Here is a 57,029-nt window from a genome sequence, read left to right as displayed (position 1 = left end):
CATTTCAGCTCAACTGCTCGCAATACGCTCCAACGTGTTAGCCCTCTTGCTCGGATCCACCATTGGTCCCATGGCGATTCGCTCCCGAGCCGCCGGTGACCTGTGGCTGGACACCGGGTACCTGCGTAGAGCGATGTGGGTTGCTCTTCTGACAGGTCTCTGGGTTGCATTGCTGCTGGCGACGGACCTCCCCCCGAAGGATGGGTCGTGGATTGCGAAGATGTACCTGACCGGAGTGCTGTGGGCCGTCCCCCTAGGATTCACACTCATTTGGGACGAGGCAGCAGGCCTGCTCGCGATCTTCGCTGTATTCATGAGCTACGTCGTCACGCCCGCAGATAGTCTTCCTGGGTGGTGGAGCCCGCTTGCGGTGAACCCCGAACACGACAACCTCGGCTACATCGGAGGGGCGCTGCTGGCGGGGGCATTGACGCTTTACCTTACCAATCTCCGCGGGCAACGCCGCTTCTAATCAGCCGCTATGGGGCTGATCCTCCGTGATGTAAAGCCGCACGAGTCCCAGTTGCTTCAAAGGCCCCCGCTGCAGGTCGGCCGTCATCCTTGATTGACGGAAGATACGGTTGATTTCGACGTGGCCGACGGCGTACTGCGACTCCAGGGCGATTGGAACAGTGAGCGGGCAACGCGGTTCAGTGGGGCCGCCGCATCCGGGCGACAGCCCTAATTGGGCGAATGGGGCCCACAGTGGGCGCTGTGACACTGCCCCACAGTGGGCGGTGTGACGCAGCCTTCGTGGACCAAGCACTCATGGGCACGACGGCGCTCGATCCGTGGTCGCAGATTTCCCTGTGGACCCGTCCGACCGACGGGCGATCTTCGACCTCGACGAGGGAACGCTTCGTGACCGCTTGCCTGACCGTTCTGAGTAGGGCCTTTCAGCCAGGGCGAGGCATGTGTGGCAACTCCTCCATCACGAACTTCTTCAACTTTCGGGGGGACGTTGCATTTGCGCAGGTCACAGACCTGACCGCTTACCTCTAGAAGGTCGTACCCCCCAGCGATTCGCGCTGGGTGGGGACAACCTCGGGGACGCCCGATCGGGATCTTCCTTCCATGCCCACACGGCGGAAGGAGCTCGAAATGAGCGTCGCAAGGAACCTCGGTCTGGATGACCCTGACAACAAGATGCTGGCCCTCGCCAGGGATCGCTGGAGCAGCTGGCGTCTCGAGCACGAGGCACTCGAGGTCGTCGAGGACCTCTTGGACTTGCCCGCCTGGATGCGCAACGCCGAACCCGCGGACGCAGACCGGGTGCTGCTCGCGTTGGCCGAACTGGCCTCACCCGAAGGCGGCGATGACCTCGCCGCTACGGGAGCGTTGGCTTGGCTTCTTCTGCCCGGCGCCAGCCTTCTCGCAGCTCGACTGGCGACCCTGACCCCGAGCATCGACGAGGTCCTCGCCGCCCAGTTGTGGGTCGAGGCTCGAACCTTCCCGTGGCAGCGTGGACGCCGCGTCGCCGCCAACATTTTGATGAACGCCCGCAAGGCGGTCATGCGGGATCTCGCAGTGGGTGTGGCTGCGGACCCGGCATGGTCCCGAAGCATCTTGATTGCCCCCACGGAGGACGTCTGGGGGGTCCTTCCTGGCCCGGCCGCCGAGACCCAGCCCGAACACGAACTGGCCGAGCTCCTGGAGTGGGCCTGCAGTAAGGGAGTCATCACTGAAGGCGACCGGGAGCTGCTCGTCGACGTCGCCGCCACCGCGGACCGGCACCAGCCGCGCCGTGCCGGTCGCGGGCATGCCGGGCTGCTCTCCAACGACGTCTCCACCGAGGTCGCTCACCGCCACGGTGTCTCACCGATCACCATCCGCCGCCGGACCCGACGCTCGGTCCAAGCGCTGCGAGACGCACGAAAGCTGTCTGCCTGATGAAGACCGCCAGTGACCCCCATCCGGCGTTAGAAGGCGAGGTGATGACAGTGACTGACCCCGCAGAGATCGAGCGACTCATGGACGTGGCCAACAGCGACGCCGCCGTCCTCGAGGACCTCGACCAGTGCATGACCAGGCTCCGCCAAGCGCAGCTTGCGAAGGCCGCCTTGGCCCGTCTCGACGCCGGCGACCTGCGTGAGCTGTTCGCTGCCCGACGTCGCGCACTGGGAGAGCGAACCCGATGAGTGCGACCCAGACGGCTCCGCGCGCCGCCATCAGCGTCGACGAGCTGAAGCGTGCCTGGCAGGCCGTACAGGCCGGACAGTTCCGCACCGACCCGAGCCGCCGCCCGAAGGACACCGGCAACGGTAAGCCCGCGCCGACGTGGGATCCCGATGAGGATGTCCTCCCGGTCATCGGATGCGGCGGCAACACCGGTGCCAGCACCGTCGCCCTGGCGATCGCCACCGTCGCTGACTCGGCCCGCGTCGTGGAGTGCTGCACCGTCACCGCGACCGGCCTAGCGGCTGCGGCCACTGCCGAGCTCGGGCGGGTCGGCAGCGGGTGGACCCGAGGCACCCGAGACAACGTCACCCTCGAGCGCGGCACCGACGTGCTGCTCGGGATCGACGAGGTCCCACCGCCCCCGCCACCCATCAGCCCACTGGGTCTGACTGTCCTCGATATCGGCTGGGAGCTCGGGCAGGTCCTGGCCACGCCCTGCTGGATAGGCGAACACGTGCACCGTGCGCGGGCCGTCGTCGTTGTCACCTCGGCCACCGTGCCCGGCCTGCGACGTCTGGAAGGGGCCCTGGCGCTGCTCGAGGGCGCCAACGTCGTAGCCGCCGTCGTCGGCCCCCGACGAAAGAAGTGGGCACGCGGCATCGACCACACCATGGGCGCCCTCACCCGTGCTCTGGAGGGCAACGGGCACCTCATCGACATCCCCGAAGACCGCGACCTGGCCAGCCGCGGCCTCGACACGCGACCGCTACCGCCGGCACTGACCACCGCAACAACCCATCTGCTTCGGCGTGTCCAAGCCAAGAACCACCGAGAAGGGGACTCCTCATGCTGAACACGATCACCTACCACCTCACCGCCCTCCCGACAGCGGTGTGCCCCACTGCGCCACCTCAGGCCCAGAAGTACGCCGACCAGCTCATGGGCTACGTCCTGTGGGGCGTCATCTTCCTGTTCTTCGTTGGTGTCGTCGTCGGCATCGGCTCCATCGTGGCCGGGCGAGTGTTCGGCATGCCCCATGCCAGCAAAGCCGGGATCGTGGGGGTCGTCGTCGTCTTCCTCGCCGTCATCGCCTACCTCGTGCTGCCAGGCGTGGTCCGCGCCATGACCGGGTCCGGTTGCATCTGATGGCTCAGGCGACGCACCTCACCGACGGGTCATGGGGAAGGCCACGACTATTAGCCGTCCTCGCCGGCGGAGTCGTCGTCGTGCTGGTCGGCCTTGTCGGCCTGGGCCTGGCGGTCCTCTACGCAGTGAAGTCCGCCGACACCTCGCCCGTGGAACCCGGCTCGGCCGAAATCCGCACTGGGGCCGCGGGGGAGTCCCACGGTCAGGCTCACCGGGACGCAGTCGCGGCCGCCCCCATGCTCGAGGTGGAACCGGACGACTCCAAGGCCGGCACCCCGGCGGCCACCCCCGCACCGGTGCTGGCCGTGCCCGCCGCCACCACGACGGGACCGGTCGAGGTGCCCACCGGATTCCCCAAGTCACCGGCGGGGGCGATCGGACAACTGGCGGCGATCGAGACCACCGTTTTGCAGGGCATGTCGATCCCGCACGCCAACGACGTCTACGAGCAGTGGGCCCTGCCGGGCGGTGTCGGAGCTGCTGACTGGCCACTGATCAAGAACGTCCAGGCGTTCCTGGCCAGCGCCCAACAGGGGCAGACCAAGGACCCCTTCATCACCGTCAGCGCCCACCCAACGGCAGCACAGGTCAAGGGCATCGATGGGTCGGACTGGGTGCTCGCCTGCGTGCTCTTGGACATGAGGGCCGTCATCACCACCGAGGCTCGGGTGGCGTACGGGTACTGCGAACGCATGCAGTGGGTCGGGGACGACCAAAGCGGGCGGTGGATGATCGCCCCCGGCGAACTGCCCGCCACCGCACCCTCAACCTGGCCAGACACCGATCTTGCGGTCAAGGCCGGCTGGCGTACTTGGGTCGACGCCGAGGACTCGGGGGTGAACTGACGATGTTCAATCCGTTCGAATACCTTGCATCAGCCGCGGGCAAGGTCGTCGCTGACGGATGGACCGCGGTCTGCCTCGGAGTGTGGAACGCCGGGCTGTGGCTGCTCAAACTGGTGCTGACGATCGTCGACAGTTTCACCACTCCCGACCTCAGCGAGACTGGCCCAGGCGCGGAGATCTACAAGATCACGTTCTGGATCGCGCTGACCCTGATGATCACGCTGTCCCTGGCGCAGCTGGGAATCTCTGCCTTCCGCAGGGACGGTCGCTCGGTGGGGCAGCTCCTCATCGGCACCGGCCAGTTCCTCATGGTCTGGGCCGCCTGGCTCGGCTACGGCGTCGCGCTCCTCGCGGCCGTCGGCGGGCTCACCAAAGCCCTCATGAACAAACTGCTGCACATCGACAAATGGGCACAGTTCGAACCCTTGGGCACGCAGATCTCCGTCCACGACATCTCCGACGGCACGGTGGCCACAGTCCTCATGGTGCTCGCCATCTTTCTGGTGTTCGCCGCCATCGGGCACCTGCTCGTCATGCTGGCCCGGGCCGGCTCGCTGCTCGTACTCGCTGCCACCACACCCATCGCGGCCGCGGGGCTGTCCTCCGACTTCGGCCGCGACTGGTTCTGGAAGAGCTTCCGGTGGTTCCACGCCGCTGCCTTCACCCCAGTCCTCATGATCCTCGTCCTGGGGATCGGGGTACAGATGACATCGGGCGTCGCCACCGGCATGACCAACGAGCTGGAGAAGGCCATCGGCACCGCAGTCCCCGGCGTGGTCCTGATCTGCATCGGCTGCTTCAGTCCACTCGCACTCTTCAAACTGCTCGCGTTCACCGACCCCGGCACCACCTCCGGCGCGGCGCTACGTACCGGCCTCTCCGCACAAGGCGGGATCTCCGGACTGCTGGGAGGGCTCGGTGGAGGTAGCGCCAGCGACAGCAACTCCGCGGCCTCCGCCACCGACGAGAACGGCAAATCGCAAGGCGAGAGCGCCGGCGAGGACTCGACGAGCAGCCGGTTCAACGGCAGCACGGCCGGAATGATGGGCAAATTCGGCGGCGCCCTCGGCCAGGCTGGCGCCGCCGGCATAGGAGCCATGGAGAAGATCGGATCCACCGGCGCCTCGGTGGGCGCGGACCTGACCAACCAGATGGGGGTCGGTCACAACAACTACGTCCCCGACTTCACCTCCACCAAACGCAGCGGCGGCGGTCGACCCAAGGGTGGAGACGGGAACAACCCCCAAATCGGTGGAAGCGGTAGCCCCGACCAGGACCTCCACCCTGCGGCGACCGGCACCGACGGGGCACCCACCCCTTCCCTGCCCACCCCACCCACCCCATCGCTCCCATCTGCACCTGGAGGCGGGGGCCCATCGCCCGGCGGCGGCGGAGCAGGGCTGCCCAGCCCTGGCGGGGGCGGCGCAGGAGCAGAAGGTGCAGGTGCAGGAGCAGGAGCAGCAGGAGCAGGCGCGGGAGCCATCCCCGTCGTGCCGGTCTAGGAAGGACGACACATGGCAGTCATCTACGCGGATTACTCCCGAGCTCGCATCGGCTGGTTCTTCGGGCTGTCGGGATGGCAGTTGGCGATCGTCTCGCTGACGTTCCTACCGATCGCCTGGTCGATGAACAGCGGGGCCTGGATCTCCGCGCTGCTGTTCGCGCTCCTGTGGGCAGTCATCCTCCTGATCACGATCACCCCGGTGCGCGGGCGGTCCGCCACAGGGTGGGCCACCGCGTCCCTCGCCTTCGCAGTTGGCGGGCTGACCGGCTGGACCAAGTTCCGCTCCAAGGCAGGGCTCGGGCGAGCTGACCACCTAGACGAACCCGACCTGCCCGGCATCCTCCAAGGCGTCAAGATCCACGACGGCCCACCCAACGGTGCGATGTTCACCCGGACCGCCATCATCCAAGACCACCGATCCCGCACCTGGGCGGTGACCGCGTCCGTGGTTCACCCCGGCATCGGGCTGAAAGAGGTCGACGAGCGACAGAGACAAGGCGGCGGACTCAGCGACCTTCTGGACCTCGCCGCACGAACCGAACTCATCGACGAGATCCTCCTGCTAGTACGCACCGTTCCCGAGGACGGTGCCGAACGCGACCAATGGGTCACACGGCACCGCCGCGGGGCCGCGGCAACCGCAGCTCGTCAGATCAACGACGAGCTGCAGACCAACCTCACCCGAGCCAGTGTGCGCACCGAAGCGTTCGTCACCATCGTGGTCCCAGAAGGGCGCCTCTCGAAGGAGGCCAAGGAGTCAGGTGGAGGCCTCGACGGTCGCGCCCGCGTGCTTTACAGCTTGGCCGCAGAGGTTGAGGCGCAGCTGCGCGGCGGCATGGGCATGACCGCCGTGAAGTGGCTCACCAGTCCCGAGCTGGCGCTGGTGTGCCGCACCGGTTTCGCACCCGGCGACCGTGCCGGGATCGTCGATGCCCTCGACAGCCGAACGAGCGACCCGGACGTGAACGCTGACATCCCTTGGGCCATGGCCGGACCCTCAGGGGCGGACCCGGTGGCACGGCACTACAGCCACGACGCCTGGAACTCAATCAGCTCCACGATCAAACTCCCCGTCAAAGGTGCCGCCATGGGCGCTCTCGCCCCGGTCCTGACTCCGACCGCGTCGGGGGAGCGTCGCAGCTTCATGGTGGCCTACCCGATCCTGACGCAGTCAGCGGCGCAACGACAGAGCGCCACCAGCGGATGGGCGGCCGACATCGGTGAGGAGATGCGCAACAAGGCGAAGGTCAAACAGCGCACCAAGTCCAGAGACGAAGCCGACAAGGTGCGCCGCCTCGACCAGAAACTGGCCCGGGGAAACAGCCTCACTCGCCCGTATGCCGTCGTCACGGTCACGGTCCCCAAGACCGCCCGGGCCTCGGAGTACGGCCGACGCCTCGACGCATCCGTGCGCCGGGCCGGGTTCGCGCCGCTTCGGCTCGACCTTGCCCAAGACGTCGGCTTTGCATCCTCCACCGTCCCCATGGGGATCAGCCTGACCAGAAAGGGCAACTGACATGGCTACCAAACTGGGCAGCCGCCGCAACGGCGGCCGCGACATGTCGCGACTGCTCTCCGACTTCGGCCACGAGCTGCCCTCCATCCCGCAGCAGCTCCCGCCGGTGCAGGAGGGGCGGATGTTCCGGCCCTCACCCCGCAACGGGGAACGCCGCGCCGGGCGAGGGTGGGCGCCCACCTCCGCGCCCGTGTCGCTGTGGCGCATGACCAGCGACCAAGCCCCTGTCTTCTGGCCCTTCATCTCCACCCCGGGCCTGCCACCCACCGGCGCGCAGATGGGTATCGACATGCTCTCCGGTGGCGCGTTCTACGCAGACCCTCTCGGATGGGTTCTCGACGACGACGTCCCGGTCACCAACTCCAACATCTTCAGCTTCGGAAAGCCTGGTCGCGGCAAGAGCGCGACCACCAAGTGCTTCTGCCTGCGCATGATCGACTTCGGCTACCGGGTGCTCATCCTCGGCGACACCAAGGACGAGTACGAGCCGCTGTGCCGATTCCTGGGGGTCGAGCCCTTCGCGATCGGGCCAGGCCTGCCCGCCCGGATCAACCCCTTGTCCTTCGGGCCGCTCCTGACCGGATGGGACGAGCTGAGCCCGCAGGAAGCACAGGCCCGGGCCACGATCGTCTTCTCCCGCTGGCTCACCCTCGTCCGGGGTCTGGTCGGCTCCCAACGCATCGGGGAACAGCGCGTCCCCTTCGGCCCCACCGACGAAGTTGTCGTCAAGGCCGCCCTGCAACACCTGACCGGCTACGCCGCAGGACACACCCGAATGCGCGAAACCACCATCCCCGAACTGTGGCACCTGCTCGACAACCCCACCAAGGACCTCATCGCAGAATGCCGCTACTCCGACGAAAGGCACTTCCTCGACGCCACCCGGCTCCTGCGTGATGCCCTCGGGCAACTCGTCAGTGGCGCCTTGGCCGGCCTCTTCGACGATCACACCACCGTCGACGTCGACTGGCGCGCCCCCATCCAGTCCCTCAGCCTCTCTCGACTCGACCCGCTCGGCGATGAAGCCGTCGGGATCGCCCTGACCTGTTTGAACTCGTGGGGGCGAGGCATGCGAGAGATCGCCCCAGCCGGCGACCTGCGTGTGGTCGTGCGCGACGAGTCCTGGAAACAGCTTCGGCTCGGACCCGAGGCAGTCAAGTCCTTCGACGCAGACCTGCGCCTATCCCGTCGCGACGGCGACATCCAGTTCGCGGTCGCACACAAACCATCCGACCTGCTTTCCGCAGGCGACACCGGATCCCAAGCCGTCGCCATCGCCAAGGACCTGCTCCACCTGGCAGACATCAAGATCCTCCACGGACAGGACCTGGCGGTCGCCAACGAACTCGAGACCCTCCTCGGCCTCGGCCCTATCACCCGTGACCTGGTGACGGGGTGGGCCATGCAAGGCAAAGGCCGCGCCCTGTGGAGCGTGGGAGAGCGGACCTACAAGGTGCAGACCGTGCTGCACCCCACCGAGCGCCGGCTCACTTACACCAATGACGCCATCGAGGGCGCGGCCTGAGGCCGGACCGATGAAGAAGATCGCGCTCGTCCTCATCCCCCTGCTCGCGTTGATGTGCCTGCCCCTGGCTTTGGGTGCCATGGCGGTAGTCGGCGGCGCGGCGATCGGGGCCGAGCTGCGCACCGTCGACTGTGGTGGAGCCATCCCGGCCACAGGTGACTTTCGACCGCCGTTCCAACAGGCCTACGCAGTGAGTCAGCGAGGCTTCGGCAACGAGTTCCATCCCATCGCCCACGAGTGGCGCCAGCACACCGGCCAAGACCTCTCATCCCTTCCCGGGCCAGGTCCCGTGGTGGCGATCGCCGGAGGCAAGGTGACGTTTGCGGCGGCCCGAGGCACCTACGGCAATCTGGTCGACGTCACTCACGCCGGGGGAATGGTGAGCCGTTACGCGCACCTGGCCAAGATCACGGTCAAACCGGGCCAAGTGGTCAGCCTCGGCGCAACCCTTGGAATCGAGGGCAGCACCGGGGGAAGCACCGGCGAGCACCTTCACCTCGAGATCCACGTGGGAGGCCGCGCCGTGGATCCGGTTCCGTTCATGCTCGAGCACGGCGCACCCCTCAACGGCAAGGCCGTCGCCCCCAGCGCAACCACCACCCCCGTCCCCAGCGACGTCACGGAAGGCGGAATCGGATTCGATCTGCCAGCAGCCGGTGCGCCTAGACAGGACTCACTACACACCCCACCAGCAAGCATCCCGCCGGCGATCAAAAGCCTCTACGAGGCAGCCGCTGACAGGTACAAGATCCCGTGGACCCTCCTGGCCGGCATCGGCATGGAGGAGACAGGGCACGGACGCAACAAGGGCACCTCCAGCGCAGGCGCACAAGGCCTGATGCAGTTCATGCCAGCCACTTTCGCCACGATGGGCGTCGACGGCAACGGTGACGGCCGAGCCGACATCCACAACGACGCCGACAGCGTCTACTCCGCCGCGAACTACCTCATCAAGAGTGGCGTGGCCAACGGGCCAACCGGCGTGAAGAAGGCCATCTGGGCCTACAACCACGCCGACTGGTACGTCAACGATGTCCTCCACTACGCCCACACCTACGGCGGCGGACTCGTCCTGGGAGATCCCACCGACTGCGGGGTCGCAGGCGCCGGCAACCCCCAACTCCCGCCCCTGAGCAGCGACCGCCTGACCAAGGTGCTCACCTGGGCAGGGGGCCACGCAGGCGACCCCTACGTGTACGGCGCGAACGGACCCAACGCCTGGGACTGCTCCTCGTTCACCCAAAACGCCTTCGCGCAGGTCGGGATATCGATGCCCAGAACCGCTGGTGCACAACGGGATTGGCTCGCCAAAGGCAACGGGTTCCGGGTCCAACCCGGTCACGAACGCCCCGGAGACATCATCTTCTGGGACTCCTACCTAGGCCCTGACCGCATCGGGCACGTCCTGATCGTCTGGGATCCCACGACCAAGACCACGATCGACGCCCGAAGCACCGCCAAGGGAGTCGGCCACTTCAGCTACGCCGACGGCGCGAAGCGCAACATCTTCGAGATCTGGCGCATCGGCAACATGGCCGATCAACCCTCCAGACAGCCCGTTTGAGGCCGGGTGACCGTCAGAGCCGCCGCCGCGACTTACGGGCAGTGAAAGGAGCCGACACATGCAGAGATCACGACGGGTCAACCCGCACCCCACGACCTGGGAGATACCGCTGGCGACCGTGGTGGTCGTGGTGCTCCTCTTCATCCTGGGGGTACACGCCGGCCGCGCCGGCGCCAACCTCATCGCCGGTGCCGGCCTGCAATTCCCGCCACGGGAGGAACTGTTCGTCAGCACCTTCCCTGTCATCCGCGGAGACGCAGGGGCGGGTCTGGTCCCTCGACCAGACCACGTCGCCGGGGCCGCCGCCACACTGATCTGGATCGGGATCGTCGAAACACTCAACTTGGCCCTCATACTGTGGGCGAGCAAGATCGCCTGGGACCAGTGGGGTCCCTCCCGGGTCCACGGCATGGCCACCCGGGCAGAAGCCGAGAAGCTCCTGGGGCGAAGCCGACTGCGCCGCAACGCCGCAGTCATCCGCCCCGACCTCTACGGGAAGCGGCAGCGATGAAACTCAAGCAGAAGGTCGACCCACGGCAGATTGGGTGGCGTCTGGGGCGTGCCCGTCAACCCAGCGGGGGAGAACTGTGGGTGCCCTGGGACCGCACCGCTGGCGTGATCGGCCCACAGGGCAGCGGAAAGACGCTCGACACTCTCATCCCGGCACTGCTCAACGCGCCCGGTGCAGCCCTGGTCACCCTCACCAAGGCCGACGACCTGCTGCTCAGCTTCACCGCCCGCTCGAGCGACGACCGACCCTGCGTCGTCCTCGACCCCTTCGGGATCACCCAAGGACTGCCGGAGCTCGTCTGGGACCCCATCGAAGGGTGCATCGACCCGATGGTGGCCGAACGACGCGCCAAGGCGTTCACGGCCGGAACCGTCAAGGGTGCGGTCGCCGGCGGTCACGGGGACGACGCAGCCCGCTTCTACGCCGCTGAAGCAGCGAAAGTGATTCAGGCGTTCTTCCACGCTGCAGCACTCACGGGCCGCACGCTGGAAGACGTGCTGCGCTGGGTGGCCAACCCGCACAGCACCTCGGACCCGATTGAGATCCTGCGCGAGCACCCGCACGCGGCACCGTTCTGGCATGGGCTGCTCCACGGCGCCCTCCACGGGGACGACCGCACAGCCGGCAACACCATCACGACCGTGCAGCAAGCCATGTCCCTGTTCTTCCAAGAACACATCAGGAAGCGGTGCGTCCCCGGACCCGGCCGGTCCGCCACCGACATCGCCGACGTCATCCGCCGCGCAGGCACGATCTACCTGCTCGGCAGGGAGGACCCCTACGCCAGCGCTTCGCCATTGATGACAGCCGTGGCCGAACACGTGCTGGACACCGGCCTCGCGGCAGCTCAACGGTCACCGCACGGCCGGCTCTGCCCACCGATGCTGGCCTGCCTCGACGAACTGCCGTCGACGGCGCCCTTGCCGACGCTGCGCACCCGGATGGCCAACGAGCGAGCCTTGGGGATGGCCTTCATCTGGGCGGCGCAGACCCGCGCCCAACTGTCCGCGATCTTCGGGGAGCAGGAAGCCCGAACCCTTCTCGGTCTGACCAACAACCTCGTTCTGTTCGGTGGGAGCAAAGATGTTGCGTTCAACCAGGAGATCTCCGACCTCCTCGGACCGGTGCGGATCAGTCGCAGCAGCTGGCAGTCCGGGCAGATGGGCGGGCGCAACGTCGTGGGTGAGGACATCCCCATCCTGACCGGGGCAGAGGTGCGCCAACTGAAGGAGGGGCATGCTCTCGTCGTCTCCGAGAACGGCAAGCCGATCATCGCTAAACTGGACCGATGCATCACCGGAAAGACGGGCAAGCAACTCCTGCATGAAAAATCCGAGCTGCGAACCCGGCTCGGTGACAACCAGCGCATGACCGTGACCCCCGAGGCGCGGGCAACCGCGGCGCTCGTCCAGGCGCGGCGCCGAGGACTTCTGCACGACAGCGGAAGCCCGACCGACTACAGCTTCACCCAACCATGAGCACCGTCCAAGGCTCCCCAGTCACCCCACCGCGGGCGGCGCCGATCATTCGAAGCTTTCCCGAGCCTGGAAAGGGAATCCAGCAGGCCTACCGAGAACTCGACCTAGCTGACACCGGTACGGATGCGCAGAGGAAAGCGCTCGGCGACCTGAACCTTCTGCCGCGCCCCTGGGACCCGGCAAGTCTGACTCAACCCCAGCTGCGGTTGGAGGTGTGGTCCTGGCTTGAGGCGGTCGCAACCTGGCTGAATCTTGAGTACGTGTGGGACGTGTCGGCCATGATCCCGCCCTGCTGGCCGCAACACCCATACCTCGTGCACGAGATAGCCGTCATCGCCGACCAGCGGCGCAGGGCAGGACGGGCCCTGACCAGCGATGCACTCGAGGAGTGGCACCGATACGCGTTGCCTTCCTTCATCGACCGGATGAAAGGCCGCACACGCAACTACTGCGAGGAAGGGCACCAGGACTGGCCCGCGAAGGGCCGATTCGCTCGCCACGTCAGCGACGAGCAGGTCAACGAACGCAGACGAGCCTTCAACGCTGATCAGCAGACTCAACGGGCATCGCGGGCCAGCCAGCAACCGCAAGGCCCGCAGCTCCGAGTCGTCGACGACGGCCTCGCGGTCGACACCGGCACCGGCGAGATCGTCGACTGAAGCAGGTGAAAAGAACGATGACGCGTCACCATTTCCTCGAGAACGTCACCCCGCTGGTCGTCTGCACGACCCTGTTGACAGGGTGCGCCGCGCCGCTCACCAGCGCCACCTCAGGGAAGGCCCCGCTGACGCTCACGAATGTCGCCGTCGTCGACGGAGACACCCTGCGTGCCACCGTTGGTGGTGCACGGGAACGGGTCCGGATCGTGGGCGTCGACGCACCCGAGCTCGCCCACGACCCGCGCCCGGCTGAGTGCTGGAGCGCAGAGGCGGGCGTCGCGCTGGGCGAGCTGCTCGAGGGCCAATCAGTTCTCGCGTTCTCCGTCGACGACGTCGACGACCGCGATCGCTACGACCGGCTCCTACGTCAGGTCAACGTTGCCGGCCAAGACGTCGCCGAGTACCTCCTCGAGCAGGGCCATGCCACGTCGTTCCGAGCGCTGGAAAACCACCAGCTGTCGCGGTACTACCTCGACATTGAGAGGGCCGCCGAACAGAGGCAACGCGGCCTGTGGGGCGCCTGTCACCACCCGTGAGGGAACGACCCTCACGAACTGATCAAGGGAAAGGACGGATGGACGCGGATGAGAACGCCGCGACGTTGTCGCGCTTCGAGATTGAGTTCGGCGACTGCGACGAGTCGCTGCATCCTCTGTGCGAGGGAGTGGTCTGCGACACGGTGCTCTTGGTGTCGGGATTCGAGACGGTGGAGCATGCGGAGGAGTACGCCCGGGACCTGCTCTACGACAGGTACACCGTGGCCGATGTTCTTTCCGGGCCAGGAGAGGGGCTGACCGCCTCGACGATGATGACCGGAGAACGCGATCCCGCGACGGTCATCATCCGCGACTACAACGTGGCAGACAACGCGTGCCCCAGCGGCGACAGGTCGTACACCTTCGTGGCCGGCGGCCACGACGAGTTCTCTTTGGAGGACATCGATCTGGACCCCGCGCCGGAGGAACTGGCCACCGTCATGCCCGGACTTCAGCCAGAAGATGACGACTTGAAGCTGCGCAGACAACGGGAAGCCGACGCCCGGCGCGCAGAGGTTGCGACGTCGACGGTTACGCGTGCTGCCGGGAGATGAAGTCAGCCATCTGAGGGACCGTGAACGCGACGCGGCCGTGCTCGGGCGCGTAGATCAGACCCTTGGCGATGAGGTTCGAGCGGGCCACACTGATCTGACTCATCGACTTGCCCAGCCGATCGGCCACAGCCCTGGAGTTGGACCCCGCGTCACCGTCGATCGCAATCGCCTTCAGATAGTCGCGCTCCTGCGGGGTAGCGCGATCCCACCGTGCCCGGAAGAAGCCGTTGTCGAGTTCACGGAGCCCTTCAGCGCACCCCAGCTCGGCGTCACGCTGAGTGATACCGGGACCGGGTGCAACGGACCATGTCTTGGACCCGAACTCCTGCAGGAAGTACGGGTAACCGCGGGAGACCTCAACGGCCAGGGTGACAGCATCGCTCTCCCACTCCACTGACTCGAGTCTGGCCGGCTCGGTCAACACGGCACGGGCGTCGTGGTCGGGCAGGTGCTGGATGTGAGAGAACTGGAAGAGCCGCTCGGTGTAGGACTTCGCCTCCGCCAGCGCCGCCGGCAGGCTGGGCAGGCCGGCGAGGGCCACAACGAACGGCAGGGACCGTTGGTTGGCGATGTGCACGAGGGAGCACAGTGTCGCCATCTCTGCATTGGTCAGATCCTGCGCTTCGTCGATCAGCAAGGCGACACCCTTGCCGTCCTCTCGAGTCGCAGTGGTGAGGTCGAGGATCAGCCTGAGCAGATCCATTTCGAGCGCGCCCGAATCCGCGCCGCCACCATCAGACCCGTCGAGATCCAGGCCGAACGACCAGGTTCCCGTTGAGTCCACGCTTGCCTTGAACGAGACGAATGTCTTGAGGGCGGCCTTGATCTTCTCGCTGGCACTAGGACGGGCGAGGTTGAGCAAGGGGAGCTGGAAAGCCTCGGCAACAAGCTCGCGCAAGCCCTTGCCCGTGCCCGCCTCGATGAATCCTGCGACCCACCCGCGCTGCTCGGCCTCTTCGTGGAGTTTTCCGAGCAGCACGGTCTTGCCGACACCACGCAACCCGTAGAGCACGGACGAGCGCCCAGGCCGACCATGCTCGGCGCGGGCGAGCTGGGTCGTCCACTGGTCCTGCTGTGCGTCCCGTCCCAAGAGGGCTACGGGACGCATCCCAGCTCCGGGCATATAGGGGTTCGTGACCTCGTCCACAACATCCTCCTATAGAAGTTCCTAACTCAGTATAAGGGGATTTTAGACAGGCTTACAGATATCTACACTTTGAGTTCCCGCGCGTTGGCAAGTGGGTGGCGGGTGTTGGCTGTGGCGCCTGCGTCGAGCAAGGGACGCTGAAGAACGACCCGAGCAGCGGAGTCCTGCGGCGCTCACTCCGACAGCATCTGGGTGGCGAGTTGCCGGATCCGGGCGAGACGCTTGCTGACGGGACTGTGGTTGGCGTAACCCAAGGTGGAGGCGACCTCGTGGAGTTTGGTGACTCCGCTGCTGAGAAGGATGACGATGCGCTGGTCCTGCGGGTCGAGTAGGGCCATGAAGTCGTTGCAGACGATGTTGCCTATGACCTCTGATTCGGGGCCGTGGATGGGGGGCGCCTGCGTCAGCTCGACAAAGGTCACTTTTACCTTGGAGCGCTTGCGGTGGATCTTGCGCTCGAAGTCCTCCTTCGCGTAGGTCCAGTGGTGGGAGAAGTCGTCTTCAACCCGGTGTGAACGGACAGCATCGAGGATCCCTCGCAAGTTCCCGGTGGAGTCGGCTGCGTCGACGATCTCTTTGGTCGCCTGCGCTGCGTCTTCTTCGCCGACCCAGATGTTTGAGCCCATCCTGGGGTGGGTCATCCGCGCTCCCTCAAGAACGGTTCCGTCCGTGAGGACGGCGGGTTCGTCCATGGGCTTGTGGCCGCCGCCTTGGGGTAGTTCGCGCAGACGAGCTTGGATGACTTCGGTTGCCGGTGGGATCCAGTAGTCGAGGTTATGCGCCAAGAGCCGGATCGGGTCGTCCTTGGTGAACCCCAACATTCGAGAGCCGGGCATCAAGTGTCGCCAGGTGGTCCTGGCCCAAGCTTGGCTGAGGCGGGCTTGGGTGTCGTCGGGTAGGACTCTGTCGACGTCGCCTCCCATGAGGTGTGGCCACAGGCCGCGCGACAGGACCGGGAGGCCGTGGCGGATCAGCGTGTCTTTGGGGAGGAGGTGGTAGAGCGGGGCGAGCTCGTAGTACCTGGTGCGGGTGCGGGGGACGAAGCAGATGTTGCGTTCACCCTGCTCGACGATCTTGCTCATCCAAGCGGGAAGGTCTTCTTCGTCGAACAGGTATTTTCGGTATTGAGCTGCCTCCCAGTGCATGTTCCACTGGGCCATCGCCAGCCGGTCTTTGACGCCTCGCTTCGTCACGGAGATGTATTCGGGCACATCTGGGTTGGCTGTGCTGAGGGTGGCCTTGAAGATGAAGCCGGCAGAGATCTTGTTCAGTGCCGGATAGAGATCGGGAGTGGTCAGTTCCGGGCGCTGCAGGACACCGTCAAGGTCAGGGTCGTGGGGTGCTTCAGCCATGGTGGTCATACCTAGGGTTACGGCGCCCAGTTCGCGTTTCGTTCCGCACGCTGGCCGCCATTTTTTGGTCTGGGGTGGGGGTGCCCGGGTCTGGTGCCCGGGACCCCCACCTCCTATCGTGGGCTAGGTAAGTCGTCCCACCACGACGAATGACGCGGTCAGGACGCTGATGAGTGCGATCAGCCGCACCGTTTCGGGCCATCCGTGCAAGGCCGCCCGGATGGTGCGGCTGATCTCCTTCGCGATCATCTCTTCTTCACCTCCTCGGTGTTCCGGAAATCTGTTGGATGCCCCAGTCACGACAGGTGACGGGCTGACGGTTCCTGGCTGCTCACTTGGCAGATCGACCCTGGCGTGCAGGTGAGGCGGGTGCGCGACCTCGGGTCTTCGGCGCCAGTGACTTCGTCCGCTTCTTGGTCGCTGCCTGCTTCTTGGTGCGCACCTCCCGCTCCTTGCGGGCCAGATCCTGGGCGGCTGCACGTGCAGCCGATGAGTAGGCGCCGTTGAGCGAGTACCACCACTTCGTCGTGGATCCGGTAGGGCTGAGCGGCGCCTTGATGGTTTCCGGGCGTCTGGTCAGCAGCCCCCACTCCTCCAGATCGCGCGTGCCGTTCTTGAAACTGGCTGCCGAGAGCCCATACCACTCAGCGGCTCGCTCGTAGCTCAGCCAGACCTCGTCGCCCTTGCTCGTCTCCGCTGCCACGATGAGCAGGACGGCGAGCCCCGGCAGCTTCAGATCGGCAAAGAGCCCACTGGTCCAGAAGGCGCCGGGGAGCGAGAAGTACGTTTCCTTTCGGTCCTTGCCGACTTGGCCAGGCGCAGTCCACTTGGACTTGCCGTCTTCCCGACGTGGGGTGACGCGGACAGCGCGACCCTCCCGGGTGCGATCGATCAGCCCGAGCCCTTCGAGATCGGTCCAGGCCTTGGAGATGTCGCTGGTGGTCCACGCGGTGCCCTTTTCGGTGGAGAGCAGGCGCGCCCACAGTGCGCCTTCGAACGGCTCTCTTCGCTTTTCGAGCATGGGCCAGATCGTGAGGAGCAACAGGTAGAGCAGCAGGGCGCGGTGCTTGCGCTTGTTGACGAGCGTCCCGAGAGTGCTGGGGCGCACCGCGGATCCGCGGGGGTGCTGGACGAAGAGGTGCCGCACGATCCCGTAGTTCCTGCCGGTCAGGCGCAGGACCTCGGCGCGGGCTTCGTCGTAGGTAGCGACAGAGCTGGAGTCGGAGGTGGTCATGGCGCTGAGTGTATGCACATCCACTGCCGGATCGTTTCGAGGCGCTTACGATCCGATCAGCGTTTCGTACCAGACAATGAGAAGCAACCATGCGAAGCCGCTGCGATACACCTGCGATGCGCCATGGGATGCCGACATATTGGGGGCGCGGGAGGGTGCCGGTTCGGGACCTAGGAAAAAGTCATTGGCATTTCAGAGTTGTTCCCAATCGATGCCGGTCACCGGCGGGGTCGATTGGCGGAGGCGCTTGGGTGTGTCACCTGGCGACGGTCATGCGCGGCACCCGTGCTGGCCGTGGGGGAAGGTGTGATCGGGGCGTCGGCGGGGGGCGGGAGGTGCGCTGCCAGCCTGAAGCGCAGATCCTGTGCCGGGTGGTCTCCAAGCGGTTCGCCGTCAACCAGCTTGCGGGTCAACTCTGGCACGTCGTGACCCTCTCGATGAGCTTGCTCGAGCATGCTTGCCAGAGCTGGCCAGTCCTTCGCGATCGGCAGACGGGGATCCAGCTCGTGCGCTGTGGCCATCCACCGTTCCTGGGGAGACTGCAGCGACGAGGCCGTGAGGCGGTCACGGACGGCTCGCACGTCCGCGACTCGTGCTTGGGCGATCTTGCGTGGGTCTCGGTTCCACTGCTCGACAGCCGTGCGCAGTTGCCCACGGACAACGCCTTCGGGGAGGGACAGGTGAGTCGCGACGCGCTGCGCACCTAGGTCCCACTGTGAACCGGGCTGTGCCGCAAGCACCTGGGAGGCCTGGTCGAGGGCCTCATCGCCAGTGAGGTTGGTCAGGCGTTCATCGAGCAATGCCTCACCCAACGGCTTGGCTTGGTCGAGGGCGTCGACGAGCACTCGGTGGCCATAACGCGTCAGGACGTCGGCAGGGTCAGAGCCCTCCGCGAAGGAAGCCACGGTTGGAGCCAAGCCGTGCTGGGCCAGCAGCCAGTAGTCCCGTTCCGCTGCCACTCGGCCGGCGATGTCACCATCGGTTGCCACGATGGGATCTCGCCCGAGCAGGGCCAGTTCCGCAGCTTGGTCCTCCGTGAGGGATGTGCCGAGAGGCGCCAGTCCAACGCGACTTCCACCGCTTGCCAGAGTGACGGCGATCGCGTCCATGGGCCCCTCAACCAGGACGGGGGTGATGTCGGCATCTTGAAGTGAGAACCCGGCGCCGAACAGCTGTGCGCCCTTGTGGAAGAGCGGGGTGTCGGACGTGTTGAGGTACTTGGGTCCTGCGTTGTCCTGGTCGCTACGGTCGGGGTGGCGTCGGGCCACGAATCCGAGGATCTCGCCGTTGTGCACGATCGGGAACGTCGCCCGATCGCGGAAGCGGTCGATCAGTCGGCCGGTGCGGGCAACCGTGGCCAAGCCGGTGCACACCATCTCTTCGTCGGTGACACCTCGCTCGCGTAGGTGCGTCACGAGGGCGGCCCATCCTGCCGGAGCGTGCCCGGGCGCGAACTCGGGGTGGTTTGTCAGGTCCTGGCCGAACCGCTCCGCGAGGTAGTCGGCGGCCCAACTGGTTGCGAATTCTTGTGCGAAGAAGTTCTGGGCCATTTGGTTGAGCTCCACCATGCGTTCGCGTGTGACGGGGCTGCCGTCCCACTCGGCGGCCCGGCTGACCATCGTGTTTACCTGCTCGTCGGTCGGGTCCAGCGGACCCATGTGCTCCCGCATCATGGCGGCCAGTTGGAGGCCTGTATCTGCGTTGAGATCCACAGCGTCGACAGGTTCAAGTGACTCGAAGTCACCGTCGTTGCCGGGCCGCGAGGTGCCATGGATGAAGTCGTGCCATTCCGAGTTGGTCGGGGCGTCGACGGGGGCGTCCACTCCGTCCCACATGTCTTCCGGAGGAAGGTCTTCGAGCGCGCTTTCGTCGGTACCGGCGAACTCCTCCGGGGTGACAGGGTCGGTGAGTACCGAGATTTTCCACACCAGGGTCTGACAGTCATCAGCGTCCTGAGTACCGGCCAACAGGTCTTCAATTCGCCACCCGCGCTGGAGAGCGTGGTCTATCGATGTCACCATCGCCGGCCACATACTGTCCCGCTGCAAGTGCAGTGCCCGTTCGCCGCCGAGGATCTCGACGAGTCGTGGCTGCCAAGTCGTCGACAGGGTCTGGTCGACCTCGTGGAGGACGGCCGGGCCGATTCGGCGGTTGATCCGCCACCAGATCGCAGCGGCCGAGTGGTCGTCCGGCAGGGTGCCCTCGCCTAGGGCGCTCCGCAGCAGACCGCGGGCGTCCAGGCCGGCCTGCGACATGCCAGCCAGTCGTTCCGCCAGAACCGGAAGGTAGTCGTCGTAACGGACAGAGGGCGCGACCCGCTCGAGGACGGGACCCCACTCCTGCATCGCAGGAGTCCGTGTCCCGGTGAGTGCCGCGAGCTGGCGCCTCTGCCACATGGCCGCACTCTTTTGAAGTTGTGGCGCCCCGGTGGGTCGGTGGTCCCTTTCGGCAACCTGCATCGCAGCCCTCCACACCTCAACGTCACCAAGGACCTTGGGGGCGGGGAGGACCTGGCCTTGACGGGCCCACGACGGTGCAGGGCCCGCCGCTGCTGCTTGGCGCACGCTCTCCGCGAGGTCTTCAACCAGCGAGCCTCGAGCGGCGAGGTATTCACCCCACGTCGGGTGTTGCCGCAGTGCGGAGGGGATGCCGGGCATCCACGGAAGGGGGCCTTCACCGGCGTGGCGCAGGCCGGAGTCGTCAAGGCGCCAATCCAAAACGGCGGCCGGATCTGCGGCCGAATCCAGTTCCCGATTCGTCGCAGCTTCGCGCAGGGCGGCGACTGGGTCCACGTCGTGCGCGCCCAAAAGGATGAGATGCGCCCGCAGAGTCGGCCAAGCCGGGCGCTCGGTGAGGCCCGGCACGATGCTCGCGGCCTCGGTCTCCAAGATCGCGACGGCGTCGGTACCGAGCGTGATTTCGGCCGCGAAGTAGAGCGCGTCTGAATAGCGAGCGGCGGCCTGTCCCAACAAGATTCGCGGGTCCTGCTGCTCACGCAGGATCGTTGACGCTGAAGATGGGGAGTCGTCCCGAGCTAGGACGCTCTCGAGGATGTCGGTCGCGGTGGACGGGACGAGGTTGTCCGGACGGATGGCATTGTGCGGGTCCCCGTCGCCGACCACTTCGAGGTAGATGTGGTTGGCGAGACGTCCGCGGGTCATCATCGTGTACAGCTGTTGGCGGGACTCGTCGCCAGTGGCAAGACCGTGCATGGCGTCGACCGAGACGCCTTGGGCGGCGTGGACCGTGGTGGCGTAGCCGAGTTCCGTAGAGGTCCGCACGTAGGCATCGGGAAGCGTGACGATGCGACCGTTCTGGGTGTGTTGAACGCTTAGGTCGCCACTGGTTTCGACCTTGAGGACCGTCCAGCGGTCGCCATTTTTGACCCAGTCCGAGGCGGTCATACGGAGCTGGCGGTTGTTCGCGCGGGTGAGGATGAGATCGCCAACAGAGGCAGCGTTGCCATCGGCCAGTTGCACCTCGTGGCCGGCGAGGCCGCCTTCGAGGCGGTGGGTTCGGGCACGACGGTTGAGTTCAGAAACGAGCTCGCGAGTGGGTGCCAGCATGATGGCGTCTAGGCCCTTGGAGCGGTCGCTCTGCCAGGCGGAGAACACGTCCTCGGTCATGGTGGCGAGGTCACCGACATGGACGCGGTCGTGATCGAGGTAGTACCCGAGCGACTCGGTTTCCCCATCGCGCAGCGACAGGGAAGCGGCGCCCTCAGCCGGGTCAGAAAAGCGCATCAGCTCGGTCAGTCGCAGTGCGCCGTGAGTGGTGTCCAGGTCGCGCAGGACACCACCGGCGCCGATGGCCGCGAGCTGTTGATCGTCGCCGATCAGGCGGACTGCGCCGCCACGCTCGGTGATGAACTGCACCGCAGCGTCAAGAGTGAGGGTGTCGGCCATGCCTGCCTCGTCGATCACGACGAGGGTCTGGCTGTCGATCGAGGAGGCCCACTCCGGCAGATCGCCGTGACTTACGGACCAAACCAGCTTGGCGAGTGTGTCAGTGCTGCTGTCGAGCTGGTCGCGCAGCACGGCGGCGGCCGCCGCGGACGGGGCAAGCCCCAGGATCGTGCCACCGTCATTGCACCAAGCCGCAGCCAAGGCGCGCATCGCCGTGGTTTTGCCCGCGCCGGCGGGCGCTATCGCCAGCTGGAGTCGAGCACCAGAGGTGGCCATGCCGCGTACCAAAGCTGCTTGGCCGGCGTTGAACGTGATGCCGTTCGCCGTCGATTCCAGAAGGGCCAAATCGACCGCCTCACTCGTGGCGATGCGCCCAACGCGCACCCCGGCGGCTGCAACGAGGCGCTCCTCGGCGGCGAGTACTCGACTCGACGTGTACTGCTCAGCCCCGTAGACGGTGTACATGCTCGAGGCGTCTCGCCTGCGTAGACGGGAGGGCTCTTGGATCCCATCGGAAGGAGCAGTCAGACGCACAGAGCGGGCTTCCAGAACCTCCCCCACAAGGAGGTCGACAACCCGCTCAACGTCCGCAGCCGGCAGGTCCATGGACCGCACTTGACGCTGGGCCTCGGCGCGCACATGCCAGACCTGCCAGGTGCTTCGACGAGCCTCAATCGTGGCGGTGATCTCCTCCGCGGTGGTCGCCATCCACGACGCAGTGACGAGGCGACGGGGAGCCTGAGTGGGGGAGAGCGCGGACCTCACCATGGCCTCGACGCTGGCCGAACCGCCTAACACCTCAGCTGCCTGAGAGTGCCACGAGGTGCGCTGCTCATCGAGGGTGCGTGGCGCCTTCTTCGCATCGCGCGTCTCAAGCGTTGCGCGTTGCGCCAGCTGGATTGACTCGACCGGTGTCGGAGGCCTTCCATGCGTTCGCTGGAACTCTTCAGCCAGCTCGCCGCGGCGCAGCTGGATACTTGCCCGTCGGGCTGACCACTGCTCGTTCAAGCGCGAATCGACGCCAACGATTTCACGCACCGGTCGCTTACGGGAGTCCTCGTTTGGGCGCTCCTCGAAGCGCAGTCCCAGATCGGCAGTGAGGTGCTTCTCCAGCGCGGTGTTGTACGTCTCAGACGCGGTGACGTTGGCCTTGAACAGCACCCGACCGTCGATCGCGAGCCACCGACCGTCGTCGGTCTGGACCTTGTTGGCGACGGCGACATGGGTGTGCAGATCGGGATCCCCGGCCCGGCTGTCACGGTGCGTGAAGGCGGTGGCCACCAAGCCGTTGACGTCGACCTGGCGCACACCGTTGGTTCCCGTGCGGGTGTAGAGCGCGTGCGACTCCAAGTACGTCAGAGCGTCCTTGACCGCAGTCTGGTGCGCGCGCTCGATCCGGGCCGCGACCGAGGGGTCGGCGATCGCCCATAAGGTGCTCACGCTCTTCACCGGACTGAAGGTCAGGTCGTAGCCGGCGACGGCAGTGGTTCGCGGCCTCGAGTGTTTAGCAATGGTGGCGGCGATCTCCCGGGAGTCTTCGGGATCGCGACCGTACTGCGCACGGAAGAACTCAACCGCGACCTCAGTGCGGATCCGGGCACGATCGTCGGTGGGAATCGGGTAGTCCGAAGGGTGACCCAACTCGGACGCGAAGTCTGCGATGCGCTTGGCGACCTCGAGCCGAAACGTCGAAACATCACTGGAGTAGACCTTGTACGGAGCGCCGAGCCGGGTCGCCGCCGCGTGGTCCCGGTCGGTCAGATCCGGGCCGGAAAGCGCCGCGGCTCGCTCTTGTGCGAGCGGGTGGTGACCGGAACCGAAGAGCGCCTGCATCTGCTCAGCCGTGACGACGTCACCGGCCTGGATCCCATCGATGCCGATCAGCCCCGAGCCCATCCAGACACCCGGGGTTTGGCCCTTCTCGGCGTAGTAGCTGGCCAAGCCCGTGTGACCCTTCTCGGTCACGTCCTGCGCGGCTACCTGTCGGGTCAGGTAGTCGTACCCGCTCCCGGCAGTCAGCTTGTGCATGGACATCGTCACACCTAGAAAAGCCCGCCAGGCACCTTCTGGCGGTCAGTAATTGAAACTGAAAGCACCGGGAATGCATGAGGTGTGTGGCACATGAGATTTCGGTTTTCAGGGTGGGTACGTGGTGCTCGTGGGGGGAGTTGCCTAGGACTCGTGGTGGGCTGAGTGAGGGCGTTGAAGAGGGCGTGAACGCTGAACGTGGCGTGAGGGCTTAGGTGTGTTGATGACAGTCGATTCACGGAGGTGGCGGCAGGGATGGGTCAGACAAAAGGTGATCAGTCAGTGCGTCAGGCGGCGCGGCAGGCAGCGCTGAGCGCGCAGAAGTCAATGCGGGTTAAGCGGGAGCATCGCGAGAGGCGGCTCAGTGCTCTTGGGGTGACGGTGATGGTCGCCCTGGCCGAACGGGATCACCAGGTGAGCATCTGGGAACGACAGGCCAGCGACGCTCTGCGCAAGTTGGTCGACCACGAGCGACTCACGCTCAACGAAGCCGTGGACTGGTGCGGTCCGGACCTCTCGCGCACTGAAGCTGCACGACTTCGACGGGTCGGCCAGGACGCGACGGAAGCGGTCGCGCGCGTGGAACGTCCCTCGGACGAGCCCTAGGAAACGGGACAACGGTCTTGAGTGCTCGCAGGCTCGATGACAAGGAATTGGCCCGCCTCGCGGCTGCGACTGCTGACAGAGACGTCGTCGAGCGCTGGCGGGCCAAGATCGTTACCGTCGCGGGGAGTGGCTGCCTCTGGTGAACCGGCGCAATCAGCGGGCGCGGTCATGGGCGGTTCTCGCCGTTGTCCACAGGCGCCCAGGAAGCGCCGGGTTGTCCACAGATCTCGCGCTGGCGATCGAGCCAGATCGACAGCATGGGCATGCTCGAGGTAGGGCCGTGGTCACCCAGTCCTCGCGTCGGCGGGGTGGAACAGGAAGGCCCGCCCTACGCCTTGGCGGGCTTGCGCCGGCGGACGCTCCAGCGCCGAACCCGGCGCCCGTTGACCTCGACCCAGACGCCCGTGCCGTGCCAGGTGCGCCAGCCGTTCGCGTCGAGCTCACGTGCCCAGTCGGCCTCGTCGCCATCCGTGACGGGGTCGTAGTCCATCAGGGCGTACTCGAGCATGGGGTGAGGGTAACCGTCGTCGTCAGGGGTCGTGGTCCGCGAAGTTCCTGCAACGTCGGGTGGCGTCACCTTCCCTATGGCAGGATCCGAACATGGGGGACATCACGCTGCCGCTGAGCAAGTTGCTTCTGGACGAGCAGAACCCTCGCCACCGGGCGGTGACCAATCAGGATGCCGCCCTGAAGGAGATGATCCGCCGCGGCCCGTCAAAGATGCTGGCCCTGGCCAAGGACATCGCGGCGAATGGACTGAGTCCGATCGATCGCCTGATCGTGGTGAAGAGCGACGACGGCAAGAAGTACGTGGTCCTCGAGGGCAACCGCCGCCTAACTGCCCTGCGCCTCCTCAACAAGCCGCAACTCTGCTCAGACGTCACCATGCGGCCGAGGTTTGAAGCAGCAGCGAACGACGCGACTCATACACCAAAGAGGGTGCGGTGCTTCGAGGTCTCATCGCGAGACGAGGCACGACCACTCCGCGACCGCCGACACGGCGGCGAGATGGACGGTGTTGGCGTCGTTCGGTGGAGCGCCATGCAACGAACACGCAATGCCACCTCGCCAGGACACCAAGAGCGAGTGGCCCTCGTCACCCTCGACTGGCTAGACGCCAAGAGCGAAGCCGGCGCCAACCAGCATCTCGCCGACCTCCTTGAAGAGGTCGCCGAGAGCAAGTTCACCACCTTCGGCCGACTCGCCGGGGACCCAGACTTCCGCGTCTACTGCGGCTTCGACATCAAGGGTGACGTCTTCACGCCCACCGACAGCAGCGAGCGCGTCCTTGCTCGGCTCTCTCTGGTGCTGGAGGACTTCCGTTCCGAGCGGTCCCTCACGGTGACGGAACTCAAGCGCAAGGGCGACCGGGAGCGCTACATCAACGAGCTGCGGACTCGAACCGCTGGGGCCGATGAAGTGGACGCCGACCCTGACGATGACCTCGACACCAATGAGGATCCGGTCGACGAGGGGACGGGACTCGAGGAGTCTGGCGATGAGAACGATGACGCTGACTCCGACAGCGGCGCAGAGGATGAAGCCGATTCTGAACCGGATCCCAAGCCACCACCTATGAAGCTGTTCCTCGGTGCGAAGCTCAACCACGGCTCGACCCGCCTGCGCCACATCCTGAACGAGGTCCAGAAGATCCCGCTCAACCGGTACCCCAACAGTGCCGCTGCCCTGATCCGGATGGTCATAGAGCTCGCGGTCATGGAGGCCCACGACGTCTGCCAATGGCCGCTGCCGCCGGAGAGGGACCCGAAGCTCAGGGCCTACGTCAACAATGCGCTCCGGCAACTGGACCCGACCATGAAGGCGGCGCGATACCTCGACCTTCGTCAACAGCTCAACCAGAGGGACAGCCTCATCAACACGGTCACCCTGAACGCGTTCCTGCACAGCTCGACATACCAGCCCAGCGCTCCGAACATGCGCACCATCTCCGACACGTACTCCGTGCTGCTCACTGATCTGAACCGCGCCATCGGTGAGGCAAAGGGCGATGCCTGACACGCCGATTTGTCGGTGGCCACTGTCGGTGATTCCTGCAACGATGCACCCATGACGACCAGAGGCCCAGTCCCACCGCGACCTGGGCAGGGTTTCTTCAGTCCCCTCCGGTACCCCGGTGGCAAGGGTCGGATGGCTCCCTTCTTGGCCAACCTGATGCGAGCACAGACACCACGTCCGACGGTCTACGCCGAGCCCTTCGCCGGCGGGGCCGGAGCCGCACTCCGGCTCCTCGTCGACTCCGACGTGCAAGAGATCCGGATCAACGACCTCGACCCCGGCATCGCGGCATTCTGGCGCTCCGTGTTCTTCGACACGGACCGCTTCGCCCGCAAGATCACGGACTGCAAGGTCACCATGACCGCATGGCGCCGGCACCGCGCCGTCTACCTCTCACCTGAGGGGCGCACCGACCTCGAGCTTGGGTTCGCCGCCTTCTTCCTCAACCGGTGCAACCGATCTGGCATCATCGGCGCCCGTCCGATCGGCGGTATCGACCAGAGTGGACAGTGGAAGTTGGACGCACGGTTCAACGCGGTGGAACTCGCGAAACGTGTGCGCTACCTCGGGGCATTCCGTGACCGCGTGCGCGTGACCCAGCTCGACGCCCGGGTGTTCCTCAACCAGATCGCTGACGACCCCGATCCGGTCCTCGTCTACGTGGATCCTCCGTACATCGTTCAGGGGGACCAGCTCTACCTCGACAAGCTTAGTTACGCGGACCATCGCGATCTGGCCTTGCAACTTCGAGCGAGCCAGTTCCGGTGGCTGCTCACCTACGACTGCGACGGCCGCATCACTGACGAGCTGTACCCCGACCTGCGCTGCGCCTCGTTCAACATCGCCCACACCGCACAGGTCCAGCACATCGGCAGGGAGTACGCAGTCTTCAGCGACAACCTTGTCGTGAACGACATGGGCATCCTCCCTCGCGAGACCGCCCAGTGGGTCGTATAGCGAAGCGCTCGCCATACGCCGGAACGCCCCCACCTCGAAGACGTGGGGGCGTTCGTATGCCGTGCGGGTCAGTCCGAGAGGTCGCCCAGCGGTTGCGGGCTGAGGTGAACCGGTGGACCATGCACTGTTGGGTGGAGGGAGTTCTGCCCATGTTGAGACGATCGCCTCTGTCACCACACGGCCCCAGGGGACCGTACGTGTGGCGGGGGCGTTCGGACGCCTGGGTGGTCGGGCCCGGCCGCTCCACGGCAGCGAACAGGTCGTGCACCGCCCTATTGGCACGACCCGTCCCCTAACCCACGCTGTTGGAGTCAAGCCTCCGCACGGGAACCGAGGCGCGCTCCGTCGATTCCCGTGCGTCACGGGGTTCTGCCCCACAGGGCGAGGCCGAAACATCAGGCCGAGAGCCGATCTCCAAGCCGCCACAAACCGTGGGCAAGCACGAGGAGCACGACGACGGCGAGCGAGAGGACGACCTCGACCAGGCCGCGCCGTGCGAGGTCGATCTCGTGGCCGGCGATCGTCACGCCAATCCCAAACGATGCGCGTCGCACCGCCCTGGACATGGATGGCTTCGACGTCCTCGACGGAGGGCCAGACGACGGTGGACTGGCGCTCGCCACGCCACCGGATGACAGTGGTGCCGTCCCGGAAGACGGCACCGTCAGCGACAGCGCCTGTGCCAAAGATCCCGGAGACGTCGACGTCGCGCTCGAGGTGGAACAGGCGCGTCACGGCCGGTCGAGCGCGGGGTCGTGAACGTACTCGACGTCGCTGGCCGGCGCGGATGGCACGACGTCGACATCATCGCCAGTCTTGACGTCCGAGGCAGGACCGGCCTTGAGCGGGGCGTCAGGGACGTCGGACACAGGTTCGAGGGTCGGCATGCGTGCCGACGAAGCTCAGGGGAAGAGGAAAGTGCGGGCAGTCTTCGAAGACTCTGCGTGATGATCAGAGTGGCCATAGGTCTGGGTCAGATCGCCCTGTCTGCGCTTGAACGGGCGATGGGGCGGGTTGAGTTCGCGGCTTGGCGTGCGGGCTGCCGTAGGCGGGGAGCGTCGCCGCCAGAGTCGCATGCTCAGGCGATTCCTCCATGCCGCGCAGGAGGCGCTGGGCTGCCCTTTCCTTCACCTCGAGCAAGGGCTCTCGTCGTGCGAGCAGGAGTACCAGCTGAACGCTGGAGGCGATCGGCACGACCTCTGCAGCGCCGTCCCGCTGACGCTAAGGACCGTCCTTTAGCGGTCCCTAGCTATCTCGCCTGGGTGCGCTCTGGGTGGATAGGCGTGGGGTCAGATCGAGCACCCGGATCACAGGGACACCGCTGCAAGAGATGGGCGCGATGCAGGTGCGGCCCCACTCAGGCGGTGGATCCGCTCGAAGGTCTCGGGTGACCTCGGGCACCGGCGCAGGTAGGCGGCGAGTGGCTCACCCAGACCGGCACGATCCACCTCGTGGTCCCCTGCCTCGGAGACCGCGGTTGCCCATGATGCTGCGAGCCTGGGCGTGAGGTAGCTGAGGGCGACCACAAGGCCGGCGCCGATGCCCGCGGCGATCGCCGCAGGCCGTCCGTCGATGAGGCCCTGTACGAGCGCGATGCCGCCGACGATGAACCGCAACCGCCACGCAAGTCCAGCCAGCGGGATCCACGCAAACCACCGAGCAGCGCCTACGCCCACGTTCCTGACGAGTTGCCACGGCACCGTCCAGAACTTCAGGGCCGCGTCACAGCGAACGACTCCGGCGCGAACGGTCCCCGCCGCGTGGGCGATGACAGCGGCCGCCTGGTCCGAAGGCAGCTGGCCGTCGCGCACAGCCGCGATCAGACCACCGGAGACGATCACAGAGCGCCGCCCCACCCCCCCGCTGGAGATCGGGTGAACAGAGTCCCGAACCCAAAGTCGTGTCACCGGCGGGCACAACCCCCGCTGACACAGCAATCTCACGGCCGGGGCAAGGAGCCGTTCCTCTCCTGTCGTGAGGCGCCGGCCGCGGAACAACGCCCGGATGGCGAAGTCCTCCCCCGGCCCGCAACTCAACGCGGTCATGGCTAGCAGCCCACCGACAAACAGGACCCACCCTGCCAACGGCGGCAGAAGCGGAGCGAAGGCCACGGTCAGCAGCGTGCTCGCCACCACGGCTGGCGCGAACGCGGCCACCTTCAGGACGGATCGACTCACCTGGACCACCTCTCTCGGTAAATGCACTAGTGCGACATGTTCGACTCTGTCGTGCTCTGACCGCTGGCACATCGCTGGCCGGCGTTCGTGATCAGCCCAGTGTTATCCCCACGTCCGACATGCCGCTCCCGTCATCCACAGGCCTCCGACTGGTACTCGCGGCGACGGCCATGGGCGTAGGTGAATAGGCGTTGCCGAACGCACACGTCGAGGAAGAAGGACGCAATGAACTCCAGCACGATCACAGAACTGAGCAGTCGCCGTGCCCTCGAGGAGGTGGTCCAGCTGCTCAGCTGCGCTTCGACGCGGGCACACGCCCTCGCCTCTGCGCGGCACGACCTCCCCATGGGCGCACTCGGTCTCGGGGCACAACTTGCGGTGAGCCAGGCGCTCGAGCTGCTGCCGGCGGACGCCGACGTCGACGAGTCAGTCCCTGGTCATGCCACGCCGATCGAACTTGTGCGGTCGGCCGAAGCCGTCACCCGGATCGTGCCCATCGATCAGTTCCCACCGGGGACTTCTCAGCTGATCGTCGCGATCTGCGACCTGATCCGAGAACACGGATGACTCAGGGCGATCACCGCACGGTCGGTGAACTTCTCCTGGATTCTGAGTTCTTGGCACGAGATGTCCTCACGAACCCGGCACGGATGGATGGGCGCGCGATGCTGCGTACCTGGGGCGAGGTCGTCGAGAGTGCTGGCGAGCTCTGGGAGACGCTCCCTGGCGGCGCAGACCCCATGGTCGCGGCCCCAACCAACGCCGAAGACGCACTGATGGGCCGTCTCCAGAGCATGAACTCCACGTTGCTGAGGAATAGCCGCGGACGCGAGTGGCCTGGTGAAGGCCCGGCCGACGAGCGGCTCCTCACCATCTCAGGCAATCTCATCCGGGCCGCGGAACTCGTGCAGCGATACCGGTCGGATGTGACCCTCACGCGGGCACCGGTCCAGGCAGACCTGGAGGCGGCAAAGGCCAGGCTGATGCACACGCTGTACATCGGCGCACACGGTGTGCACGTGGCCCTCGGTCAGGACCTGCGCGCACTGCAGGACGGCCGCTTGGCCGGCCGAGCCACCTTCCCGCTGACCCCTGTGCGGGCTGCGCGCGACCGCCTCGCCTCGTTCGAGGCGATCGCCGGCTCCTACGTGTCCCGCACCTATCCCGCAGCACTGCGTGATGAGCACCGGTCCACCCCGGAACCCAACCGTGTTAGCAACGCACTGGCGACATGGGAGATACAGACGCATCGCACCCTGGCCACCTCCATCAGTGGTGCCAATCTGATGGCGATCACCCAAACTCACGCCTGGGTGCTGATGGCCGCCCAAAGGCTGCTTCACGCCGCCGCGGAAGCCGGAGCCATCGACAAGGACCAGTTCAAGGGACGACTCTCTCCCGCACTGGAGGCCGCCCAGGCCAGCTGGGGGAACGTGGCCACCACCTGGGGGAACCTCACGCCGCTGAGCGCGCAGCGCATCGACCCAAATCTCGTAGGGGCCACTCACGAGACCAGGGCTGCGCTCCTCGAGCTCGTCCACGACCGCACCGGCCCTGCCAGCGTTACGACAATCGCGACCCGGGCAGACCTCGTGGATATCGCCCAAACGCTCCAACAGACCATCTCAGCTTCAGTCGACCTGGCACACGGCCTGCTCGCGGCCACCGGCGACACCACCCTCTCTATCGGGGCGCGGGCAGCATTGACCATGTCCACCGAACTGGACTCACACCGACCACAAAACAGTGCCGACCCGATCGAGGCCGCCGTCGACGCCAACGACGTCGTCGGCAACCGGCAAATCTCCCTGCCAGACCCGATCAGAGGTGCCCTCAAGCAGCAAGGGCAGCGAGTCGTCGACACCAGCACGTCTGCCGCCCGTGCTGCGGCAATCCTCGACCGAGCAGGCGAGGCCCCCCAGACATCCCAAGAGCGCATGAACGGTCGCAGCCATGAACGACGCGCGCCCAGCAGGGCTTTGGTGCCCAACCAGCGGGGGTGTGAACGTTAAGCCCTGCCTCCGGTCAACAGCCGTAGATCCCGCGGGATCCGTCGGGGCCTGTCAGGAATTCTGTGTAACTGGCTTGGCTCAGTTGATGACCAGGCGGTCGCCGTTGGCCATCGTCAGGACGTTGAGGATGTTCTTCCAGCCGGCGATGACACCGGTGGGGTTGGCCCGGTTGGGCCCAGGAGGTAGCGTTTGGCGGCGTGTTCGAGTACCTGCGGCGTGGCGAGGACGTGTCTGACGTGTTGCAGGACGGCTCCGTCGACGACGTCGACGGGGACGTTGAGGCAGGATCCGTGCCGGTGGGGGTCTGTGGTGGAAAGGTAGTGGTCCCGGCAGGAGTAGGTCGGGCGTTGGGTTCCTGCGGTTCGCCCCATGGCCCCGTGCCCGCACGGCATCCGCAGAACACCTGACAGCAGGTAGGGACCTCGGGGCTGTTGTTGCGGCCCTGTGCGGGCCTGTTGCCAGGCTGACCATTGCGCTGACTGCGCCGGGGTGAGGATCGCTGGGATGGAGACGGAGATGCCATCGAAGATCCAGATTCCGGAGGCCGCTCGAAGAGGCTGTTCCCTCAGGGCCCAGCGACGCAGAGAGGCAGCGGACCAGGAAGACGCACGCGCTGGCGCCATACCCGCCGAATTCAGTTCTGCCGCAACGGTAACTGCGTTCGAGCCGTCCACGATCAGTCGTTGGAATGGTCCGGATAGTCTCCGCTTGCGCGTCGTCTGTCACCAAGCGTTTACCTCGCTTGGATGGCGCTGACACGACTCGATATCCGAAGGGTGGCGTCGATGAAACGAATCGTCCTTCATTTTGGGCGGCAGCGCGGCGGCTCTGCTGTGTGCGTTCCGATATGCGGCGCCGCTCCCACCCGCCAATTACACCCAACACGCCAAACGTCAGATCACCGGCTGGAGTGGAGGTGTCGAGGCCTTCGTCGATCAGGACGACATGACATCCGTGTTCACGCAGTTTCTCGACAAGGTTGAGCAGGCCGACCGCCGAGCGTGAGATTCGGTCGATCTTGGTGGCCATGAGGGCATCCACACCGCCGGCCTCGACTCTGGCCAGGAGCCTGTCCAGGCCCGGTCGGGAGTGAAGCGCGCCTGAGACACCAGCATCGTCGAAGTGCTCAACCAGGACCGCGGCTCGGGCTGTGACTGCTGCAGCCAGCCGGCGCCGCTGGTCGGGCAGCGAGGTGCCCTTCTCGACCTGCTCGGCGGTCGAGACCCTCGCGTAGGTCACGACCCGCACCTGGTCGCTCACGACGCCTTGCGGCTCACCTTGGGCGACAGAACCCGTCGCCGCGACCAGGCCTGCACCTTGGCTCAGAAGTTCGGCGGCCAGGGCGTGCCGGAGTCGATGTGGACCTACGCGTGGCAGCCCGGCCCGTAGGCAGGCCCGCTCGACGACGTCACCGACGAGATCGGCGCGAATCGGCTGGCGCGGGGCCCGACAGGTCAGGAACAGGCGGGTATGGCCGGAGCCGGTGCGGGACCCTCGATCACCGGTCAAGTACGCCACGAGGGCTTCGCCGACCTCGGCCGGTAACGGGAGCCGGTCGCGGCCTCCGCCCTTGCCGGGCACGACGAGCTCTCCGCCCCGCCAGTCCACCTCATGCAGTTCCAGCCGTGCGACCTCGATCGAGCGCAGCCCCAGCCGGGCGAGGAGGATGATGATCGCGAAGTCGCGGACCCCGACGTCGGTGCCGCGGTCGCAACCCTCCAGCAGGCGTTGGATCGCGTCGTTGGCCATCGCGGGCGGAGGCAGGGTCGCCAAACGCCACCCGCCGACCGGCGGGACCGCGGTTCCCAGCCGCAAACGGCGTGAGGCCCCGCAGGTACAGAAAGCGCAGCACTGGGCGCAGCTCGCCGACGCGCCCCTTGGCCGAGCCGGTACTGACCGGGCGCACTCGCGTAGCAGGAACGAGTTGACGTCCACTCCGGTCAGGACAGTTGGCTCCAGGACTCCCTGGACCATGGCCTGTTGCTGCAGAAAGCGCCGAGCGGTGTTCTCGCAGCGCAGAACTGTGGACGGAGCCAGACCTCGCTCCTGCACCAGCCAGGCCCGGTACAGGGTGAGCAGCTCGCCCAACGGCGTCAGCGAAGGCTGCACCTCTTCGACGAGACCGATCTGTCGCAGAGAGCTCAACATCGGCAGCATCGCGCGGGCCCCAGGAACCCTTCGAGGCCAACCCTGCGCCGCTCAGCCAGGAACAACTCCATCTGGTCCGCGTCGAGTTGTGATGCCGCCAAACCCTGGACAGAGAGCCACAGCCCAACCTGACCCAGATCCTTGAGCATGTTCCGAATGCTCTGCGGGGTGTATCCCCGGCCCAAGGGCCAATCCGGGTAGCCCTCGACCTGCGGGGCCAAAACGCCAGCGTTGCGCCGGGTAGTCGCCATTGCACTCGCCTCCTTCGTGGAGCACGGTGCTACCCACTACCGAGGCTCCACCCGCTGGAAACTATGCCGATACCTGTTGGGCCTCCAGGCCAGAGGACGCCTGGCCCGTCACGCTGCCGACCCCCGGCCCCGCGACCCCTCGGCATAGTCGCGGTGTCGGCCTAGGTCGATCTATGCGGATGTCCGCATAGGTGGGCGAGGTCGGCTTCGCACCCCTGGACGACACCGGCGCGCAACTGCTGTTCCGGCTCGTCGCGGCCGCCTACGAACGCCGCGCCCTCGGGATCGCGTCTCACTGGTCGTTCGAGGACTGGGGCCGCTTCCTGCCCGAACACACCACTGCCGTCAGCCTCCTGGACCGGCTACTGCACCACGCCACCACCGTGGTCACCAGCGGTCAGTCCTACCGGATGCGCGAGGCCAAAACCCGGACAGGAGGCAGCCACACCACGAACTGAACAACCGCGAGGAGTGGGGACTTTTACTTGGCCACCAGCGGGGCTTCAACTTGGCCATTGACAGCCTGGCGCCTTCCGAAAGCTTGCAGGTCGAGATCGAGGGGCCCGCCCGAGAAAACGACTCCGCTCGAGTGCTTACCGATCGCGGTGAACGCGCTGTCGTCCGGTTCGAGCCGGACAGCGACGGGCGCCTTCCGCTAGGCCCTCGTGAGGATCGGCCTTGCACGGCGCCAGAGCTCCCGGACCTCCTCCTCGTGGAGCGTGCGACGCGGCACCGGACGGATCCGCGGCGCAGGTCCTCGTGCTGGACGACGTACTCGAGGAATTTCAAGGTCTCATCGAACCGACCCATCAACGAGTGTCGGGATTGTCCTGCCTCCAACGTGTCGACCAGGGCGGCATATCCGTGGGGCTGCTGGCCTTGGTGACCAGCGACCGCATGAAGCGCTCCTCGCCCGGCGACTTGGTGGTCACCTGGTCCCAGATGTTGCGCAGGATCGCGTGCTCGCGCTGGCCCACATGTGCGAGTAGGTGTCGCGTCGTCCACCCGTCACAGAGCGTCGGCGCATCGGGATCTATATCGCGGAAACTAGCTGCGAAGGAGCGGCGTTCCTTCGCGACCCAGGTCGTTCCTTCGCGACCCAGGTCGTTCCTTCGCGACCCAAGTCATGTCACTTCCCACCCATCACCATGGTGTCGATGTAGGCTGACCGGCCAGACGTTCCTAAGGCGCCGTCTCCCACGGTCCGTTGTCGAGGGGGCGAGCGTTTGGTTCGCCCTGACACTTGCGGTCATTGCCGTTCCCGGGTGAAGTGATCGATGCCCACCGCGACGAACACCGCCGTTGATGTTCCTACTACGGACCCATCAGGCCCGGCGATGCTGGCGACGAGGAACAACTTGCGCCCCTCGTGGCGCTGCACTTGTGCCTGCAGTCGGTAGGGGACGCCGATCATCACTGGAGTTCGATACTCGACCGTCAACTGGCGCGTGACGGCTGGTGTCCCGACGAGGTAGAGCAGGAATCCGTAAAGATCGTCGATGACCGTGGCGACTGCGCCGCCGTGGGCGATGCCGGGAGCGCCGACGTGCCGGTTGTCGAAGGTGTGGTCGGCCACGACGCCGTCGCCATGGCGGCGAACTTGGAGGTGATGGCCGTGCGGGTTGTCGGGTCCGCAGCCAAGGCACTGCTCGTGGTGGGGCGGCAGGTCGACTCCTTCCCGGTGCGGGCGGAACTTCTCAGCCCACGTGGCAAGCATCGATGGCAGGTCAGTCATGGGATGGACGGCCTCTCAGGAGTTGGGCCCAGGCGGCGAGGACCTGTTCTTGGCGGTGGCCTGGGTGGGAGGTGAGCAGGCCGCTGACCCCCCTGCCGAGGAGGAGGTCGAGGGTGAGTCGGATCTTGACCGGGTCGTCGGTGAGGTAGGTGCGACAGATCTGCGCAAGCTCGTCATTGACGCGCTCCTCGGCTGGGATCAACTGAGCTCGCAGATCGGGATGTGAGCGGGCGGCCACCCACAGTTCCAGGGTGGCGGCATACAGCGGACCCGAAAGCGCCTCTGCCAGCAGCCCGAGCGCAGCCTCTTGCGGCTCCATCCGACTCCGACGCCGCTTCGCCCCTTGAGTCGTGGCCGGGGACAGGGCGGCCAACGCCGCGCGCACCCGCCGCAGGCGCTTCTGCGCCAGATGCTCAACCGCCGCGACCACCAGCTGGTCTCGGGTCCCGAAGTGGTGCAACTGTGCGCCTCGTGACAAGCCGGCCTTCTCGGCCACCGCGGCACTGGTGGTGCCGGTGTAGCCCAGCTCGACCAAGCACGCCACGGTGGCCTCCAGCAGCACACGACGAGTGGCTGCAGAGCGTTCCTCCTGTCGCCTGGCTTGGGTGGGCACACTGAGACCTTACATGCATTCGCGAATGTATGTAAGGCGGGTATGGATCGCCGCGGCACGGTGATAGCGCGTTCGCGAGGCAGGTGAAGCCATGGTGAGGGTTCTTCTCGACCATCCGCATCGGATGGCAGGCCACTGCGACGCGGCGGGTTGCGTGACCGCTCATGGAGTGGGCCGGATTCTGCTGGGACGAGTCGTCCTAGCGGTCGCTAACGACGCGGCCCCACCCTAGGTGCACCTAGGGTGGCAGTGGATTCATCGGTCGTTACCGGCGTCGGATTGGTGCCCGGTGTCATCCCTCCATCGCGTGGTCCAGTCCGAGATCGCGTGGAGCGCGGGCACGAGCGCCTGCGCCGCCTCGGTCGGGGCATAGCCGACCAGGCCCGATTCCGTGGTGGTGTGACGCTTGAGGAGGCCCTCGGCCACGAGCCGGCGCAGCCGGTCGCACAGCAGCCGATCCGAGACGCCAGGAACGGCGACGCGGATGTCGCTGAACCGCCGAGATCCCGAGAGTACTGCGAGCAGGATGCTGCCCGTCCATCTGCCACCGATGAGTTCCAGTGCTTGCTGCAGGCCGAGGCAGTGCCCGGGCGGCCATTCTCCGGAAGTGCTGCTCTGCTCGGTCACCCGTCCATCATGACGTTTCGGTTCGTCGCGAGGAACCTTTCGGTCAGACAACCACGCTCGCTGGAGTCATGTCGCGGCCAGGACGGACTCATCCCAGGGTACTTACGAAGAGTACTTACTATTCGTACTTCTCTGATCTAGGATGAGCCGTTGGGGCAGGCGCCTCAGTGCTGCTCCGCACCTCGACGTGGAAGGTCTGGTGGCTGACCGTGGACGTAGTCGTGTTTGTGGGGCGCATCCTGTTCGCCATGTTGTTCTTGATGTCGGGATTCGGGCACCTGACAAAGACGAAGATGATGGCCCAGTACACCGCCTCGCGCGGGGTTCCCCAGGCGCTCGCCCCGGCCGCGGTCTTCGGGACGGGGCTGCTGATTGTGGCCGGCGCACTGATGGTACTGTTGGGCGCCTGGGGCGACCTGGGCGCCCTGTTCCTGGTGGTCTTCCTGGTTCCCACGGCCGTGATCATGCACGGCCCCTGGGGCGTCGAAGATCCTCAGCAGCGGATGATGGAACAGACCCAGCTCCTCAAGGACGTGGCGCTGGCCGGGGCGGCGCTGATCGTGCTGGCCCTGTTCGGCTGGGCCGGCCCGGACTTGGGCCTCACCCTGACCGACCCGCTGTTCGACCTCGACTGATCGCGCCGTTGCACCACGACCCGAACCGAAGCGCCCGGACCGGACGGAGTCCTCGATGAGCGGCCTGATAGGCGTCGGTGACCTTGCCCCGGACTTCGAACTGCCCGACCAACATGAGACTCCGGTCCGGTTGAGTCGGCTGCTCGCGGCCGGGCCGGTGGTGCTGTTCTTCTACCCGTTGGCGATGAGCCGAGGCTGCACCGCGGAAAGCTGCCATTTCCGTGACCTGGCCGCGGAGTTCGAGGCGACCGGTGCGACCAGGGTCGGGATCAGCCGCGACTCCGTGGCTCGTCAGAGTCAGTTCGACGCCGAGCATGACCTGGGGTACCGGTTGCTCTCCGACGCCGACGGGGCCGTGGCATCCGAATACGGTGCGCAGCGGAATCTTCCCGGGTTACCGCCGCGGCGGAGCACCTTCGTCATCGGCTCCGACCAGCGCGTGCGGGGAGTGATCCGTAGTGAGCTGCGGATGGAAGCCCATGCCGACGAGGCGCTGCGCCTCCTCGCAGCCGACGGGGGACCGGGCCCTGCCTAGCCACGGTGGGGTGGCCTCCCAGGGGGCGGAGGGTTTTCGGGCCGCGGGCTGTCTTCCTCGTCAGTGAGATGTGCGTCGGGGTCGACGGAGGTCTCGAACGCGGCGGCGAGGTCCTCGCCCGAGGTGTGTCCCCGGGTCTCTCGCAACGGGGTCTCTCGCAGGAACAGCAGGATGACGAACCCGAGGATCGCGAACGGTACGGCGGCGAGGAACGTGGTCTGCAGCGCCTCGGCGAACCCGGTGGTGACCGCGAGGTGGATGGGCTCGGGCAGCGCGGCGATCTGCTCGGGGCTGCCCTGAGTGGCGGAGCCAGCGGGCATCTGGTCGGCGCTCACCCCGGCCGCCGTCAGCTGTGCGGGGATGGTGTCGCGGAGCCGGTGGGTGAGCAGTGCGCCGAAGACGGCGACTCCCATCGCGCCGCCCAGGGAGCGGAAGAACGTGGCTCCGGAGGTGGCGACGCCGAGGTCGGCGTGGGGCACCGCATTCTGGGTCGCCAGCACGAGGACCTGCATCACCATGCCGATGCCGGCGCCGGTGATGAACATGAAAACGCCGGCCAGCCACAGCGAGGTGTCCACTGACAGCCGGCTCATCAACGCCAGGCCGACGGCGGCGACCAGCAGGCCGACGACCGGATAGATCTTGTAGCGGCCGGTGCGGGTGATCAGGCGCCCCGACCCGATGGAGGTGGCCAGCAGGCCGACCATCAGCGGAAGGGTCAGCAGGCCGGAGGCGGTGGGGGACTCGCCCTTGACGATCTGCAGGTACTGCGGCAGGAAGATGATGGCGCCGAACATGGCGACCCCGACGACGAAGCCGGCCAGGCTGGTGATGACGAAGGTGTGGTTGGCGAACAGCCGCGGCGGCATGATCGGTTCGTCGGCCCGGCGCTCCTGCCAGACCGTGAGCGCCAGCATGGTCAGCGCTACGGCGGTCAACCCGTAGGTCCAGGCCGAGTTCCAGGCGAACTCCTTGCCGCCGAGCGAGAGCATCAGCAGCAGCGCGCTGATCCCGGCGACGATGAAGAACGCCCCCAGCCAGTCGATGGCGTGCCGGCGGCGGGGGAACGGCAGCTTCAGGACGCGTTCGGTCACCACCAGGGCCACGATGCCGATGGGGATCCCGACCCAGAAAGTCCACCGCCACGAGCCGTGCTCGACCAGGACGCCACCCAGCAGGGGCCCGGCGACGGTGGCCAAGCCGAAGACCGAGCCGATGTAGCCCTGGTAGCGGCCGCGTTCGCGGGGACTGACGACGTCGCCGATGATCGCCTGGGACAGTGCCATCAGCCCGCCCACGCCGAGTCCCATCACGGCCCGGGACCCCACCAGCTGCCCCATGTTCTGGGCGAACCCGGCGGCGAGAGAGGAGACCAGGAAGATCCCGATCGCAGACTGGAACATGATCTTGCGGCCGTACAGGTCCGACAGCTTGCCCCAGATGGGAGTGGAGGCGGTCGAGGTCAACAAGGTGGCCGAGACGACCCAGGCCAGCTGGTCCTGACCGCCGAGCTCGCCGACGATGGTGGGCAGCGCGGTGGCCACGATCGTCTGGGACAGGGCGGCGACCAGCATCCCCAACATGAGCCCCACCAGGACGGTGAGGATCTGCCGGTGCGTCAGCTCCGGCATCACCTGCTCGCCGGGTGCCACCGGGACACCGGCTCCGGGGGAGGACGATGTGCTCATCGCTTGCTCCCCTCTACGGTGTGCGGGTCTGGAGACAGATGCTTGTCGAGGCCGGCGTTGAACGCGGCGAGCAGGGAGGCGAAGCGCGCCAGATCCTCGGGCGACCAGGACCGCAGCAACTCACGGACGACGCCGCGTCGTTCCGCCCGCGTCGTGCTCAACACCTTCAGGCCTCGCTCGGTGAGCCGCAGCTGGAGAGCGCGCCGGTCATCGGCGTCCGGTTCGCGCGTGACAAGGCCGGCCTGCTCCAGGGCCGCGACCTGTCGGCTGATCGTTGAGGCGTCCAGGTGGAAGTGCGCTGCGAGCTCACTGGACCGCAGCGGGCTGGTGTCATGGAGCCACGCGAGGATCCCATAGGCGGCCCTCTCCACGACCTGCTCTGTCGGGCCGCCGCGCAGGTGCACCTTCTCGGCACGACGCACCAATAAGGTCAGTTCCTGCTCGATGGACTCCACCGAGGCCAGGTCGGTCTGCGCTCCAACTGATTGCATGTATCAACCATAGCAGTGAGCAACTTCCACAAGACCAAGAAATCTGCGGCCGTGCTGAAGCACGCCATCCTCGACCAGTACGCGACCCCGTTCGCAAGCAAGACCGGCAGCACGTCGATTGCCCATCGCGTGGCGTTCATCGACGGCTATGCCGGACCCGGACGGTCCAGTGCGGTTCACCGTTGCCCTCCCGGGCTCGTCACCTCGCTCGCGGTGTAGTAGCTGAGCATGGTGCGGTAGATGAGGTCAGACAGGTGTCGTTTGAGGCAGCGCATGGCTTCCATCGAGGTCTTGCTGGCGGCCTCTTCCGGTCGAAGTAGTCACGGCCTTCGGTGGTGGGGTGCGGAGCTGAACGGTGGCCATGATGTGCAGCAGCCGGTCGATCTGTCGGTTCCCTCCGCGGGAGAGGCGGTGGGCGCACGTGGTCCTCGGAGGAGGCGTCGATCGGGGCGGTGCCGGTGCGGACGCGAAGTGGTTGCGGTCGGGGAAGCGGGACAGGTCACCGACCTCGACCAGGAGCCGTGCGGCGCCGGAGGGGCCGATGCCGTGCAGGCCCAGCAGCGAAGTCCGGTCGCGGCGACGAGGGTCTTGAGCTCCTTGTCCGCGGCCTTCTTGCGGGTGTGGATCCGTTCCAGGTCGGCCGCCAGTTCGGCGGCGACCCGTTTGGCGCCCAGATACCAGCAGCTTCCACCGGTAACGAGGCCACCGACGAGCCACCACACGAGGTAGCGGATCACGTCGAGGAAGGCCCCGGCCAGATTGTGCCATCCGAGTTCCGTGGAGGTCCACAGAACGCACAGCCTCCCAACTGGGTGGGCGACGGTGGGTCCGGCGGCGGCCAAGTGCGTAACGAAGACGCGGGCTGACCCACTACGCCGAGCTAGTAGGAATGAAACGGGTAATCGTGACTCAGGCAAGTTCCGAGACAAGTTCCATGAGGTGGCGCAGCAGCGGCACCGCCATCGATTGCTCCTCGGCGGTGAGGGATCCCCAGGCAGCCGACAGCCGGTCGGGAACCAGGCCGCGCTTGGCAGCCAGGAACTGCTCACCGCGTTCGGTGAGCGTGAGGACGCGTCGGCGTCGATCATCCTCGGCCGGGATGCGGCGCAGCAGCCCGGCGGCTTCCAGCCCGGCCGCCTGTTGGGTCACGGTGGGCTGGCTCAGCAACGTGTACGCCGAGATCGCAGCGATGCCCTCGCGGCCGCAGGCCTGCACCGCGTCCAGTAGCACCAACTGCGGCACGGTGACGTCCTCGAAGAGCGGCTGCAACCGGCCCCTGGTCCGCCTAGCGACCGCCAGCAGAGCGAGCACTGCATCAGCGAACTGTTGTCCCTCTCCGATTGGAGTGGGGTTCCCTCTGCCGTGAGCCGCCGCCCCTTCACCACAAGCACCCATACGCACTCCCCGAGATCGTTGACCACCTATTCACAGAACCGTTTCTTTGGCGGATCGGCAGTCGAGCCCTCACGCTAACGGCACGCGGTGGTGGACCGCCTTGGAGCAACCTTGGGAGGTGAGGTTGGTCTGCGCATTGGGCAATTTTGCTCATTGGGTAGGGGTGCGCATACTGAGGGCATGGATCGTGGGTTGCGGGACCTCAAGCGCGAGGCGACAGCGCAGGCGCTGGCCGACGCAGCGTTCGAGCTGACCCGTGAGCGCGGGTTGTTCGGTTTTGTCACAGCGGACGTGGTTGAGCGGGCGGGATACTCGCGACGTACTTTTGGGAACCACTTCTCCTGTAAGGAGGAGGCAGTGGCTTCGGTGGCGTTCGGTGGTGTCGATGACGCCAGCGAGGTCCTGACCGGCCTACCCGCAGACCTGCCTCTGCTCGATGCCATGTTGGCCGTGATGCGGGAGCAGTTCACCGCGGACACTTTGGTGAGGATGCGCGAGCTGATGGCGATGGCGCGACAGTATCCGACGCTAGAGCCGTACGTGCTGGGCGTTCAGCAACGGATGCGCCATAACGCCCAGGAACTTCTGGGGTCGGCGGCCGGGGACCGTTACCCGGCCATCTACGTGCCGCTGCTGTTCGGTGCCGTGTACGGCGCGGTGATGGCCGCTCTGGAGGGAACCCTCGACGTGCACCTGGACGGCGAGAACGACGTCAGCCCCGCGTCGATGGACTACGCCTCGTTCGTCGACATCACCTTCGGCTACCTGCGCCACGGCTTCTAGACCCGCCTCTCTCGCCCCCCAAGGAGCACCCGACCCATGTCCACTTTCCTGTACCGCCTCGGACGAACCGCGTTCGGCAGGCCATGGCTGTTCATAGCGGGCTGGCTCGCAGTCCTGGCGGTAGTCGTCGGAGCGGTCGCGATCAACGGGGTGAACGTCAGCTCCGAGATGAAGATCGAGGGCACCGAGGCCCAGACCGTGCTCGACAGGGTGGCCGATGAGCTTCCCGCGGCGTCGGGAGGCCAGGCCAGCGTCGTCTTCACTGTGCCGGGCGGTGAGCGCCTCGACACTCCGGAGCGTCTTGCGGTGATCAGCGGCACCGTCAGCGACGTCTATGACCTCGAGAAGGTCGTCAACCCCCTGGACGCCGCTCTGGGTGCCGGGGAGCAGGGCGGACCGGGCACTCCTCAGGAAGATGCGCCGGCCGATCCTCCGGCCGGGACGGACCAGGGGCAGACGCCTCCCTACCAGCCGCTGGTCGTGGACGGGGCCCCGGTGCCCGGCGTGCTGGTGTCCTCGAGCGGGCAGGTCGCGCTGTTCCAGTTCCAGTTCACGGTCGCCTCCACCTCGTTGACCGATGACGACGTCACCTCGGTGCTCGAGGTGGTGGAGGGTGCCGAGCAGGGAACGGGGATCACCGTCCTCCCGAGCGACTCGCTCAAGGCCATCGAGATCCCTGTCGGTATTGGTGAGGTGATCGGTCTCGCCGTCGCCGCTCTCGTGCTGGTGCTCACCCTGGGTTCGCTGATCGCGGCCGGTCTGCCCCTGATCACCGCGCTGGTCGGCGTCGGCGTCGGCGTGGGTGGCGCGTATGCGCTCTCCACGGTCGTCGAGATGAACTCCGCCACCCCCGTCCTCGGTCTCATGGTCGGCCTCGCCGTCGGCATCGACTATGCGCTGTTCGTCGTCAACCGGCAGCGACGGCTGATTCTCGATCGGGGACTCAGCGCGCAGGAGGCAGCGGGCAGAGCGGTCGGCACTGCGGGCAGTGCCGTGTTCTTCGCCGGCCTAACCGTCCTCATCGCGCTGACCGCCTTGACCGTGATCGGCATCGCCATGCTGTCCACGATGGCACTGGTCGCGGCCTCCACGGTCGCCCTGGCCGTGCTCATCGCCCTGACCTTGCTGCCCGCGCTGTTGGGGCTGGTCGGGGAGCGGATCTGCTCCGACAAGGCCCGATCCCGGCGCCGCGCCAAGGTGGAAGCCGAGTCCCACAGCGTCGCCGACCACTGGGTCAAGGGCGTGATCAGGTTCCGGTGGCCCGTCATCGCAGGCGTGGTCGCGATCCTGGGCGTGATGGCGATCCCCGCGGCCAGCATGAACTTGGGTATCCCTACCGGCGCCACCGCGAACCAGGACACCTCCGCCCGGCAGAGCTACGAGGCGGTCTCCCAAGGCTTCGGCGAAGGCTTCAACGGCCCCCTCCTGGTCACCGCCGAGCCCACCAGCACCGCAGGCGTCGTCACACCCGAACTGACCGCGCAACTGATCGCGGGGTTCCAGGACCGAGACGACATCGTCCTGGCTGCCCCCATCGGCGTCAACGAGGCCGGCAACCTGGCCGTGTTCAGCATCATCCCCACCTCCGGCCCCAGTGACGAGGCCACCAGCGACCTCGTGAAGTCGCTGCGCGAGCCGGACAACACCATCGCCCAGGACAGCGAGGTCCAGCTGGGCGTGACCGGGTTCACCGCCATCGGAATCGACATGTCCGACAAGCTCGCCAGCGTGCTTCCCCTCTACCTCGGCATCATCATCGTCCTTTCCGTCCTGATCCTGATGCTGGTCTTCCGCTCGATCATCGTCCCGATCAAGGCCACCGCCGGGTTCCTGCTCAGCATCCTGGCCACCTTCGGCGCCACCACTGCCGTCTTCCAGTGGGGCTGGCTCAGCAGCCTCTTCGGATTCGACACCGGGGGTCCGCTGATGAGCTTCATGCCGATCATCGTGACCGGCATCCTCTACGGCCTCGCCATGGACTACGAGGTCTTCCTGGTCTCCTCCATGCGCGAGGCCCACATCCACGGCCAGACCGCCCGACAAAGCGTCGTCCATGGTTTCGACCAGGCCAGCCGCGTCGTCGTCGCAGCCGCGATCATCATGGTCGCGGTCTTCTCCGGCTTCATCTTCAGCCACGACATCATGATCAAGCAGATCGGCTTCGCCCTCGCCGCCGGCATCCTCATCGACGCCTTCATCGTCCGACTGACGCTCGTCCCGGCCCTCATGGCCGTCTTCGACGAGCGAGCATGGTGGCTGCCCCGCTGGCTCGACCGCCTACTGCCCGACCTCGACATCGAGGGCGACAAGCTGCTGACCATGCTCAACCAGCAGGCCGAGGCCACCGACCGACAAAGCATCGAGGTCCGCAACTGACCCGACTGGAGCATCCAGAGCCGAGGCTGCCGCGGCCCTTCTTGGAGGCCTCGCCACACCACCCCGGCCTACCGCCAGGGCCCGAACGCGATCGACCACCAATCCCTGACGGCGCCTCGATCACCGAGGATCGCTCATCCAGGATCTCGGCGGTACTCGGCCCAGCGCCCGAGCATGCCTTCCGTCTCGCCGCGCAGGAACGCGATGAACTCTGTCGCCTCCGCCAATCGGTGGCCACCGCCGTTCGCGCCGAGCTCGACGGCGGCGGACTCCACCACGGACTCCCACTGCTTGAGAACCGGGATCCAGGCGGCCACGATCATGCCGCACACGTCGCCCTCACAGACCCGGTAGAACTCGGCCCTCCTCCCGGGTTCGCGCTCCTTGACCACCATCCGTGTCGCGGTGAGATGCCGCACGGCACCCGAGATTGCGGCCGGACTGACCCGAAGCCCGTCCGCGAGCGCGGCGGCGGAGTAGCGGTCAGCGTCGTCGGCGAGCATGTAAGCCAACACCCTGGCGGACATCCGTGGGATCCCGGCTTCGTTCAAGATCAGGGCAATGCGCTCAACCACGCGAAGCAGCCCCTCGGTCTCTGCCTGCCAGCGGCTCGGCATCATCTGCTCAGCATCGCTCATCAAGCCAGCCCCATCCGGGTGTGCCCGTTGGGATATCGATCGCGGCCCGCTGGGGTCTCGGCGTGGCGTCGATATCGTGACCGCACCCGGGACTGCCCGTGTCTGGCGCGGTCGCGGACGCCGGGCGTCCGGACGCGGCCGGAGCATGCGACCTCCGCGTCACCTGGGCTGCTGCGCGTCCAACTCGCCCACCGGAAGGAGCACGCCCCTTCGTGTGGCTTCCCCCGGGCGCTCCAGCCACCCCCGGGCCGATTGGCCGCAACCCAGCGTGGTGGCGTCGGCGTCCCGCCGCAGACACGTCCGACCCTCGAGGTCCCAGCCATCGAACGGCCCGGGAGTTAGGGCAGCCCTCAGAGAACCGCCTGCAAACCGCAGATCCTGGAGCCGTCCGGGCCGTCGGGGTCTGTCTCAAGGTCGGTGCCAGCCCCGGCGCCTCCAAGTGCGGGACCGGCCGGACCGGGCAGGCCCGTCGGCGAGGTGCGCTGCATCGCGTACGCGGAGGTACTCCTCAAGTTCGCCCAGCCCGCGGGCGATGTCTCTACGCAGCCTGCGTTCGGCAAAGAACCGCAGGCGTGGCGCAGGATGGTCGCGAATCCACTCCGTATACATGAACTGCCCCATGCACCAGCATGCACCGAACGCGACGCTGCCAGCCACCAGCGTCCACCACACGACTGCCAAGACATCCCATAGGGCGTTCCCAAGCTGTTGCCATGCCGGCCCGTACGGATTCCCGTATCTCACCTAACCCACCTCCAGCCGTCGCGGCCGAACCCGGGGGATCACCCGTAGGTAGCGGTCGGCGCCAGCCTACGCCGAAATGCATAGGGGGAAAAGGGTAGAACCAGAGGGTCCAGCCGCCCACGGCGCTACGCTTCCCGGCAATGGCATGCTGTTGGACACCGATGGCGTTCATCGCCCTTCGTTGCCGCGTCTGGCTGAGCGACACTGTCAGGATGACGGCACCGGCCTCGACGAGCTGACGCGGTCGCTGACCAGCGACGCACAGGCTGCACTTCATGAGGAGTGCCCGGCCCGGCGTGTCGCGTCCGCTCTCCGAGCCGCCAGCCCTTCGACGGCGGCCTTTGGACGAAAAACTAGGCAGGTGGGGTATGGAGCAACCTCCTCATGGACCGGCAGCAGTGGGAGCGGCGGCGGCCGTGAGCTCGGTCCCTGGACGACCAGGGCGCCGGCCGGGGCACACTTCGACACGCCAGGAGATGGCTCGGGCAGCCCGCGAGCAGTTCGCCGCTGGAGGCTACGACCGCGTCACGCTGAGGGCGGTCGCAGCACAGGCGGGCGTGGATGCCGCCCTCGTGGCGTACTTCTTCGGCTCGAAACGAGAGCTGTCGACGAAGTCGTCAACCCTTCTTCTGATTCGTCCGCGCTCATGGCTCGGCTCATGGACGGGGACTCGAGGCTCGTCGGCGAGCGCTTGGCAAGACTGGTGATCGAGGCATTCGATGACACGGGCCGGCGAGAGCGCATCCTTGGAACCATCCGCACCGCGGCGTCGAAGCCGACACCGCTCGCATGGTCGGCGAGAAGTTCACTACTGAGCTGCTGGAACCGGTCGTGTCCCAGCTCTGGGTCGCGCAGGCACCATTGCGCGCCGCGCGCGTGATGTCGCAGATCCTTGGCCTCGCCTTGGCTCGCCACGTCGTCGGCCTCGAGGATCTGACCTCTGCAAACCAGGAGCTGGTGGCCGCGCTTGCTTCCACATGGCCGCGCTACTTGGTCGACGACACCTCCTGACTGGCGTCCGGCTGTCCCCAAACATCGCCCACCTTGCGATCTGCGTCGGGTGGGACTGCTGAACCGCTACAACTGGAGCAGTAGCGCTTATCCCGGCGCCGCTCCGGGTGCGCTCGCCGTCGCCAAAGACTCTTCTGCCCTCTTCCCCGATTTGCACGGTCGCACCGTTGCCAGGATGCCTTTGGCTTGGCGGGCGGACAGGTCCCGCTTCGACTGTCCCGGAACCAGTTCGGACAACAGCCGCTGCAAACGGTTCACGGTCTGCACCCGGCGGTGGGACAGCTCGTCACGGCGGTCGGCCAGCATCCGCAACGCCTCGAGGTCACCGTCGACCGCCAAGCGGCGCAGGCCCGGAGTGCGCAGCGCGACCATCGCGATGGAGTGCGCGTCCAGCGCGTCGGTCTTGCGGTTGTGCCCGGTGTCGAACAGCCGCACCCGCGCGGCGAGCTTGGCCGGGACGTCCAGCACGCCCTCGCCGGCCTCGAGCAGCCGCTGCGCCAACGGGCGACCAGCACCGTTGGCACCTTCGACCGCCCATACCCGGGTGGGCCACACCGCAACGTACCGGCGCATCTCCGCATAACCCTTACGGTCGGTCGTGAACCGTCCAGCGCCGACCAGCACCCCGCGACGATCCACGACCTCGATCGTGGCCGACAGCTTGTGCGGATCGACCCCGATGATCACGTCATCAACAACAGCCATCACTTGTCTCCTGCCTCGTGCTCGCACCTACATGGATGGCGAGGTGGGCAGTGCTACGACGAGCAGGGCAGTCCCCTCTTGAGCCACACCGTCACCGACAGCGCCCGCGGGATCGCAGTCCAGATGAGAGCCACACCAGACGGTGGGCAGCCGCAATTGAGAGCGACCCAACGGACACCTAGACCGAGTCTGGCCAGACACCGATCCTGCGGGAAGTCTCTACGTAGCCGCGTAGGGAGCAGTAGTAACTACCGGCTCGGCGGAAGCTTCAATCACCATACGACTACCGGATGGTCCGCTACGGTTCCCTGCACCTGTCAAGACGCTCTCGCGGCCTGATCGATGACGGCATCACGACCGACCCGCACGAGCAGGGCTAGGTTCTGACCGTGAACATCGACTTCAGTGACTTGCGCTTGGTATGGCCGGGTGGCCTGGTAAGGCAAGTCGCGGCCCGACTCGCGCCGGATGACGACATCGAGCCTTCAACCTTGGTATGGCTGATGGTTGAGGCTTTTGTCGATCCTCGCGGTTTCTCGGCCATGAGGGATGGTGCGCTTCCGGGGGCACCGTCCACCGGTTCGATCATCGCGTTGTGGGACGGGACTCCGTCGGACGTCTGCCGGGATTACTTGGCCGCGCTCCTGGCAGGAATTAACGCTGGCGCGGTCAAGCCGTACACACCAGCCCGGTACTACCGGCGGCGAACCGAGGCCGAGGCCCATCCCTCTGCACTGCGCGACGAGGAACTCGCCCCCGCGCTGTGCAAGGTGATCGTCGATTTGGACCGGCGTGGCTACTTCGACGACGCGTTCGGCTCTTCCTGTAGCGACACTCGTGGGGCGGATCGCGCTGAAGTCGCCAGAGATATCTTCGTTGAGCATCTGGGTGCTGACACGCCGTGGCAGTGGCCCCCAGCTGCCGATGCGGATGTGGATATGGAGCACCTCTATGACTTGGTAGAGCTGTGTTACGACATGGTGGCCCGCCCCAGCATCCGCAACTATCACAGCTTCTACGAGGAGTGGGACTACAGCGACTTCGATCGTCCGGCCGGCCGCTTCGTGTATCGCTGGAGCGTCAACGCAGCTCTGTCCAGCTCGCAGAGCTCATTGCGCATGTCGCAAGATGCTCCGGACGAGGGGCAACTCGTCACGACCCCTAACGACCCACGAGCGCAACTACCTGACAGAGTCCTAGCTGCGTCGGGAACTGCGAAAGAGCGTGATCGGATCGAGCACGCCATCACTGAGTTCCGCGATCGGCATGCTACCCGCGAGGCGAAGCGGGATGCCGTCATCGCCCTCGGTGCGGTGCTGGAACTTCGCCGCACTGAGGTCAAGGACCACCTTGGTTCCAAGGATGAGGGTGCGCTGTTCGAGATCCTCAACAACTTCGATATCCGTCACCTGAACAGGACCGCGCAGGGTGACTATGAAGACGACTTTCTTGAGTGGGTCTTCTGGACCTGCCTGGCGTCACTCGCGTTCATGAACGCCCGCACCGGACGCCAGCGCTTTGAAGAGAGTTGATCTCTCCCGTCGAGGGCGATGAAGGACAATGCGCCCAGGCGCCGTCCTCGTTCGGCACTCGGCATTGAGGAAGTCGTTTACGGCCCGCGCACCGTGTCGTGGGCGCGCTTCGGTCGACTTGCGTAGGGTCCGCTTAGGGTTGGAGGACTAGACGATCCGTGGGGCGTTCCAAGCCCAGCAGGCCCATCATGCGTGTTGACCATGACCGATGACACGGAACGTGACCAGTTGGAGGGTCCTTGCGTTGGCCTGTCCTGCCTCGGCGGGGGGCAGCACCTCAGCCGTTACGCCCGCAAACGGTGAGCGATCAATGGGTTCGGCGCGGCGGCGGAGTGCCGACCGTTTCCCCCCGACCTGGAACCGTCGAGGGGACGTCGTTGAGCAGTAGGTCGACCAGCTTGCCATCCCAGACCAGACTTTGTGCCCGGCGAAGGGGTGGGGTTGCCCCCGCTCGACGGACATCCTGACCGGCCCGGCTCTGAGGAGTCGGGCGGGAGAGGATGCCCTCATGGGTGCCAAGAGGAAGAGTTACACCCCGCAGTACCGGCGTGACGCTGCTCATCTGGTGATCGACACCGGCCGCACGATCGCGGCGGTCGCGACGGAGATCGGTGTTGGTGAGCCGCTGCTGGGTCGGTGGGTCGCTAAGGAGCGGGCCCGCATGGATGAGCCGCCACCGGCGGTCGACATCAACGAGCGCGCCGAGCTGGAGCGGTTGCGGGCGGAGAACGCGCAGCTGCGGATGGACCGGGAGTTCCTGAAAAAAGCAGCGGCCTTCTTCGTGGCGGAGAACGCGTCGAGCCAGACGCCGCGTTCGCAGTGATCCACACGGAGAAGGCCTGCACCGAAGGACCTCGGCCCACGGTCGAGGACATGTGCGACCTGATGAGCGTGTCCCGGTCGGGGTACTACGACTGGGTCGGCCGGCAGGCCGCCGGTCCGGGTCCGCGCGAGCAGCGGCTGCTCGACCTCGCGCAGAAGGTCCTCACCGCTCATGAGGGCTCCGATGGGGTGTACGGCTCGCCCCGGATCACTGCGGAGCTGCGTGAGGCAGGTGAGGTCGTGTCCCGCAAGACAGTGGCGAAGGTGATGCGCGCCAACGGGATTGAGGGCATCAGCCCCCGCTCGTGGCGTCCGGTGACCACGATCGTGGACCCGTCCCCACACAGCATCCCGGACCTGGTGGCGCGCCGCTTCGACCAGGGCACGTTGAACACGGTGTGGACCTCGGACATCACCTACCTGGCCACCGGTCAGGGCTGGCTGTACCTGTGCGCGGTGCGCGACGGCTGCTCCCGCCGGGTGCTCGGGTACGCCTTCAGCGACAGCTTGCACACCGACCTCGTCGAGGACGCGCTGCGTCGGGCAGTGACGTTCCGTGAGGGCGATACGAGCGGGGTCATTTTTCACGCCGACCGCGGCTGCCAGTACACCTCGGAGCAGCTGGACCGGGCCGCCGGTGATCTGAAGGTGCGCCTGTCGGTCGGCAGGACGGGAGTGTGCTGGGACAACGCCCAACAGGAGAGCTTCTGGTCAACCCTGAAGACCGAGTACTACCACCGACACGAGTTCGCTACGAGGGCCGCCGCGATCCGCGGCGTCACCGAGTGGATCGAGACCGTGTACAACCGCCGGCGACGCCACAGCGCCCTCGGCGACATCAGCCCAATAGCCTTCGAGCGCGGGATCAACACGGCGGCACAAGCCGCCTAAGCCGATGTCCGTCGAACGGGATCAACCCCAGGGGTCGCATGATGGAGCTATTTGGGGCTTGGCATCCTGCGGATTCGGTCGGCGATGACGAAGGCTATGATGTTGTCGAGTTCGATGGTGAGGTCGGGGGTCTGACCTTTGAGGCAGATGGGGCAACGAAGGGGCCACCGCCGACCATCGCCTGAGCCCAGGGCCAGGAATCCGGTTCCTTGGCATTGGTTGCAGGTGGTGTAGCCGTCGATGGTCACGAGTGCGTGGAGGACACTCAGCAGGGGGCGCCACGTGTCGACAGTGTTGTTGCTCAGTGCTTGTCGGGCGGTCGCGACGAGCTGGGCGAGCTGGGCGTCGTTGCGGACGTGCGCGGTGGTGGCTGCTCGACGGTGGAGGGAGCGGAGTTCTCGAACGATGTCTTGCTGTTGACGATGGAGTGGAACCAGAGCTGCACCGAGGGCGCGACCGCTCAGGCCTTCGGCTCGTAGAGCGGACGCTTCGGTGGTGATTTGTTGGTCGAGGTCCAGGAGCTGGGTTTCGAGCGCGTTCGCTTCACCTGCGGGTTGGGTTGGGCCCCGCAGGTAGCGTTTTGCGGCTTGTTCGAGCACCTCTGGCGCCGCGAGTACATGTCTGACGTGTTGCAGGACGGCAGCGTCGACAACGTCGACGGGGACGTTGAGGCAGGATCCGTGCCGGTGGGGATCAGCGGTCGGGAGGTAGTGGTCCCGGCATGAGTAGGTCGGACGTTGGGTTCCAGCGGTTCGCCCCATGGCCCCGCGCCCGCACGGCATCCGGAGAACACCCGAGAGCAGGTAAGGACCGCGGGACTGCTGCTGCGGCCCGGTACGGCCGTGTTGCCATGCCGACCATTGCGCCGACTCCGCCGGGGTGAGGATCGCTGGGATCGAGACGGGAATGCCATCGAAGACCCAGGTCCCGGAGGCTGCTCGAAGGGGTGGTTCCCTCAGGGCCCAGCGACGCAGGGAGGCAGCGGACCAGGAAGACGCCCGCGCAGGCTTCATATCCGCCGAGTTCAGCTCTGCCGCAACGATGGTGGCGTTGCAGCCGTCCACGACCAGTCGTTGGAAGATGGCCCGGATGGTTTCCGCTTGCGCGTCGTCTGTGACCAGGCGTTTACCTCGCTGGGATGGCGCTGACACGACGCGGTACCCGAACGGTGGGGTTGAAGAGACGAATCGTCCTTCGTTCTGGGCGGCAGCGCGGCGGCCCTGTTGTGTGCGTTCCGAGATGCGGCGCCGCTCCCACCCCCCGATGACACCCAGCACGCCTGAAGTGAGATCACCGGCTGGGGTGGAGGTGTCGAGGCCTTCGTCGATGAGGACGACATGGCACCCGTGTTCACGCAGCTTCTCTACAAGATTGAGCAGTCCCACAGCTGAGCGGGAGATCCGGTCGATCTTGGTGGCCATGACCGCATCCACACCTCCGGCCACCACTCTGGCCAGGAGTCGGTCAAGGCCCGGTCGGGAGTCCAACACCCCTGACACGCCAGCATCATCAAAGTGCTCCACCAGGACCGCGGCCCGGGCTGTCACAGCTGCAGCCAGCCGGCGCCGCTGGTCGGGCAACGAGGTGCCCTTCTCGACCTGCTCGGCTGTCGAGACCCTCGCGTAGGTCACGACCCGCACCGACTTGCTCACGACGCCTTGCGGCTCACCTTCGGTGACAGAACCCGCTGCTCGCAAGGCACGAGAGCCTCGATCAGGCGGGTCAGGACTTCGGGATCCGCCTGGTCCCGAAACACCACCCGAACCCGCACCCCGCCCACTGGTGGAAGACGCCTCTGCCATCCGCTCATACCCCCCAAAAGCCAGTAAGGCACTGTTGGCGGTCAACCCGCAACAGCACCGGATAGCCCTCGCAACAGGCAAGTAGGCAATCAACAGGGAGCGCTCGCCGCGTGCGCCTTCGCCGCCGTGCTGATGGCCGTCGTGCGCTCGGGCCCGGTCAAGTCCGCGCTCGCCAAGGTGATCACCGCGGCGCTGGGCACCGGTTCGTGACGCTCGAGCAGTCGGCCCCCTGCCGCGTCCTCGAGCCGGTCGTTCGCGCAAGCAGAGGCGGTGAGGGCGGCATGGTGACCGCCGAGATCGCCGTCGCCCTCCCCGCCCTCCTGCTCGTCCTCACGAGCGCGCTGAGCGCGCTGTCGATGGTCTCTGACGAGGTCCGCTGCGTCGACGCCGCCCGCGTCGGCGCCCGGTTGCTCGCCCGGGGCGAGGGCCCCGACGGAGTCCGCCTCGAGGTGTCTCGTCAGGCTCCGAACGGTGCCGACATCGTCATGAACGTGACCGGGGAGGCGATCCGGGTCGAGGTCTCGAGCGACGCTCCACGACTGATGCGCCTCCTCGGCGTGGCGGTCCGGCCACGAGGGGCGTCCCACGCGGTGGCGGAGGCCCCCCCGTGAGAGGTCGACGGCGACGACCCGGCCCGTGTGGGCGTGAACGAGGATCGGGCACGGTGCTCGTCGTGGGGGCCATCGGCCTGGTCATCGTCCTCACGACTGCCGGCCTGCACCTCGGGTCCGCTGCGGCCGCCGCCCATCGGGCCCGCGCGGCCGCAGACCTCTCCGCGCTGGCTGCAGCGGCGGCCATCCAGTCGGGGGTCGTTCGGCCCTGCGCCCGAGCCGCGGCCCTCGCCCACCGCAACGCCGCCCGGCTCGTGAGGTGCACGGTCGTGGGCGGGGAGATCGTGGAGCTCCGGGTCAGCGCACGGACCGCGCTCTCGTGGCCCGGTGTGCCGACCACGGCGACGGCCTCCGCCCGTGCCGGACCCGCGGCCGCGAGCCCGGTCGGCCGATGACGAGACGCGCGACCGTGGCGAGACGCGCGACCGTGGCGAGACGCGCGACCGTGGCGAGACGGCCCGGGTCGCGACACCCGACAGTCGATGCAGGACCCCCGAGGTGGGGGACGCGGTCCGACGGGTCAGGAGCGGCGCTCGGGGCGGTCGCGCAGGTCCTTCTCGGCGATCTCCGCCCGGCGGCGGGCCTCCTCGGTCGACAGGTGCTGTTCCTCGACGCGCTCGTCACCCTCGCGGCGCAGCGTGGAGGTCTCCTCCTCGTGGCGGCGGCGCTCCTCGGCCAGCTGACGCTCACGCTGGGCGAACTCCTCCTGCATCTTGCGCTCGCTGTCGACCCGGCGCTGCTCGGCGAGGGCGGCCTCCTCCTTGGCCTGGCGGCGGCGCCGGCTGCCACGCTTGATGCCGTGGCGCATGAGGGCCCAGCCGAGCCAGAAGACGCTGATGACGGCGGCACCCGTGAGCAGCAGCGCCAGCGGCGGGAGGCTGACGGTGCCGTTGAGGATGTCGATGTCGACCCCATCGGTGAGGGCGGAGGTGCCTTCGAAGAGCAGGATGCCCGCGGCGACGGCGAGCAGGACGAGGAGGAGGCCGAGGATGATCACGTCTTGGAGGCTAGCCTGAAAATCTGGCGTCGTGCCCGACCGGGGGGGCCGTGTTCGATCAGGAGGGACGCGACATGAGGACGACGTCGAGCAGCCGGATCGCCCGGGCCTTGTCGAGCGGCTCGTTGCCGTTGCCGCACTTCGGTGACTGCACGCACGACGGGCATCCCCGCTCGCACCGGCACCGAGCGATCGCGTCCCGCGTCGCCTCGATCCACTCGCCGAAGGACCCGTGGGCCCGCTCGGCGAAGCCCGCGCCGCCTGGGTAGCCGTCGTAGACGAGGATCGTCGGCAGGCCGGTGTCGGGGTGCTGGTCGGTGGACACTCCGCCGACGTCCCAGCGGTCCGACGTCGCCACGAGGGGGAGCATCCCGATCGCGGCGTGCTCGGCCGCATGTGCCGCACCGGGCACCTGGGCCTCGTCGATGCCGGCCGCCTCGAGGAGGTCCAGCGGCATGGTCCACCAGACCCCCCGGGTGACGAGCGAACGTTCGGGCAGGTCGAGCGAATGGGTGCCGAGCACCTCTCCGGACGGAAGGCGGCGCAGGAACGACACCACCTGGGTCGTCACCCGCACCGAGCCGAAACAGACGTCGATCTCGCCCCACTGGTGCCGGCGTTGGGCTCCGAGGATCTCGAACGACCCCCGCGACTGCGAGTGCGTGCTCCACCCGGGGTCGCCACGGACGACGGTCGCGACCGACTGCTCGAGGTCGAGGTCGGTGACGACGAACGGGTCGCCCTGGTGCACGTGCACCGCTCCTGCGTGGACCTGGGAGTGCGCCGAGGCGTCGTCGATCGTCCCGAGGACACGCCCGCTTCGTCGCTCGACGATGGAGACGACCTCGGTCGTCCCGCGCAGGTTGAGGTGGTCGCCCGGTCGGTCTTCGCGGGCCCAGAACCACCCCGTCGGCCGGCGCCGCAGGATGCCCCGGGCGACGAGCACGTCCACGACGCCGCGCGCACTCGTCCCGAACATCGGCAGGTCGTCCTCGGTGAGGGGCAGCTCGTGCGCGGCGGCCGCGAGGTGGGGGGCGAGCACGTGCGGGTTGGCCGGGTCCATCACGGTCGACTCGATCGGGGCGCCGAAGATGGCCTCCGGGTGGTCGAGCAGGTAGGTGTCGAGCGGGTCGTCAGCCGCGATGAACACCGCGAGCGACTCCCGCCCCGACCGGCCGGCGCGACCCGCCTGCTGCCAGAGGTTGGCCCGCCTCCCGGGCCAACCGGCGAGCAGCACCGCGTCCAGGCCGCTGATGTCGACGCCGAGCTCGAGGGCGTTGGTGGCCGCGAGCCCGCGCAGCTCACCGTCGCGCAGCGCGCGCTCGAGCTCGCGTCGCTCCTGGGGGAGGTAACCACCCCGGTATGCCGCGACCGTCGCCCCGGGGGTGCCCCCGACCTGCCCCAGGCGTCGACGCGCCGCCGAGGCCAGGGCCTCGACGCCGGCACGGCTGCGGGCGAAGGCGAGGGTCTGCACGTCCGCCTCGACGAGGTCGGCGAGCAGCTCGGCGGCCTCCGTCGTCGCTGAGCGCCGGGTGTCGTCGACCATCGGCGGTTCCCACAGGGCGAAGGTGAGCGCTTCGCGAGGCGAACCGTCGGTCTCGACGGCCGTGACCGGCATACCCACGAGGCGGCTGGCGTGGGACGCGGGCTGGCTGACGGTCGCGGAGGCGAGCACGAACGTCGGCTGGGAGCGGTAGCGGCCGGCGACGCGACGCAGCCGCCGCAGCACCGCGGAGACGTGCGAGCCGAAGACCCCCCGGTAGATGTGGCACTCGTCGACGACGACGTAGCGCAGCGACCGCAGGAAGGGCGCCCAGTGCTGGTGGCCCGGCAGGAGGGAGTGGTGGAGCAGGTCGGGGTTGGTGAGCACGACGTTGGCGTGCTCCCGGATCCAGCGACGTTCCTCCGCAGGGGTGTCACCGTCATAGGTCGCCGCCCGCACCCCGGGGATGGCGAGGGCTCCGATCCGCGCGAGCTGGTCGGCCGCCAGGGCCTTGGTCGGAGCGAGGTAGAGCACCGTCGCGCCGCGCCCGGTGGGGGAGTCCAGCCCGTCGAGCACGTCGGACAGCGCCGGCACGAGGTAGCCCAGGCTCTTGCCCGACGCGGTGCCGGTGGAGAGGACCACGTGGGACCCCCCGTGGGCGAGGTCCATCGCCGCGCGCTGGTGCGACCACGGGTGCTCGATCCCGCTGCCGGTGAGGCTGGCGAGCAGGGGCGGAGCCACCCAGTCCGGCCAGGCCGCCACCTCGGCCAGTCGGGCAGGGAGCCGCTCGACGTGTCGCAGCCGGGCACCGCGGTCACCGGCCGTGAGGGCGGCCAGTATCGCGGTCGGCTCGGCGGAGGATGACACGCGGGTTACGGTAGTCCGGTGCTGCGACAGTGGTCGTGGCGTCCACGCCTGCGGTCCATCGTCACGGGCGTGCCGAGCGCTGATGAGATGCGAGCAAGGAGCCGACTGCGGTGAAGCTGTCAGTGTCGACGAGCGAGCGGGACGACGTCGTGGTCGTGACCGTCTCCGGCGAGGTGGACGTCTACACCGCGCCCCAGCTGCGGTCCGCCCTCGAGGACCGGATCGCGGCGGGTCGTCGCCGTGGTCACGACCGATGCGG

At 66.9% G+C, this 57,029-nt stretch carries 54 protein-coding genes and 3 pseudogenes (1 of these 57 running past the window's edge); 34 read left to right on the top strand and 23 right to left on the bottom strand.

Annotated features, from left to right (window positions below; genetic code table 11):
- The 15 genes from N801_RS06510 to N801_RS06440 form a co-directional block, all read left to right on the top strand.
- Positions 1–472, top strand: the 3' portion of a protein-coding gene (locus tag N801_RS06510; RefSeq protein ID WP_035935094.1) for a hypothetical protein. 65 nt of this gene lie to the left of the window's left edge; only the last 472 of its 537 coding nucleotides appear in the window; its start codon lies beyond the left edge, outside the window; it ends in the stop codon at positions 470–472.
- Positions 473–1,101: 629 nt separating this feature from the next.
- Positions 1,102–1,890 carry a hypothetical protein gene (locus N801_RS06505; protein WP_035935092.1) on the top strand — a complete coding sequence of 263 codons (789 nt, stop codon included), beginning with the start codon at positions 1,102–1,104 and terminating at the stop codon, positions 1,888–1,890.
- 50 nt (positions 1,891–1,940) lie between these two features.
- On the top strand, positions 1,941–2,138 hold the full coding sequence (locus tag N801_RS06500) for a hypothetical protein (protein ID WP_156996530.1): 198 nt from the start codon (positions 1,941–1,943) through the stop codon (positions 2,136–2,138).
- On the top strand, positions 2,135–2,971 hold the full coding sequence (locus N801_RS06495) for a hypothetical protein (protein ID WP_035935086.1): 837 nt from the start codon (positions 2,135–2,137) through the stop codon (positions 2,969–2,971). Before N801_RS06500 ends, N801_RS06495 begins: the two co-directional genes overlap by 4 nt.
- Positions 2,965–3,264, top strand: coding sequence for a hypothetical protein (locus tag N801_RS06490; RefSeq protein WP_035935084.1), 300 nt, complete (start codon positions 2,965–2,967; stop codon positions 3,262–3,264). The genes N801_RS06495 and N801_RS06490 overlap by 7 nt, the downstream gene beginning before the upstream one ends.
- Entirely contained in the window at positions 3,264–4,109 is an 846-nt protein-coding gene (locus N801_RS06485) for a hypothetical protein (protein ID WP_156996528.1), read from the top strand. The genes N801_RS06490 and N801_RS06485 overlap by 1 nt, the downstream gene beginning before the upstream one ends.
- Positions 4,110–4,111: 2 nt before the next feature.
- A complete protein-coding gene (locus N801_RS20605) occupies positions 4,112–5,611 on the top strand; it encodes a type IV secretion system protein (protein ID WP_035935081.1) in 1,500 nt (499 codons plus the stop codon).
- A gap of 12 nt (positions 5,612–5,623) precedes the next feature.
- Positions 5,624–7,129: an SCO6880 family protein gene (locus N801_RS06475; protein ID WP_035935078.1), complete on the top strand. Its 1,506-nt coding sequence runs from the start codon at positions 5,624–5,626 to the stop codon at positions 7,127–7,129.
- 1 nt (position 7,130) lies between these two features.
- Positions 7,131–8,654 (top strand): putative type IV secretion/conjugal transfer ATPase, encoded by a 1,524-nt coding sequence (locus tag N801_RS06470; RefSeq protein ID WP_035935075.1) that lies wholly within the window; start codon positions 7,131–7,133, stop codon positions 8,652–8,654.
- A gap of 10 nt (positions 8,655–8,664) precedes the next feature.
- Positions 8,665–10,218 (top strand): peptidoglycan DD-metalloendopeptidase family protein, encoded by a 1,554-nt coding sequence (locus N801_RS19610; RefSeq protein ID WP_052112687.1) that lies wholly within the window; start codon positions 8,665–8,667, stop codon positions 10,216–10,218.
- 58 nt (positions 10,219–10,276) lie between these two features.
- A complete protein-coding gene (locus tag N801_RS19605; RefSeq protein WP_052112686.1) occupies positions 10,277–10,729 on the top strand; it encodes a hypothetical protein in 453 nt (150 codons plus the stop codon).
- Complete coding sequence (locus tag N801_RS06455) at positions 10,726–12,207, top strand: type IV secretory system conjugative DNA transfer family protein (RefSeq protein ID WP_035935072.1); 1,482 nt, start codon at positions 10,726–10,728, stop codon at positions 12,205–12,207. Before N801_RS19605 ends, N801_RS06455 begins: the two co-directional genes overlap by 4 nt.
- The gene (locus N801_RS06450) at positions 12,204–12,866 is read left to right on the top strand and encodes a hypothetical protein (protein ID WP_052112685.1); all 663 of its coding nucleotides are present in this window, start codon (positions 12,204–12,206) and stop codon (positions 12,864–12,866) included. The genes N801_RS06455 and N801_RS06450 overlap by 4 nt, the downstream gene beginning before the upstream one ends.
- Before the next feature lie 17 nt (positions 12,867–12,883).
- Positions 12,884–13,402 carry a thermonuclease family protein gene (locus tag N801_RS06445; RefSeq protein ID WP_052112684.1) on the top strand — a complete coding sequence of 173 codons (519 nt, stop codon included), beginning with the start codon at positions 12,884–12,886 and terminating at the stop codon, positions 13,400–13,402.
- Positions 13,403–13,440: 38 nt separating this feature from the next.
- A complete protein-coding gene (locus N801_RS06440; protein ID WP_035935069.1) occupies positions 13,441–13,956 on the top strand; it encodes a hypothetical protein in 516 nt (171 codons plus the stop codon).
- Here the strand turns inward: N801_RS06440 and N801_RS06435 are convergent.
- From N801_RS06435 to mobF, 5 genes are all read right to left on the bottom strand, one after another.
- Entirely contained in the window at positions 13,934–15,103 is a 1,170-nt protein-coding gene (locus N801_RS06435; protein ID WP_035935067.1) for an ATP-binding protein, read from the bottom strand. The genes N801_RS06440 and N801_RS06435 overlap by 23 nt on opposite strands.
- A 173-nt stretch (positions 15,104–15,276) precedes the next feature.
- Positions 15,277–16,464 (bottom strand): hypothetical protein, encoded by a 1,188-nt coding sequence (locus N801_RS06430; protein WP_035935064.1) that lies wholly within the window; start codon positions 16,462–16,464, stop codon positions 15,277–15,279.
- A gap of 114 nt (positions 16,465–16,578) precedes the next feature.
- The gene (locus tag N801_RS21735) at positions 16,579–16,704 is read right to left on the bottom strand and encodes a hypothetical protein (RefSeq protein ID WP_281175674.1); all 126 of its coding nucleotides are present in this window, start codon (positions 16,702–16,704) and stop codon (positions 16,579–16,581) included.
- Positions 16,705–16,786: 82 nt separating this feature from the next.
- A complete protein-coding gene (locus tag N801_RS06425; RefSeq protein ID WP_052112683.1) occupies positions 16,787–17,689 on the bottom strand; it encodes a hypothetical protein in 903 nt (300 codons plus the stop codon).
- Positions 17,690–17,907: 218 nt separating this feature from the next.
- A complete protein-coding gene (mobF, locus tag N801_RS06420) occupies positions 17,908–23,628 on the bottom strand; it encodes a MobF family relaxase (protein WP_052112695.1) in 5,721 nt (1,906 codons plus the stop codon).
- Positions 23,629–23,904: 276 nt separating this feature from the next.
- Here mobF and N801_RS06415 point away from each other — a divergent pair, with 276 nt between their 5' ends.
- Positions 23,905–24,228, top strand: coding sequence for a hypothetical protein (locus N801_RS06415; protein ID WP_035935061.1), 324 nt, complete (start codon positions 23,905–23,907; stop codon positions 24,226–24,228).
- 328 nt (positions 24,229–24,556) lie between these two features.
- Here the strand turns inward: N801_RS06415 and N801_RS06410 are convergent, their stop codons facing one another.
- Positions 24,557–24,736, bottom strand: coding sequence for a hypothetical protein (locus tag N801_RS06410; RefSeq protein ID WP_035935059.1), 180 nt, complete (start codon positions 24,734–24,736; stop codon positions 24,557–24,559).
- 92 nt (positions 24,737–24,828) lie between these two features.
- On the opposite strand from N801_RS06410, the gene N801_RS06405 reads away from it, so the two are divergent.
- Both N801_RS06405 and N801_RS06400 read left to right on the top strand, forming a co-directional pair.
- Positions 24,829–26,244 (top strand): ParB N-terminal domain-containing protein, encoded by a 1,416-nt coding sequence (locus N801_RS06405; RefSeq protein WP_035935056.1) that lies wholly within the window; start codon positions 24,829–24,831, stop codon positions 26,242–26,244.
- Between the two features lie 51 nt (positions 26,245–26,295).
- Positions 26,296–27,201, top strand: coding sequence for a DNA adenine methylase (locus tag N801_RS06400; RefSeq protein WP_052112682.1), 906 nt, complete (start codon positions 26,296–26,298; stop codon positions 27,199–27,201).
- A gap of 395 nt (positions 27,202–27,596) precedes the next feature.
- Here N801_RS06400 and N801_RS21730 read toward each other — a convergent pair whose 3' ends face one another.
- The 3 genes and pseudogenes from N801_RS21730 to N801_RS06390 all read right to left on the bottom strand — a co-directional run bounded on the left by N801_RS21730 (position 27,597) and on the right by N801_RS06390 (position 29,378).
- A complete protein-coding gene (locus tag N801_RS21730) occupies positions 27,597–27,728 on the bottom strand; it encodes a hypothetical protein (protein ID WP_281175673.1) in 132 nt (43 codons plus the stop codon).
- A 67-nt stretch (positions 27,729–27,795) separates the two neighbouring features.
- A pseudogene (locus tag N801_RS22060) lies at positions 27,796–27,936 on the bottom strand (hypothetical protein); the annotation flags it as partial.
- 572 nt (positions 27,937–28,508) lie between these two features.
- Complete coding sequence (locus N801_RS06390) at positions 28,509–29,378, bottom strand: hypothetical protein (RefSeq protein ID WP_035935053.1); 870 nt, start codon at positions 29,376–29,378, stop codon at positions 28,509–28,511.
- Between the two features lie 225 nt (positions 29,379–29,603).
- On the opposite strand from N801_RS06390, the gene N801_RS06385 reads away from it, so the two are divergent.
- A complete protein-coding gene (locus tag N801_RS06385) occupies positions 29,604–29,945 on the top strand; it encodes a hypothetical protein (protein ID WP_035935050.1) in 342 nt (113 codons plus the stop codon).
- On the top strand, positions 29,942–31,390 hold the full coding sequence (locus N801_RS06380) for a hypothetical protein (RefSeq protein WP_156996524.1): 1,449 nt from the start codon (positions 29,942–29,944) through the stop codon (positions 31,388–31,390). The genes N801_RS06385 and N801_RS06380 overlap by 4 nt, the downstream gene beginning before the upstream one ends.
- A 78-nt stretch (positions 31,391–31,468) precedes the next feature.
- On the opposite strand, the gene N801_RS20105 is transcribed toward N801_RS06380, so the two are convergent.
- A complete protein-coding gene (locus tag N801_RS20105; protein ID WP_169744217.1) occupies positions 31,469–33,139 on the bottom strand; it encodes a recombinase family protein in 1,671 nt (556 codons plus the stop codon).
- A gap of 841 nt (positions 33,140–33,980) precedes the next feature.
- Here N801_RS20105 and N801_RS20595 point away from each other — a divergent pair.
- Positions 33,981–34,247: an ATP-binding protein gene (locus N801_RS20595; RefSeq protein WP_035935035.1), complete on the top strand. Its 267-nt coding sequence runs from the start codon at positions 33,981–33,983 to the stop codon at positions 34,245–34,247.
- 351 nt (positions 34,248–34,598) lie between these two features.
- Here the strand turns inward: N801_RS20595 and N801_RS20095 are convergent, their stop codons facing one another.
- From N801_RS20095 to N801_RS06345, 4 genes are all read right to left on the bottom strand, one after another.
- Positions 34,599–34,892, bottom strand: a complete 294-nt coding sequence (locus tag N801_RS20095) for a maleylpyruvate isomerase N-terminal domain-containing protein (RefSeq protein WP_084108366.1) — start codon at positions 34,890–34,892, stop codon at positions 34,599–34,601.
- Between the two features lie 146 nt (positions 34,893–35,038).
- Complete coding sequence (locus tag N801_RS06355) at positions 35,039–35,524, bottom strand: PaaI family thioesterase (protein ID WP_035935032.1); 486 nt, start codon at positions 35,522–35,524, stop codon at positions 35,039–35,041.
- Positions 35,517–36,086, bottom strand: a complete 570-nt coding sequence (locus tag N801_RS06350; RefSeq protein ID WP_052112680.1) for a TetR/AcrR family transcriptional regulator — start codon at positions 36,084–36,086, stop codon at positions 35,517–35,519. The genes N801_RS06355 and N801_RS06350 overlap by 8 nt, the downstream gene beginning before the upstream one ends.
- A 306-nt stretch (positions 36,087–36,392) precedes the next feature.
- Positions 36,393–36,764, bottom strand: coding sequence for a winged helix-turn-helix transcriptional regulator (locus N801_RS06345; RefSeq protein ID WP_052112679.1), 372 nt, complete (start codon positions 36,762–36,764; stop codon positions 36,393–36,395).
- 167 nt (positions 36,765–36,931) lie between these two features.
- On the opposite strand from N801_RS06345, the gene N801_RS06340 reads away from it, so the two are divergent.
- Both N801_RS06340 and N801_RS06335 read left to right on the top strand, forming a co-directional pair.
- Complete coding sequence (locus N801_RS06340) at positions 36,932–37,399, top strand: DoxX family protein (RefSeq protein WP_245618250.1); 468 nt, start codon at positions 36,932–36,934, stop codon at positions 37,397–37,399.
- Between the two features lie 55 nt (positions 37,400–37,454).
- Positions 37,455–37,934, top strand: a complete 480-nt coding sequence (locus N801_RS06335) for a peroxiredoxin (RefSeq protein WP_035935026.1) — start codon at positions 37,455–37,457, stop codon at positions 37,932–37,934.
- On the opposite strand, the gene N801_RS06330 is transcribed toward N801_RS06335, so the two are convergent.
- Positions 37,931–39,622 (bottom strand): MDR family MFS transporter, encoded by a 1,692-nt coding sequence (locus tag N801_RS06330; protein ID WP_052112678.1) that lies wholly within the window; start codon positions 39,620–39,622, stop codon positions 37,931–37,933. The genes N801_RS06335 and N801_RS06330 overlap by 4 nt on opposite strands.
- Positions 39,619–40,113, bottom strand: a complete 495-nt coding sequence (locus tag N801_RS06325; protein WP_052112677.1) for a MarR family winged helix-turn-helix transcriptional regulator — start codon at positions 40,111–40,113, stop codon at positions 39,619–39,621. The genes N801_RS06330 and N801_RS06325 overlap by 4 nt, the downstream gene beginning before the upstream one ends.
- 15 nt (positions 40,114–40,128) lie before the next feature.
- Here N801_RS06325 and N801_RS20590 point away from each other — a divergent pair, with 15 nt between their 5' ends.
- Positions 40,129–40,332 (top strand): hypothetical protein, encoded by a 204-nt coding sequence (locus tag N801_RS20590; RefSeq protein ID WP_156996522.1) that lies wholly within the window; start codon positions 40,129–40,131, stop codon positions 40,330–40,332.
- A gap of 27 nt (positions 40,333–40,359) precedes the next feature.
- Here the strand turns inward: N801_RS20590 and N801_RS21860 are convergent, their stop codons facing one another.
- Positions 40,360–40,881, bottom strand: coding sequence for a transposase (locus N801_RS21860; RefSeq protein ID WP_084108360.1), 522 nt, complete (start codon positions 40,879–40,881; stop codon positions 40,360–40,362).
- A 141-nt stretch (positions 40,882–41,022) separates the two neighbouring features.
- Positions 41,023–41,382, bottom strand: coding sequence for a MarR family winged helix-turn-helix transcriptional regulator (locus N801_RS19595; protein ID WP_169744215.1), 360 nt, complete (start codon positions 41,380–41,382; stop codon positions 41,023–41,025).
- Positions 41,383–41,688: 306 nt separating this feature from the next.
- Here N801_RS19595 and N801_RS06310 point away from each other — a divergent pair, with 306 nt between their 5' ends.
- On the top strand, positions 41,689–42,291 hold the full coding sequence (locus tag N801_RS06310; RefSeq protein WP_035935022.1) for a TetR/AcrR family transcriptional regulator: 603 nt from the start codon (positions 41,689–41,691) through the stop codon (positions 42,289–42,291).
- A 36-nt stretch (positions 42,292–42,327) separates the two neighbouring features.
- Positions 42,328–44,667 carry an MMPL family transporter gene (locus N801_RS06305; protein WP_035935019.1) on the top strand — a complete coding sequence of 780 codons (2,340 nt, stop codon included), beginning with the start codon at positions 42,328–42,330 and terminating at the stop codon, positions 44,665–44,667.
- Positions 44,668–44,801: 134 nt separating this feature from the next.
- On the opposite strand, the gene N801_RS06300 is transcribed toward N801_RS06305, so the two are convergent.
- A complete protein-coding gene (locus N801_RS06300) occupies positions 44,802–45,305 on the bottom strand; it encodes a GbsR/MarR family transcriptional regulator (RefSeq protein WP_035935016.1) in 504 nt (167 codons plus the stop codon).
- Positions 45,306–46,324: 1,019 nt separating this feature from the next.
- Between N801_RS06300 and N801_RS21855 the strand changes: the two genes are divergently transcribed.
- Entirely contained in the window at positions 46,325–46,756 is a 432-nt protein-coding gene (locus N801_RS21855; protein ID WP_084108354.1) for a helix-turn-helix domain-containing protein, read from the top strand.
- A 76-nt stretch (positions 46,757–46,832) separates the two neighbouring features.
- Positions 46,833–47,060 (top strand): annotated as a pseudogene (locus N801_RS20080) (TetR/AcrR family transcriptional regulator); the annotation flags it as partial.
- Between the two features lie 87 nt (positions 47,061–47,147).
- Here N801_RS20080 and N801_RS06290 read toward each other — a convergent pair.
- Positions 47,148–47,765 (bottom strand): IS110 family transposase, encoded by a 618-nt coding sequence (locus N801_RS06290; RefSeq protein ID WP_245618248.1) that lies wholly within the window; start codon positions 47,763–47,765, stop codon positions 47,148–47,150.
- A gap of 389 nt (positions 47,766–48,154) precedes the next feature.
- Here N801_RS06290 and N801_RS19590 point away from each other — a divergent pair, with 389 nt between their 5' ends.
- The gene (locus N801_RS19590; RefSeq protein ID WP_052112675.1) at positions 48,155–49,297 is read left to right on the top strand and encodes a hypothetical protein; all 1,143 of its coding nucleotides are present in this window, start codon (positions 48,155–48,157) and stop codon (positions 49,295–49,297) included.
- Positions 49,298–49,805: 508 nt separating this feature from the next.
- Positions 49,806–51,010 (top strand): IS3 family transposase gene (locus tag N801_RS06275; protein ID WP_439330531.1). Its coding sequence is split into 2 segments (ribosomal slippage): positions 49,806–50,058 and positions 50,058–51,010, totalling 1,206 coding nucleotides; the frame shifts between segments, so codons are not numbered across the junction.
- A gap of 47 nt (positions 51,011–51,057) precedes the next feature.
- On the opposite strand, the gene N801_RS20075 is transcribed toward N801_RS06275, so the two are convergent.
- On the bottom strand, positions 51,058–52,662 hold the full coding sequence (locus tag N801_RS20075) for a recombinase family protein (RefSeq protein WP_169744213.1): 1,605 nt from the start codon (positions 52,660–52,662) through the stop codon (positions 51,058–51,060).
- A 258-nt stretch (positions 52,663–52,920) separates the two neighbouring features.
- Between N801_RS20075 and N801_RS21725 the strand changes: the two are divergent.
- From N801_RS21725 to N801_RS06255, 3 genes and pseudogenes are all read left to right on the top strand, one after another.
- Positions 52,921–53,022: pseudogene (locus N801_RS21725) on the top strand (DUF4244 domain-containing protein); the annotation flags it as partial.
- 71 nt (positions 53,023–53,093) lie between these two features.
- Entirely contained in the window at positions 53,094–53,423 is a 330-nt protein-coding gene (locus tag N801_RS06260; RefSeq protein ID WP_035935135.1) for a TadE family type IV pilus minor pilin, read from the top strand.
- Positions 53,420–53,818, top strand: coding sequence for an Rv3654c family TadE-like protein (locus N801_RS06255; RefSeq protein WP_035934998.1), 399 nt, complete (start codon positions 53,420–53,422; stop codon positions 53,816–53,818). The genes N801_RS06260 and N801_RS06255 overlap by 4 nt, the downstream gene beginning before the upstream one ends.
- 125 nt (positions 53,819–53,943) lie before the next feature.
- Here N801_RS06255 and N801_RS06250 read toward each other — a convergent pair whose 3' ends face one another.
- Both N801_RS06250 and N801_RS06245 read right to left on the bottom strand, forming a co-directional pair.
- Positions 53,944–54,420, bottom strand: a complete 477-nt coding sequence (locus N801_RS06250) for a LapA family protein (RefSeq protein WP_035934995.1) — start codon at positions 54,418–54,420, stop codon at positions 53,944–53,946.
- A gap of 58 nt (positions 54,421–54,478) precedes the next feature.
- Positions 54,479–56,770 (bottom strand): DEAD/DEAH box helicase, encoded by a 2,292-nt coding sequence (locus tag N801_RS06245; RefSeq protein ID WP_035934992.1) that lies wholly within the window; start codon positions 56,768–56,770, stop codon positions 54,479–54,481.
- 110 nt (positions 56,771–56,880) lie between these two features.
- Between N801_RS06245 and N801_RS21810 the strand changes: the two genes are divergently transcribed.
- Positions 56,881–57,029 (top strand): STAS domain-containing protein (locus tag N801_RS21810; RefSeq protein ID WP_342666910.1); only part of this gene is annotated, 149 nt, incomplete at its 3' end.

Origin of the sequence: Knoellia aerolata DSM 18566, from assembly GCF_000768695.1 — a bacterium.
Taxonomy (GTDB): Bacteria; Actinomycetota; Actinomycetes; order Actinomycetales; family Dermatophilaceae; genus Knoellia; species Knoellia aerolata.
The sequence above is the reverse complement of the archived record's forward strand: the minus strand, read 5'-3'. Positions and strand labels throughout refer to the sequence as shown.

Excerpts from the sequence above, each read along its gene's own strand:
- N801_RS06305 (WP_035935019.1), top strand. The coding sequence starts at position 42,328 with ATGTCCACTTTCCTGTACCGCCTCGGACGAACCGCGTTCGGCAGGCCA.
- N801_RS06400 (WP_052112682.1), top strand. The coding sequence starts at position 26,296 with ATGACGACCAGAGGCCCAGTCCCACCGCGACCTGGGCAGGGTTTCTTC.
- N801_RS06450 (WP_052112685.1), top strand. The coding sequence starts at position 12,204 with ATGAGCACCGTCCAAGGCTCCCCAGTCACCCCACCGCGGGCGGCGCCG.
- N801_RS06475 (WP_035935078.1), top strand. The coding sequence starts at position 5,624 with ATGGCAGTCATCTACGCGGATTACTCCCGAGCTCGCATCGGCTGGTTC.
- N801_RS21855 (WP_084108354.1), top strand. The coding sequence starts at position 46,325 with ATGAGGAGTGCCCGGCCCGGCGTGTCGCGTCCGCTCTCCGAGCCGCCA.
- N801_RS06310 (WP_035935022.1), top strand. The coding sequence starts at position 41,689 with ATGGATCGTGGGTTGCGGGACCTCAAGCGCGAGGCGACAGCGCAGGCG.
- N801_RS19610 (WP_052112687.1), top strand. The coding sequence starts at position 8,665 with ATGAAGAAGATCGCGCTCGTCCTCATCCCCCTGCTCGCGTTGATGTGC.
- N801_RS06405 (WP_035935056.1), top strand. The coding sequence starts at position 24,829 with ATGGGGGACATCACGCTGCCGCTGAGCAAGTTGCTTCTGGACGAGCAG.
- N801_RS06445 (WP_052112684.1), top strand. The coding sequence starts at position 12,884 with ATGACGCGTCACCATTTCCTCGAGAACGTCACCCCGCTGGTCGTCTGC.
- N801_RS06505 (WP_035935092.1), top strand. The coding sequence starts at position 1,102 with ATGAGCGTCGCAAGGAACCTCGGTCTGGATGACCCTGACAACAAGATG.
- N801_RS19605 (WP_052112686.1), top strand. The coding sequence starts at position 10,277 with ATGCAGAGATCACGACGGGTCAACCCGCACCCCACGACCTGGGAGATA.
- N801_RS06490 (WP_035935084.1), top strand. The coding sequence starts at position 2,965 with ATGCTGAACACGATCACCTACCACCTCACCGCCCTCCCGACAGCGGTG.
- N801_RS06430 (WP_035935064.1), bottom strand. The coding sequence starts at position 16,464 with ATGACCACCATGGCTGAAGCACCCCACGACCCTGACCTTGACGGTGTC.
- N801_RS06355 (WP_035935032.1), bottom strand. The coding sequence starts at position 35,524 with ATGACTGACCTGCCATCGATGCTTGCCACGTGGGCTGAGAAGTTCCGC.
- N801_RS06335 (WP_035935026.1), top strand. The coding sequence starts at position 37,455 with ATGAGCGGCCTGATAGGCGTCGGTGACCTTGCCCCGGACTTCGAACTG.
- N801_RS06495 (WP_035935086.1), top strand. The coding sequence starts at position 2,135 with ATGAGTGCGACCCAGACGGCTCCGCGCGCCGCCATCAGCGTCGACGAG.
- N801_RS20605 (WP_035935081.1), top strand. The coding sequence starts at position 4,112 with ATGTTCAATCCGTTCGAATACCTTGCATCAGCCGCGGGCAAGGTCGTC.
- N801_RS06425 (WP_052112683.1), bottom strand. The coding sequence starts at position 17,689 with ATGACCACCTCCGACTCCAGCTCTGTCGCTACCTACGACGAAGCCCGC.
- N801_RS06260 (WP_035935135.1), top strand. The coding sequence starts at position 53,094 with ATGGTGACCGCCGAGATCGCCGTCGCCCTCCCCGCCCTCCTGCTCGTC.
- N801_RS21860 (WP_084108360.1), bottom strand. The coding sequence starts at position 40,881 with ATGGCACAATCTGGCCGGGGCCTTCCTCGACGTGATCCGCTACCTCGT.
- N801_RS06385 (WP_035935050.1), top strand. The coding sequence starts at position 29,604 with ATGAACTCCAGCACGATCACAGAACTGAGCAGTCGCCGTGCCCTCGAG.
- N801_RS06290 (WP_245618248.1), bottom strand. The coding sequence starts at position 47,765 with ATGGCTGTTGTTGATGACGTGATCATCGGGGTCGATCCGCACAAGCTG.
- N801_RS20105 (WP_169744217.1), bottom strand. The coding sequence starts at position 33,139 with ATGGCCAACGACGCGATCCAACGCCTGCTGGAGGGTTGCGACCGCGGC.
- N801_RS06440 (WP_035935069.1), top strand. The coding sequence starts at position 13,441 with ATGGACGCGGATGAGAACGCCGCGACGTTGTCGCGCTTCGAGATTGAG.
- N801_RS06330 (WP_052112678.1), bottom strand. The coding sequence starts at position 39,622 with ATGAGCACATCGTCCTCCCCCGGAGCCGGTGTCCCGGTGGCACCCGGC.
- N801_RS06380 (WP_156996524.1), top strand. The coding sequence starts at position 29,942 with ATGACTCAGGGCGATCACCGCACGGTCGGTGAACTTCTCCTGGATTCT.
- N801_RS06455 (WP_035935072.1), top strand. The coding sequence starts at position 10,726 with ATGAAACTCAAGCAGAAGGTCGACCCACGGCAGATTGGGTGGCGTCTG.
- N801_RS06325 (WP_052112677.1), bottom strand. The coding sequence starts at position 40,113 with ATGCAATCAGTTGGAGCGCAGACCGACCTGGCCTCGGTGGAGTCCATC.
- N801_RS06470 (WP_035935075.1), top strand. The coding sequence starts at position 7,131 with ATGGCTACCAAACTGGGCAGCCGCCGCAACGGCGGCCGCGACATGTCG.
- N801_RS06300 (WP_035935016.1), bottom strand. The coding sequence starts at position 45,305 with ATGAGCGATGCTGAGCAGATGATGCCGAGCCGCTGGCAGGCAGAGACC.
- mobF (WP_052112695.1), bottom strand. The coding sequence starts at position 23,628 with ATGTCCATGCACAAGCTGACTGCCGGGAGCGGGTACGACTACCTGACC.
- N801_RS21735 (WP_281175674.1), bottom strand. The coding sequence starts at position 16,704 with ATGATCGCGAAGGAGATCAGCCGCACCATCCGGGCGGCCTTGCACGGA.
- N801_RS06485 (WP_156996528.1), top strand. The coding sequence starts at position 3,264 with ATGGCTCAGGCGACGCACCTCACCGACGGGTCATGGGGAAGGCCACGA.
- N801_RS06410 (WP_035935059.1), bottom strand. The coding sequence starts at position 24,736 with ATGCTCGAGTACGCCCTGATGGACTACGACCCCGTCACGGATGGCGAC.